At 64.4% G+C, this 56,874-nt stretch carries 57 protein-coding genes (2 of these 57 cut by a window edge); 28 read left to right on the top strand and 29 right to left on the bottom strand.

All coding sequences use genetic code 11. The features are described from left to right. Both CH266_RS08875 and CH266_RS08870 read right to left on the bottom strand, forming a co-directional pair. Positions 1–290 carry the 5' portion of an SRPBCC family protein gene (locus CH266_RS08875; RefSeq protein WP_032369828.1) on the bottom strand. It extends 175 nt beyond the left edge of the window, so only the first 290 of its 465 coding nucleotides appear in the window; it begins with the start codon at positions 288–290; its stop codon lies off the left edge, out of view. Positions 291–416: 126 nt separating this feature from the next. Further along, positions 417–1,193, bottom strand: a complete 777-nt coding sequence (locus tag CH266_RS08870; RefSeq protein WP_176457042.1) for a DUF1206 domain-containing protein — start codon at positions 1,191–1,193, stop codon at positions 417–419. A 499-nt stretch (positions 1,194–1,692) separates the two neighbouring features. Between CH266_RS08870 and CH266_RS08865 the strand changes: the two genes are divergently transcribed. The 5 genes from CH266_RS08865 to CH266_RS08845 all read left to right on the top strand — a co-directional run bounded on the left by CH266_RS08865 (position 1,693) and on the right by CH266_RS08845 (position 6,487). Continuing rightward, on the top strand, positions 1,693–3,348 hold the full coding sequence (locus CH266_RS08865; RefSeq protein WP_027498456.1) for an FAD-dependent oxidoreductase: 1,656 nt from the start codon (positions 1,693–1,695) through the stop codon (positions 3,346–3,348). Continuing rightward, positions 3,345–4,778, top strand: a complete 1,434-nt coding sequence (locus tag CH266_RS08860) for an ATP-binding protein (protein ID WP_094715110.1) — start codon at positions 3,345–3,347, stop codon at positions 4,776–4,778. The genes CH266_RS08865 and CH266_RS08860 overlap by 4 nt, the downstream gene beginning before the upstream one ends. Further along, the gene (locus tag CH266_RS08855) at positions 4,775–5,119 is read left to right on the top strand and encodes a UBP-type zinc finger domain-containing protein (protein WP_094715109.1); all 345 of its coding nucleotides are present in this window, start codon (positions 4,775–4,777) and stop codon (positions 5,117–5,119) included. The genes CH266_RS08860 and CH266_RS08855 overlap by 4 nt, the downstream gene beginning before the upstream one ends. 80 nt (positions 5,120–5,199) lie before the next feature. Continuing rightward, a complete protein-coding gene (locus CH266_RS08850) occupies positions 5,200–5,877 on the top strand; it encodes a GOLPH3/VPS74 family protein (RefSeq protein ID WP_094715108.1) in 678 nt (225 codons plus the stop codon). A 7-nt stretch (positions 5,878–5,884) separates the two neighbouring features. Then, positions 5,885–6,487, top strand: a complete 603-nt coding sequence (locus CH266_RS08845; RefSeq protein ID WP_027498452.1) for a DJ-1/PfpI family protein — start codon at positions 5,885–5,887, stop codon at positions 6,485–6,487. On the opposite strand, the gene CH266_RS08840 is transcribed toward CH266_RS08845, so the two are convergent. After that, a complete protein-coding gene (locus CH266_RS08840) occupies positions 6,467–6,814 on the bottom strand; it encodes a DoxX family protein (RefSeq protein ID WP_094715238.1) in 348 nt (115 codons plus the stop codon). The genes CH266_RS08845 and CH266_RS08840 overlap by 21 nt on opposite strands. A 79-nt stretch (positions 6,815–6,893) precedes the next feature. Between CH266_RS08840 and CH266_RS08835 the strand changes: the two genes are divergently transcribed. Continuing rightward, a complete protein-coding gene (locus CH266_RS08835) occupies positions 6,894–7,223 on the top strand; it encodes a winged helix-turn-helix transcriptional regulator (RefSeq protein WP_032365146.1) in 330 nt (109 codons plus the stop codon). A 49-nt stretch (positions 7,224–7,272) separates the two neighbouring features. Here the strand turns inward: CH266_RS08835 and CH266_RS08830 are convergent, their stop codons facing one another. Further along, positions 7,273–9,141 carry a BCCT family transporter gene (locus CH266_RS08830; protein WP_094715107.1) on the bottom strand — a complete coding sequence of 623 codons (1,869 nt, stop codon included), beginning with the start codon at positions 9,139–9,141 and terminating at the stop codon, positions 7,273–7,275. Positions 9,142–9,406: 265 nt separating this feature from the next. Between CH266_RS08830 and CH266_RS08825 the strand changes: the two genes are divergently transcribed. Beyond that, a complete protein-coding gene (locus CH266_RS08825; protein ID WP_094715106.1) occupies positions 9,407–10,324 on the top strand; it encodes a serine/threonine-protein kinase in 918 nt (305 codons plus the stop codon). Between the two features lie 65 nt (positions 10,325–10,389). Here CH266_RS08825 and CH266_RS08820 read toward each other — a convergent pair whose 3' ends face one another. After that, positions 10,390–11,871, bottom strand: coding sequence for an amino acid permease (locus tag CH266_RS08820; RefSeq protein ID WP_027498447.1), 1,482 nt, complete (start codon positions 11,869–11,871; stop codon positions 10,390–10,392). A gap of 405 nt (positions 11,872–12,276) precedes the next feature. Between CH266_RS08820 and groL the strand changes: the two genes are divergently transcribed. Next, a complete protein-coding gene (groL, locus tag CH266_RS08815; protein WP_008713461.1) occupies positions 12,277–13,902 on the top strand; it encodes a chaperonin GroEL in 1,626 nt (541 codons plus the stop codon). Between the two features lie 66 nt (positions 13,903–13,968). Here the strand turns inward: groL and CH266_RS08810 are convergent, their stop codons facing one another. Further along, positions 13,969–14,322, bottom strand: coding sequence for a VOC family protein (locus tag CH266_RS08810; RefSeq protein WP_094715105.1), 354 nt, complete (start codon positions 14,320–14,322; stop codon positions 13,969–13,971). A 92-nt stretch (positions 14,323–14,414) separates the two neighbouring features. Between CH266_RS08810 and CH266_RS08805 the strand changes: the two genes are divergently transcribed. Together CH266_RS08805 and CH266_RS08800 are read left to right on the top strand one after the other, a co-directional pair. Beyond that, positions 14,415–15,203, top strand: a complete 789-nt coding sequence (locus CH266_RS08805; RefSeq protein ID WP_094715237.1) for an RsiV family protein — start codon at positions 14,415–14,417, stop codon at positions 15,201–15,203. A 30-nt stretch (positions 15,204–15,233) separates the two neighbouring features. Then, the gene (locus CH266_RS08800) at positions 15,234–16,136 is read left to right on the top strand and encodes an alpha/beta fold hydrolase (RefSeq protein ID WP_094715104.1); all 903 of its coding nucleotides are present in this window, start codon (positions 15,234–15,236) and stop codon (positions 16,134–16,136) included. Positions 16,137–16,145: 9 nt separating this feature from the next. On the opposite strand, the gene CH266_RS08795 is transcribed toward CH266_RS08800, so the two are convergent. The 4 genes from CH266_RS08795 to CH266_RS08780 form a co-directional block, all read right to left on the bottom strand. After that, positions 16,146–16,469, bottom strand: coding sequence for a putative quinol monooxygenase (locus CH266_RS08795; protein WP_032382260.1), 324 nt, complete (start codon positions 16,467–16,469; stop codon positions 16,146–16,148). Between the two features lie 61 nt (positions 16,470–16,530). Beyond that, the gene (locus tag CH266_RS08790; protein ID WP_027498442.1) at positions 16,531–17,556 is read right to left on the bottom strand and encodes an NAD(P)-dependent alcohol dehydrogenase; all 1,026 of its coding nucleotides are present in this window, start codon (positions 17,554–17,556) and stop codon (positions 16,531–16,533) included. Positions 17,557–17,561: 5 nt separating this feature from the next. Next, positions 17,562–18,344 (bottom strand): iron-sulfur cluster assembly protein, encoded by a 783-nt coding sequence (locus CH266_RS08785; protein WP_052054751.1) that lies wholly within the window; start codon positions 18,342–18,344, stop codon positions 17,562–17,564. Position 18,345: 1 nt separating this feature from the next. Further along, entirely contained in the window at positions 18,346–19,389 is a 1,044-nt protein-coding gene (locus CH266_RS08780) for an amidohydrolase family protein (RefSeq protein WP_094715103.1), read from the bottom strand. A 150-nt stretch (positions 19,390–19,539) separates the two neighbouring features. On the opposite strand from CH266_RS08780, the gene CH266_RS08775 reads away from it, so the two are divergent. Together CH266_RS08775 and ligD are read left to right on the top strand one after the other, a co-directional pair. Beyond that, the gene (locus tag CH266_RS08775; protein WP_051365423.1) at positions 19,540–21,006 is read left to right on the top strand and encodes a helix-turn-helix domain-containing protein; all 1,467 of its coding nucleotides are present in this window, start codon (positions 19,540–19,542) and stop codon (positions 21,004–21,006) included. Between the two features lie 72 nt (positions 21,007–21,078). Further along, complete coding sequence (gene ligD / locus CH266_RS08770) at positions 21,079–22,026, top strand: non-homologous end-joining DNA ligase (protein WP_032382261.1); 948 nt, start codon at positions 21,079–21,081, stop codon at positions 22,024–22,026. A gap of 68 nt (positions 22,027–22,094) precedes the next feature. On the opposite strand, the gene argG is transcribed toward ligD, so the two are convergent. Together argG and CH266_RS08760 are read right to left on the bottom strand one after the other, a co-directional pair. Then, the gene (gene argG / locus CH266_RS08765) at positions 22,095–23,510 is read right to left on the bottom strand and encodes an argininosuccinate synthase (protein ID WP_032373710.1); all 1,416 of its coding nucleotides are present in this window, start codon (positions 23,508–23,510) and stop codon (positions 22,095–22,097) included. 22 nt (positions 23,511–23,532) lie between these two features. Then, positions 23,533–24,237, bottom strand: a complete 705-nt coding sequence (locus tag CH266_RS08760; RefSeq protein ID WP_094692609.1) for a FadR/GntR family transcriptional regulator — start codon at positions 24,235–24,237, stop codon at positions 23,533–23,535. A gap of 103 nt (positions 24,238–24,340) precedes the next feature. Here CH266_RS08760 and aspA point away from each other — a divergent pair, with 103 nt between their 5' ends. From aspA to CH266_RS08740, 4 genes are read left to right on the top strand one after another with little or no spacing between them, the layout of a single operon-like run. Then, a complete protein-coding gene (gene aspA / locus CH266_RS08755; protein WP_027498436.1) occupies positions 24,341–25,780 on the top strand; it encodes an aspartate ammonia-lyase in 1,440 nt (479 codons plus the stop codon). A gap of 4 nt (positions 25,781–25,784) precedes the next feature. Beyond that, a complete protein-coding gene (locus tag CH266_RS08750; protein WP_027498435.1) occupies positions 25,785–27,218 on the top strand; it encodes an amino acid permease in 1,434 nt (477 codons plus the stop codon). Further along, entirely contained in the window at positions 27,211–28,131 is a 921-nt protein-coding gene (locus CH266_RS08745) for an asparaginase (protein ID WP_094715102.1), read from the top strand. Before CH266_RS08750 ends, CH266_RS08745 begins: the two co-directional genes overlap by 8 nt. A gap of 58 nt (positions 28,132–28,189) precedes the next feature. Next, on the top strand, positions 28,190–28,510 hold the full coding sequence (locus CH266_RS08740; protein WP_032373712.1) for a hypothetical protein: 321 nt from the start codon (positions 28,190–28,192) through the stop codon (positions 28,508–28,510). On the opposite strand, the gene CH266_RS08735 is transcribed toward CH266_RS08740, so the two are convergent. Further along, on the bottom strand, positions 28,475–29,281 hold the full coding sequence (locus CH266_RS08735; RefSeq protein WP_094665705.1) for an MOSC domain-containing protein: 807 nt from the start codon (positions 29,279–29,281) through the stop codon (positions 28,475–28,477). The genes CH266_RS08740 and CH266_RS08735 overlap by 36 nt on opposite strands. Positions 29,282–29,302: 21 nt before the next feature. Between CH266_RS08735 and CH266_RS08730 the strand changes: the two genes are divergently transcribed. Continuing rightward, positions 29,303–29,875 (top strand): isochorismatase family protein, encoded by a 573-nt coding sequence (locus CH266_RS08730; RefSeq protein WP_032365156.1) that lies wholly within the window; start codon positions 29,303–29,305, stop codon positions 29,873–29,875. A gap of 28 nt (positions 29,876–29,903) precedes the next feature. Here CH266_RS08730 and CH266_RS08725 read toward each other — a convergent pair whose 3' ends face one another. Continuing rightward, positions 29,904–30,506 (bottom strand): hypothetical protein, encoded by a 603-nt coding sequence (locus tag CH266_RS08725; RefSeq protein ID WP_094715101.1) that lies wholly within the window; start codon positions 30,504–30,506, stop codon positions 29,904–29,906. Positions 30,507–30,555: 49 nt separating this feature from the next. Here CH266_RS08725 and CH266_RS08720 point away from each other — a divergent pair, with 49 nt between their 5' ends. Continuing rightward, a complete protein-coding gene (locus CH266_RS08720) occupies positions 30,556–31,968 on the top strand; it encodes a glucose-6-phosphate dehydrogenase (RefSeq protein ID WP_032381367.1) in 1,413 nt (470 codons plus the stop codon). Positions 31,969–32,130: 162 nt separating this feature from the next. Beyond that, a complete protein-coding gene (locus tag CH266_RS25360) occupies positions 32,131–32,286 on the top strand; it encodes a hypothetical protein (RefSeq protein WP_155288427.1) in 156 nt (51 codons plus the stop codon). 80 nt (positions 32,287–32,366) lie between these two features. On the opposite strand, the gene CH266_RS08715 is transcribed toward CH266_RS25360, so the two are convergent. Beyond that, complete coding sequence (locus tag CH266_RS08715; RefSeq protein ID WP_027498428.1) at positions 32,367–32,573, bottom strand: PspC domain-containing protein; 207 nt, start codon at positions 32,571–32,573, stop codon at positions 32,367–32,369. A gap of 281 nt (positions 32,574–32,854) precedes the next feature. Here CH266_RS08715 and ppk2 point away from each other — a divergent pair, with 281 nt between their 5' ends. From ppk2 to CH266_RS08700, 3 genes are all read left to right on the top strand, one after another. Beyond that, positions 32,855–33,799, top strand: a complete 945-nt coding sequence (gene ppk2 / locus CH266_RS08710; RefSeq protein ID WP_045840630.1) for a polyphosphate kinase 2 — start codon at positions 32,855–32,857, stop codon at positions 33,797–33,799. Between the two features lie 1,086 nt (positions 33,800–34,885). Continuing rightward, on the top strand, positions 34,886–35,719 hold the full coding sequence (locus CH266_RS08705; protein WP_027498426.1) for an alpha/beta hydrolase family protein: 834 nt from the start codon (positions 34,886–34,888) through the stop codon (positions 35,717–35,719). Positions 35,720–35,846: 127 nt separating this feature from the next. Continuing rightward, entirely contained in the window at positions 35,847–36,872 is a 1,026-nt protein-coding gene (locus tag CH266_RS08700) for an alpha/beta hydrolase (protein ID WP_032381216.1), read from the top strand. Between the two features lie 2 nt (positions 36,873–36,874). Here CH266_RS08700 and CH266_RS08695 read toward each other — a convergent pair whose 3' ends face one another. Further along, positions 36,875–38,944 carry a prolyl oligopeptidase family serine peptidase gene (locus tag CH266_RS08695; RefSeq protein ID WP_094715100.1) on the bottom strand — a complete coding sequence of 690 codons (2,070 nt, stop codon included), beginning with the start codon at positions 38,942–38,944 and terminating at the stop codon, positions 36,875–36,877. A gap of 114 nt (positions 38,945–39,058) precedes the next feature. Between CH266_RS08695 and lpdA the strand changes: the two genes are divergently transcribed. Then, positions 39,059–40,474, top strand: a complete 1,416-nt coding sequence (gene lpdA / locus CH266_RS08690) for a dihydrolipoyl dehydrogenase (protein WP_032365160.1) — start codon at positions 39,059–39,061, stop codon at positions 40,472–40,474. 89 nt (positions 40,475–40,563) lie between these two features. On the opposite strand, the gene CH266_RS08685 is transcribed toward lpdA, so the two are convergent. From CH266_RS08685 to CH266_RS08675, 3 genes are all read right to left on the bottom strand, one after another. After that, positions 40,564–41,613 (bottom strand): M48 family metallopeptidase, encoded by a 1,050-nt coding sequence (locus CH266_RS08685; RefSeq protein ID WP_032365161.1) that lies wholly within the window; start codon positions 41,611–41,613, stop codon positions 40,564–40,566. 117 nt (positions 41,614–41,730) lie between these two features. Then, positions 41,731–42,495 carry a class I SAM-dependent methyltransferase gene (locus CH266_RS08680; protein WP_255175872.1) on the bottom strand — a complete coding sequence of 255 codons (765 nt, stop codon included), beginning with the start codon at positions 42,493–42,495 and terminating at the stop codon, positions 41,731–41,733. Then, a complete protein-coding gene (locus CH266_RS08675) occupies positions 42,492–43,052 on the bottom strand; it encodes a carboxymuconolactone decarboxylase family protein (RefSeq protein ID WP_027498420.1) in 561 nt (186 codons plus the stop codon). The genes CH266_RS08680 and CH266_RS08675 overlap by 4 nt, the downstream gene beginning before the upstream one ends. A gap of 108 nt (positions 43,053–43,160) precedes the next feature. Between CH266_RS08675 and CH266_RS08670 the strand changes: the two genes are divergently transcribed. Further along, entirely contained in the window at positions 43,161–44,090 is a 930-nt protein-coding gene (locus tag CH266_RS08670) for an ABC transporter substrate-binding protein (protein ID WP_032381218.1), read from the top strand. Between the two features lie 4 nt (positions 44,091–44,094). On the opposite strand, the gene CH266_RS08665 is transcribed toward CH266_RS08670, so the two are convergent. The 6 genes from CH266_RS08665 to urtA form a co-directional block, all read right to left on the bottom strand. Then, complete coding sequence (locus CH266_RS08665) at positions 44,095–44,763, bottom strand: GntR family transcriptional regulator (protein ID WP_032381219.1); 669 nt, start codon at positions 44,761–44,763, stop codon at positions 44,095–44,097. Between the two features lie 11 nt (positions 44,764–44,774). Then, positions 44,775–45,467 (bottom strand): urea ABC transporter ATP-binding subunit UrtE, encoded by a 693-nt coding sequence (urtE, locus tag CH266_RS08660; protein ID WP_032365166.1) that lies wholly within the window; start codon positions 45,465–45,467, stop codon positions 44,775–44,777. Next, positions 45,460–46,290, bottom strand: coding sequence for an urea ABC transporter ATP-binding protein UrtD (gene urtD, locus CH266_RS08655; RefSeq protein WP_027498416.1), 831 nt, complete (start codon positions 46,288–46,290; stop codon positions 45,460–45,462). The genes urtE and urtD overlap by 8 nt, the downstream gene beginning before the upstream one ends. Further along, positions 46,287–47,378, bottom strand: coding sequence for an urea ABC transporter permease subunit UrtC (urtC, locus tag CH266_RS08650; RefSeq protein WP_032381220.1), 1,092 nt, complete (start codon positions 47,376–47,378; stop codon positions 46,287–46,289). Before urtC ends, urtD begins: the two co-directional genes overlap by 4 nt. Continuing rightward, positions 47,375–48,259 (bottom strand): urea ABC transporter permease subunit UrtB, encoded by an 885-nt coding sequence (gene urtB, locus CH266_RS08645; RefSeq protein ID WP_032381221.1) that lies wholly within the window; start codon positions 48,257–48,259, stop codon positions 47,375–47,377. The genes urtC and urtB overlap by 4 nt, the downstream gene beginning before the upstream one ends. Positions 48,260–48,331: 72 nt before the next feature. Next, positions 48,332–49,609: an urea ABC transporter substrate-binding protein gene (gene urtA / locus CH266_RS08640; protein WP_032369802.1), complete on the bottom strand. Its 1,278-nt coding sequence runs from the start codon at positions 49,607–49,609 to the stop codon at positions 48,332–48,334. A 181-nt stretch (positions 49,610–49,790) separates the two neighbouring features. On the opposite strand from urtA, the gene CH266_RS08635 reads away from it, so the two are divergent. From CH266_RS08635 to CH266_RS08625, 3 genes are all read left to right on the top strand, one after another. Next, entirely contained in the window at positions 49,791–50,003 is a 213-nt protein-coding gene (locus tag CH266_RS08635; RefSeq protein ID WP_027498412.1) for a helix-turn-helix transcriptional regulator, read from the top strand. After that, complete coding sequence (locus CH266_RS08630; RefSeq protein WP_032406495.1) at positions 50,000–50,521, top strand: hypothetical protein; 522 nt, start codon at positions 50,000–50,002, stop codon at positions 50,519–50,521. The genes CH266_RS08635 and CH266_RS08630 overlap by 4 nt, the downstream gene beginning before the upstream one ends. Positions 50,522–50,744: 223 nt before the next feature. After that, complete coding sequence (locus CH266_RS08625; RefSeq protein ID WP_052053133.1) at positions 50,745–51,173, top strand: hypothetical protein; 429 nt, start codon at positions 50,745–50,747, stop codon at positions 51,171–51,173. A gap of 97 nt (positions 51,174–51,270) precedes the next feature. Here CH266_RS08625 and CH266_RS08620 read toward each other — a convergent pair whose 3' ends face one another. Both CH266_RS08620 and CH266_RS08615 read right to left on the bottom strand, forming a co-directional pair. Further along, positions 51,271–53,208 (bottom strand): primary-amine oxidase, encoded by a 1,938-nt coding sequence (locus CH266_RS08620; protein ID WP_094715099.1) that lies wholly within the window; start codon positions 53,206–53,208, stop codon positions 51,271–51,273. Then, on the bottom strand, positions 53,205–54,644 hold the full coding sequence (locus CH266_RS08615; protein WP_032406492.1) for a gamma-aminobutyraldehyde dehydrogenase: 1,440 nt from the start codon (positions 54,642–54,644) through the stop codon (positions 53,205–53,207). The genes CH266_RS08620 and CH266_RS08615 overlap by 4 nt, the downstream gene beginning before the upstream one ends. A gap of 157 nt (positions 54,645–54,801) precedes the next feature. On the opposite strand from CH266_RS08615, the gene CH266_RS08610 reads away from it, so the two are divergent. Next, positions 54,802–55,797, top strand: coding sequence for an MBL fold metallo-hydrolase (locus tag CH266_RS08610; RefSeq protein ID WP_255175871.1), 996 nt, complete (start codon positions 54,802–54,804; stop codon positions 55,795–55,797). 26 nt (positions 55,798–55,823) lie between these two features. On the opposite strand, the gene CH266_RS08605 is transcribed toward CH266_RS08610, so the two are convergent. Both CH266_RS08605 and ramB read right to left on the bottom strand, forming a co-directional pair. Next, positions 55,824–56,597 (bottom strand): LLM class flavin-dependent oxidoreductase, encoded by a 774-nt coding sequence (locus CH266_RS08605; protein WP_094715098.1) that lies wholly within the window; start codon positions 56,595–56,597, stop codon positions 55,824–55,826. Positions 56,598–56,614: 17 nt separating this feature from the next. Beyond that, positions 56,615–56,874, bottom strand: partial view of an acetate metabolism transcriptional regulator RamB gene (ramB, locus tag CH266_RS08600; protein ID WP_027498407.1) — the 3' portion only. Its footprint extends 1,153 nt past the window's final position; only the last 260 of its 1,413 coding nucleotides appear in the window; its start codon lies beyond the right edge, outside the window — the gene reads right to left on this strand; its stop codon occupies positions 56,615–56,617.

Raw genomic sequence — 56,874 nt, 5'->3', positions numbered from 1 at the left:
GTTGCGGTCGGAGTGAGCGTGTACGACCAGATCGTCTTGTTCTCGACGATGCGGAACGCCAGTGCCTTGTTCGGCTCGAAGGTGACGACCTTGGCGCTGGTCGGCCACACGAGCAGGCCCTTGCGGTTGATGTTGAGCGTTCGGGTGCCCTTGCCGACGGGTCCGCCGAAGACCTTCATCTTCTTGCACTGCGGACTCCACTCGCCCATGCGCTGTAGGTCCGAGACGACCGACCACACGGCCTGCGGACTGGCATCGATGTCGATCGTGGCTTCGAGGGTCTTGCTCAACGTGGGCCTCCGGGTTGTAGGAATAGCTGCAACTGATCGTCACACCAATCGTGTGCATCCTATGTGGCCGTGACCACACTCGGCCACCATGTGAGTGAAACCTCGTAGCCCACTACGAACTTCCACTCACATGCGAGCGAAGCGAGCCAAGACGAACGCATACAGGCCGTACAACGCGATTCCCACGCCGGCGAGGATCAACAGAACCTGCCCGTACGGCTGGGCTCCCAGGGTCTTGACGGCACCATCGATTCCGGTGGCCTTCGACGGGTCCGACTGCAGTACCGCGACGACGACGAGTATTCCCGCGCCCACGAGCGCCGTGCCCTTGGCCGCGTATCCGGCGATACCGAGTTTGACGACCGCTCCGCTCTGGCTGCCTTCGAGGTCGTCGAGGAAATTCTTCGAGACGCCCTTGTAGACGTGGTATCCGCCGACGCCGATGACGACCAGGGCGATGACGATCAGCACGAGCTTGCCGCCACCGGATTCCATCAGTCGCGCCGAGTAGCCGGCGTTCTGTTGTCCGCTGGACTTACCGGATCCGGTCGCGAAACCGTAGGTAGAGAATGCGAAGGCGATGTAGACGACGGCCAGCGCCGCCGCCTTGAGTCGATCCATCGCGCTGCCCTCGTCGGAATCGGACTTCTTGCCGACGATGGCCTCGACGATGCGCCACAGGGCCAGTGCCACGAACGCGACGACGGCAACCCAGAGCGCGATCTTGCCGCCGGGCTTCTCGGCCAGTTCGGCGAGTGCTCCGGACTGGTCGGCGTTACCGCCCTGACCGAACGCCAATCGGATGGCGATGTATCCGATCAGGATGTGCAGCACTCCGCTGACGAAGTGTCCGGCCCGGGCCGCCTTCTCGAATGCACCGTTGTCCTGAACCGAATTGGCCAATGATTTTCCTGTAGCCGATTTGCCTGTTCCCGAATGTCCCGACGTGGATTTTCCCGACGTGTTCACGAACGTTCCCCGATCAGTTGATGTGGGCCGATGTTTACCCCACGGAGTGCGGGGAGAAACGGTCCTTCGGCGCGAAACGCCGTACGAGATCCCAGCCCGGCGTTAACGCCGGGCGGACACTGATCGATGTAGCAAGCGGAGTGTCGGGACCAACGAAGAAATTGTTCGGAGTGATCCACCGTGAAATTACAGTCGATAATGCGTCGTACCAGCAGTGATCTGCCCCTGTTGAAGACCGCCAGGATGAGCGGCAGTCCGCGTACCTGGCCGGCCGAGAAGCTCGAGCGGCTGCTCACCCCGCAGGAGATCGATCTGATCAGGCGCGGCCGAATCTGACCCTGCTGTTCCCAGGCTCGACGCCGTCACTCACCTCCCATAGGGGGTCCGGTGGTGGCATGCTCATGAGGTTGACGAGCACCAGTCCTGGAGGGTCATGAAACCGGTCATTCTCAGCGTCGACGACGATCCCGGAGTATCGCGTTCGGTCGCCCGCGACCTGCGCCGCCGGTACGGCGAGCAGTACCGCATCGTCCGGGCGGAATCCGGTGCCGGGGCGCTCGATGCGCTCAAGGAACTGACGTTGCGCGGCACTCCGGTCGCGATCCTGTTGGCCGACTACCGCATGCCGAACATGAGCGGCATGGAATTTCTCGAACAGGCCATGGATCTGTTCCCGACGGCGCGGCGAATCCTGCTCACCGCCTATGCCGACACCGACGCTGCGATCGACGCCATCAACGTCATCGATCTCGATTACTACCTGCTCAAGCCGTGGGATCCACCCGAGGAAAAGCTCTACCCCGTCCTCGACGCTCAGCTCGAAGCCTGGTGCGCGTACGACCACCGGGCCGTGGAGGACACCAAGATCGTCGGCCACCGCTGGTCTGCGCGGTCCTCGGAGATCAGGGAGTTCCTCGCCCGCAATCAACTGCCGTACCGCTGGTACATGTCCGACGAATCGGAGGGTGCGCGGCTGTTGGCGGCGGCCGGAGTGGCCGACGACCGGCTGCCGGTGGTCATCACCACCGAAGGTGACGCGCTGATCGAGCCGTCCGATGCCGAACTCGGCAACCGCCTGGGGCTGACGGTCTCACCGTCGGAAGAGTTCTACGACCTCGTTGTCATCGGCGGCGGCCCGGCCGGTCTCGGCGCTGCGCTCTACGGCGCGTCCGAGGGCCTGCGCACCACGTTGATCGAGCGCACCGCGACCGGCGGGCAGGCCGGGCAGAGTTCACGCATCGAGAACTACCTCGGCTTTCCCGACGGCGTCTCGGGCGCACAACTCGCGGAGCGGGCTCGGCGGCAGGCGCTGAAGTTCGGTGCCGAGGTGGTCACCACGCAGGACGTCGTGGCCCTGGAGACCAACGGCGCTGCACGGACCGTGCGATTCGCCGACGGCCGCAGCATCAGTGCCCAGACGATCATCCTGTCCACCGGCGTCGCCTACCGCCGGTTGGAGGCCCCCGGAATCGACGACTTCACCGGTCGCGGAGTGTTCTACGGCTCGGCGATGACCGAGGCAGCTCGCTGCGCCGAGCAGGACGTCTTCATCGTCGGCGGCGCGAACTCGGCCGGCCAGGCGGCGGTCTATCTCTCGCGGGGCGCGAGGTCGGTGACGATCCTTATTCGCGCGGCGTCCCTCGAGGCATCGATGTCGTACTACCTCATCAAGCAGATCGAGGAGAACCCGAAGATCAGCGTTCGGCCGTGCACCGAGGTCGTCGGCGTCTCCGGTGACGGGCACCTGGAGCAGATCGTGCTGCACAACAGGGCAACCGACGAGACGACGACGGTGGACGCGCAGTACCTGTTCCTGTTCATCGGCGCGGCACCGCGTACCGATTGGCTCGACGGCGTGCTGGTGCGTGACGATCACGGATTCGTGGTGACGGGCCCCGATCTGGTGGTCGACGGCCGCGGTCCTGCCGGGTGGACACCCGCGCGGTTGCCGCATCACCTCGAGACGAGCGTGCCGGGAGTGTTCGCGGCCGGTGACGTCCGGTCGGACTCGGCCAAGCGGGTTGCCTCGGCAGTGGGAGAAGGAGCGATGGCCGTGATGTTGGTGCACAGATACCTGGCAAATCCGTGAACGCGCCCCTGTGCGATCCGGAGGAGTTGCGGACGCTGTTCTTGTTCGAGCAGCTCACCGACGCACAGCTCGCCGAGCTGTGTCGAGACGGCCGTATCGAAACGATCGAGCCGGGGCCGGTGTACGCGGAGGGCGACCCAGCGACGTGCTTCTACGTGTTGATCGAGGGTTCGGTGGTGCTTTCGAAGCTGTCGGGCGGGGAAGACCTGGTGGTCAATCGCACCTCGCAGCGCGGGGTGTATGCCGGTGCGTGGCAAGCGTATCTGGGCGATCGAGTACCGCAGACCTACCAGGGTTCGATGCGGGTGACCGCGCAGTCCCGGTTCTTCGTCCTCGATGCCGACTGCTTCGCCTCGATCGTGCGCGAGTGGTTCCCGATGGCCCTCCATCTGCTCGAGGGATTGTTCTTCGGTAACCAGAACGCCAAGCAGGTCGTCGAGCAGCGAGAACGCTTGTTGGCGTTGGGTTCTCTGTCGGCCGGGTTGACGCACGAGCTGAACAACCCGGCCGCGGCCGCGGTGCGCGCAACATCCGCGTTACGGGATCGGGTGGCGCACATGCGGCAGAAGCTGGCGATGATTGCCGGCGGGACTCTCGATCGCTCGAGCTTGTCGCATCTGGTCGGACTGCAGAACGAGGCCGTGGAACTGGTGGCCAAGGCTCCGAAGCTCACCGCAATGGAAGCGTCGGACCGGGAGGACGAGCTCGGAGAGTGGTTCGACGACAACGGAATCGACGGGGGATGGGATCTGGCCCCCACTTTCGTCTCGGCGGGTCTCGACGTGCCGTGGCTGGATCGGGTGTCGGCGACGGTGGGGGATCCGGCGATGCTCGAAGGGGCGATCAGGTGGCTCAACTACACGGTGGAAACCGAGTTGTTGATGAACGAGATCTCGGATTCGACCACTCGGATCTCCACTCTGGTCGGCGCGGCCAAGCAGTATTCGCAGATGGATCGAGCGCCATACCAGACGGTGGATGTTCGGGAACTGCTCGACAGTACGCTGATCATGTTGGGGCGCAAGATCGGTGACGATATCCGCGTGGTGAAGGAATACGACCCGTCGGTGCCGCCGATTCCCGCATATGCCGCCGAGCTCAATCAGGTGTGGACCAATCTGATCGACAATGCGGTGCAGGCCATGGAGGGCCGCGGCTCGCTCACCGTCCGCACACTTCTCGACGACGATCAGGTGCAGATCGAGGTGTGCGATACCGGACCCGGTGTGCCGGAAGACATTCGGTCGCGAATATTCGAGCCGTTCTTCACCACCAAGGCCGTCGGTGAGGGCACGGGGCTCGGTCTGGACATCTCGTGGCGGATCGTGGTGAAGAAACATCAGGGCGATCTGCGAGTGGTGTCCCAGCCAGGGGACACCCGATTCATCGTGCGGCTGCCCGTTCATCCAGCAATCGAGGAGGCATCATGACAATCGACGGTATCGATCCGACAGTCCCGCCGTCCGGCCCGGGCTGCGTGGAGTGCGGGCAGACGCAGGGGTGGTGGGTGCATCTGCGACGGTGTGCGCAGTGCGGGCACATCGGGTGCTGTGATTCGTCTCCGTCGCAGCACGCCAGCAAGCATGCCGAGTCCACTCGGCACCAGTTCGTGCGCAGCTTCGAGCCCGGCGAGAACTGGTTCTACAACTACGAGGACGAGCAGATGTACGACGGGCCCGAACTTGCTCCGCCGCAACATCATCCGCTCGACCAGACGGTTCCGGGCCCTCGCGAACGGGTGCCCTCGAATTGGCAGAGTCTGATCAACTGAGTGGGCTGGGCCGACTGAACAGTCGACTTCGCGCGGATGAACACCGCAAATCGAGTGCGCACTGTGGGTAATCTCGCAGCATGACCTTGATTGCGGAGGACCTGCTGCTGTTGTTGCTCGACGACGAATCGGGCAAGCCATCGGCCGATTCCACCAAGTTGCCCCGTGTTCTCGCGGGTGCGCTGGTCGTCGAGCTCGCCCTGGGCGGGTCGCTCCGCATCACCGGTCCCGGTGAGCAGACCAAGAAGGACCACGTCGTCGTCGCGGGAGATCCGCCCGCAGACCCGTTGCTGCGCCGGGTGTTCGATCTGGTGGCAACGGCGTCGCGGCCGATGAAGCCGCAGAAGGTGATCGAGAAGTCGCAGAAGAATCTGGCGAAGGAACTGGCTGCGCGTCTGGTCTCGCAGGGCTTCGTCACCGAGAAGCAGGACAAGGTCTGGGGGCTCTTCCCGACGACGACGTGGCCGGCTCGCGATACCTCGCGGGAGAAGGTGCTGCGGGATGCACTGCGCAGCGCCCTCGTCGACGGCACGACGCCGACGCCGCACTCGGCTGCTCTGATCTCCCTGATCTCGGCAGTCGATCTGACGCACAAGGTCATCGTCGATGCCGACAAGAAGGTGCTGAAGACCAGGGCCAAACAGATCGCCGAGGGTGAGTGGGCGGGTGCAGCTGTCCGCAAAGCGGTCTCGGACGTCAATGCCGCGGTGACGGCAGCGATCATGGTGCCCGTCATCGTTTCGACCACGAGCAGCTGAGGCGAAAATGAGAAGTATTGCGATTCTGTTGTTCGACGACGTCGAGGTGCTCGATGCCTGCGGGCCGTTCGAGGTGTTCTCGGTGGCCAATCGGGTGGCCCAACGTGCCGGTAGCGCGGTGCCTTTCGACGTGACGCTCGTCGGGCTCGACGACGCAGCGGTACGCGCGCGAGGTGGGATGAGGATCGGCGTCGACACCACGATCGACGATCCACGGACCTACGACCTCGTCCTGGTTCCCGGGGGTGTCGTCGACGCGGTGGAAGCGGACGGCCGAGTTCTTCAGTGGCTGCAGCGACTTCGACCCACCGCAGAAGTTGTTGCATCGGTGTGCACCGGTGCCTTCGTTCTCGCCGCGGCGGGCCTGCTCGATTCGCGTCCGGTCACCACGCACTGGGAGGACCTCGACCTGTTGCGCACGCGCTGGCCCGCGCTGGCCGTGCACGAGGGAGTTCGATACATCGACCACGGTGATCTGGCGACGTCGGCCGGTATCAGTGCAGGCCTGGACCTTGCGCTGCATCTGGTCGCGCGGTGGACGAGCGCCGATCAGGCTCTCGCCACCGCGGGCCAGATGGACTACGACTGGTCAGGCGCTGAGCACCCGTAGGACCAGGGCGACGACGGCGAACACGGCCAGGCCTGCCGCCGGCCCGAATTGCTTGTCCTTGATGCGCAGGTGCGCGACGACTGCTCCGACGAAGTACGCGATGACGCCGATGGCTGCCGCGACTCCGATCGGCCATGCGAACAGGCCGACGAGCAGGCCGACGGCACCGAGGATCTCCGCGTAGGCCAACCACGGAATCTTGTCGGCGGGCACGCCCACCTGCTCGAGCATCGGGACGACGGAGGGATTGCGCGTCAGCTTTCCGACCGCGGAGAACGTGAGTGCCACGGCCAGCAGCACCGACACGACGACTGTTGCGATGAACATGAGCCCTGCTTTCATTTCTGAGGCCACTAGTGAATCAGAAGTGGCAAGGCAGACAGTAGCACTTCGGTACGGTGGGGTCATGGCCGCGAACGAACCTACTCACGAACCTCGTGCCTGCGACGGAGCCCTGACCAAAGCGTTCGGCTTCCTCGGCAAGCGATGGAACGGAATTCTGCTGGCCACCCTGATGAACGGGTCGATGGGATTCGCGGACCTACGCCGGGCCGTCGGTGGTATCAGCGATTCGGTGCTGTCCGAGCGGCTCGGAGAGCTCGGCAAAGCCGGCCTGGTCCAGCGAACAGTGGACAATGGACCGCCGCTCTCGGTGCAGTACAGCCTGACGCCGTCCGGTGCGGCGCTGCTGCCGTCCCTGCAAGCACTGACCGACTGGGCTTCGAAAAACCTCTGACCCCCGCGAACATGTCGCGAGGGTCAGAGATCGGTGGGTGAGAAGGTGCTCAGTCCGCGTTCTTGCTGACGTTCTGGCCTTCGGCCGAATCTGCGAACTCCTGGGTGTCGAACACTTCGCCGCCCAGGGGATCGACCGGTGCGTTGTCACCGGAGTACTCGACCGCACCCGTCTCGGGGTGAATCTCGAGTTGTTCGGTGGGCACCTCGTGCACCGCCAGTACGACGCTGCCGTCCGTGCGCGGCGGCGTCACCCCTTCCCGAGACGGTGCCAGGCCGGAGAATGTCGACGAAATTCCGGCACTCACTCGCTTGCGTGCCGCCGGTGACACCGGTGCCGCCTCGGGCTCGTCCTCCCCGACATCGGGTGTCGCGGTGACGCGCAAGTACCGCGGGGTGGTGGCGACGTCGTAGCGGAAGGCCTTGAGCATCGACACGCATGCCAGCACCAACACGATCGAGAACGGTACTGCCGTGGCTATCGACATCGTCTGCAGGGCAGTCAGAGAACTGGTTCCTCCGATCAGCAGCAGCACGGCCGCAGCCACGCCCTGCAGGACGGCCCAGTACACCCGCGTGATCTTCGGGGTTTCCAGCTCGCCGCCGGTCGCGAGGATGTCGATCACCAGCGAACCGGAGTCCGAGGACGTCACGAAGAAGAACACGATCACAGCAATGGCGATGACGCTGGTCAACGCCGCAATCGGCAGACCGTCGAGCACCTGGAACAGGCTGGTGTTGGTGTTCACGGCCCCTTCGGCGTCGAGCAGATCGCCGTCGTTTCGTTGCCGCAGAATGCCCGTGTCACCGAAGATCGTGAACCACAGCGAACCGACGATGGTCGGTGCCAGGAGTACGCCGAAGACGAATTCACGGATGGTGCGACCGCGCGAGATGCGGGCGATGAACATGCCGACGAAGGGTGCCCAGCTCATCCACCAGCCCCAGTAGAAGATGGTCCAGCCGCCGGCCCAACCGTCGTCGGAGAACGGAGAGGTGCGCAGCGCCAACTCGGGCAGGGCCTGGACGTAACCGCCGAGATTCTGCACCCAGGACTGCATCAGGAACAGCGTCGGGCCGAGGAGCAGCACGAACAGGGCGAGCGCAGCTGCCAGACCCATGTTGATGTTGGACAGCCACTTGAGGCCCTTGGACACTCCACTGACCACCGAGAAGGTGGCGATGCCGGTGATGGCGGCGATGAGCAGGATGACGAACCAGTTGGTGGTCTCCACCCAGCCGAGGTACTCCAGCCCCGCGGAGATCTGCTGCACACCGAATCCGAGCGAGGTCGCCACACCGAACAGGGTGCCGACGATGGCGACCGTATCGATGGTGTGCCCGATTGCACCCTCGATGCGCTTGCGGCCCAGCAGTGGCTCGAGCAGCCAACGCACGGTCAGCGGGCGACCCTTGCGGTAGGTCATGTACGCCATACCGAGGCCGACGACCACGTAGATGGCCCATGCGTGCAGACCCCAGTGGAAGAGCGTCAGCTCCATCGCCTGGCGTGCGGACGCGTCGGTGCTGCCGGGGATGCCTCCGGCCTCGGGTGGTGTCACGTAGTGCGAAAGGGGCTCGGCGACGCCGTAGAACACCAGGCCGATTCCCATGCCGGCGCTGAAGAGCATCGCGAACCAGGACAGGACGCCGAACTCCGGCTTCTCGTCGTCTCGGCCCAGGCGAATGTTGCCGACCCTACTGAGGCCGCAGTACAGCGCGAACAGTACGAAGCCGGTCGCGGCGAGGATGTACCACCAGCCGACGCCGGACGTGATCGCCTTGTTGAGTGTGTCGAACGAATCCGCCGCGGTGCTCGAATAGACCACGGAGAAGGCGATCATGACGAAGATGATGATGGACGCGGGCACGAAGACCGGTTTGAGCAGTCCTCCCCACGCTTCCTTCACAGCTTTCATTTACTTGACTTCCTTTGAACTCGAGTCACGGTGATCGGCTGACCACTATCGGTATGCCGCTATATTTCTCTTGTTTCGGTCAAGTACCGGTAAACACCATAAGCGACATCGGCGCTGGTGGCGAAACTGCCGCACGCCCCGGCGGCAACACCGAGTCGCTCGAATGCGCTCCTCGGACTACAGTTCTGTCGATGCTGCGGCCTCGTCCGATCGTCCCTCTCGTGAGCCTGTGGGCTGTGAGTGAGGCTGCGCAGCAGGTGATTCCATGACGCCCGGCCAGCTGCAGCCGGGTGCGGAGTTCGCCGGCTTCCGGGTGCAGCGTCGCCTCGGGGTCGGCGGCATGAGTGAGGTGTACCTCGTACTCGGCCGGGGACACGATCGGCTCGAAGCTCTGAAGATCCTCGACCACGACGCCTCGCGCTCGCCGCGACTGCGCACCAAATTTCGGACCGAGGCCACGGTGGCCGAGCTGCTGGTGCATCCGAACATCGTGTCGGTGCACGAACACGGTGAATTCGAGGGCCAGTTGTGGATGTCGATGCACTACGTCGACGGGTACAGCGCGGCACGGTTGGTCGCTCGCGGTCAGATCGCTCTCGACGTCTCCCGTGTGGCGCGCATCGTCGCCGAGGTGGCCAAGGGGCTCGACTACGCCCACTCGAACGGCGTCCTGCACCGCGACGTCAAGCCGTCGAACATCCTCATCTCCACCGAGCGAGTGGACGGGTACGAGCAGGTGTTGTTGTCCGACTGGGGAATTGCGCGTCTGGTCGACGACTCGACGCCGCTGGTCGTCGGCGGAACTGTACTGGCGTCCATCCACTACGCGGCACCGGAACTGCTTCGCGGGGGAGTGCTGAGCGCGCAGACCGACGTCTACGCATTGGGGGCGACGCTGGTCGAATTGCTGACCGGGCGAACGCCGTACCCGTTGGCCACGCCGCTCGCGATCACCGCCGCACATCTGTCGGCCGAACCGCCTGCGGTGACGAGGCGTCGGCGATCACTGCCGCGGGGTCTCGACGCGGTGGTCGCACGCGCGTTGGCCAAGGACCCGGCGGATCGATTCCAGACCTGTGTGGAGCTTGCCGATGCCGTGGCTGCTGCTATTTCTGCCGGAGTGCCGGAGCCGCCGGCGCGACGCTCACCGTTCACCCGCTCGCGATGGCTCAGGTTTTCTTGACTCCATGAGCAGGGCCCCGCATCGGGTCGATGCGGGGCCCTGGCTCGAGAGGGGGTTGGGAAGGGTCACTCCTCCGGTTCGGTCGGACGGTTGGCCACCACCGGGTACTGGCCGGTGTAGCCCATTCGTTCCTCGGCCACCGAGAGCACCTTGGTGCGCACCAGGAACCAGCCGCCGATCAGTGCGGGGATGATGACGACGAGGGTCGCGATGGTCCACGAGCCGATCGGGGCATCGAAGGCCATCAGGACCAGCACGCCGAACAGGAACACCAGCGTCGCGTAGCTCGTGTACGGCGCACCGAACAGTCGGAACTTGGGCCGCTTCAGGATGCCCTTCTTGGACCAGCGGTACAGCTGAATCTGGCACAGCACGATGGTCGCCCAGCTGGCGATGATGCCCAGTGCGGACATGTTCAGCACGATCTCGAAGGCCTCGCCGGGGGCGATGGCGTTGAGGGCGACACCGAACAACGTGATGAAGCAGGTCAGCAGAATGCCGCCGAACGGTACTCCGCCCTTGGTCATCTTCTTGGTGAACTCCGGTGCGCTGCCGTTCATCGCCATCGACCGCAGGATTCGGCCGGTCGAATAGAGACCGGCATTGAGGCTGGACAGCGCCGCGGTGAGCACCACGATGTTCATGATGGTGCCCGCGCCGCCGAGGCCGATGCTCGAGAAGAACGTCACGAACGGCGAGGTACCGGCCTGATATGCGGTGTACGGCAACAGTAGTGCGAGCAGTACCAGCGAGCCGACGTAGAACAGTGCGATACGGGCGATGACCGAGTTGATCGCCCGCGGCATGATCTTCTCCGGGTTCTCGGTCTCACCGGCGGCGGTACCCACCAGTTCCACTGCAGCATAGGCGAACACGACGCCCGAGATGACGATGACCAGGGGCCACGCGCCGGACGGGAACAGACCGCCGTTGTCGGTGATCAAGCTGATTCCGGGCATCTCGGAGCCGACGGGGATGCGGCCGGCCAGGAAGACGATGCCGACGATCAAGAAGGTCACCAGCGCGATGACCTTGATCATGGCCGCCCAGAACTCCATTTCACCGAACCACTTGACCGACACCAGGTTCAGGCTCATCACCAGAACCAGTGCGACCAAGGCGATGGCCCACTGCGGAATCACCTCGAAACTTCCCCAGTAATGCATGTAGGTCGCGATGGCCGTGACGTCGACGATGGCTGTCATCGCCCAGTTGAGGAAGTACATCCACCCGGCGACGAATGCGGCCTTCTCGCCGAAGAACTCGCGAGCGTACGAGACGAAGCTGCCCGACGACGGGCGGTGCAACACCAATTCGCCGAGGGCGCGGAGAATGAAGAAGACGAAAATTCCACAGAGGGCGTAGGCGAGGAACAGGCCGGGGCCGGCACTGGCGAGGCGTCCGCCCGCGCCGAGGAACAGGCCGGTGCCGATTGCGCCACCGATCGCGATCATCTGCAACTGTCGAGGTTTGAGGCCCTTGTGGTAGCCCTCTTCCTCGTGGTCCATCGCCGAGTTGTCGTACGACGTGTCGACCGTATCGGACATGTTCGATCCTCACTGTCGCTTTTGCGGGGGTTTGTCCGAATTTTTCGGTGTCGAAACCGTTGTCGCTCAACGGTATTTGCGTCGCGGGTCCGATGCGCAGTATTCGGATGTTAACAATGCGTACAGGTGTGAACAGTGTGTGACGAATGCCGGGTCTGCTGAGCATCTGCTCGAGACCTGCGTCCCGCGGTGGCGTCGAGCATGGGGGGTGCGGTGGTTCGCCGGCGGCGGACGACCTTGCACTCACCATGGGCGAGTGCTAGAAATGCAGTTGGCACTCTCGACACGTGAGTGCCAGGTCGGGACACGGTGAGGCCGGGGAATCAACGACACCCCTGGTCGTCCGTCGCGGGCACCGAGCTCGGCCAGCAATGTGTCACCCCCAATCCGGAGGATCACTTCGCAATGGCCAAGATCATCGCGTTCGACGAAGAGGCACGCCGTGGCCTCGAGCGAGGCCTCAATGCCCTCGCCGACGCAGTAAAGGTGACGTTGGGCCCCAAGGGTCGCAACGTCGTACTCGAGAAGAAGTGGGGAGCTCCCACGATCACCAACGATGGTGTTTCCATCGCCAAGGAGATCGAGCTCGAAGATCCCTACGAGAAGATCGGTGCCGAGCTCGTCAAGGAGGTCGCCAAGAAGACCGACGACGTCGCAGGCGACGGCACCACCACCGCTACCGTTCTCGCTCAGGCACTCGTCCGTGAAGGCCTGCGCAACGTCGCAGCCGGCGCGAACCCGCTCGGCCTCAAGCGCGGCATCGAGAAGGCTGTTGCAGCCGTCACCGAGTCGCTGCTCGCGTCCGCCAAGGAGATCGACACCAAGGAGCAGATCGCTGCTACCGCTGGCATCTCCGCAGGCGACCCGTCCATCGGCGAGCTCATCGCCGAGGCAATGGACAAGGTCGGCAAGGAAGGCGTCATCACGGTCGAGGAGTCCAACACCTTCGGCCTGCAGCTCGAGCTCACCGAGGGCATGCGCTTCGACAAGGGCTACATCTCGGCGTACTTCGCCACCGATGCAGAGCGTCAGGAAGCCGTCCTCGAAGACGCGTACATCCTGCTCGTCAGCTCCAAGATCAGCACCGTCAAGGACCTGCTGCCGCTGCTGGAGAAGGTCATCCAGTCCGGCAAGCCGCTCGTCATCATCGCCGAGGACGTCGAGGGCGAAGCTCTCTCCACCCTCGTGGTGAACAAGATCCGTGGCACCTTCAAGTCCGTCGCCGTCAAGGCTCCCGGATTCGGTGACCGCCGCAAGGCTCAGCTCGCCGACATCGCCATCCTCACGGGCGGCGAGGTCATCAGCGAAGAGGTCGGCCTCTCCCTGGAGACCGCCGGACTCGAGCTGCTCGGTCAGGCACGCAAGGTCGTCATCACCAAGGACGAGACCACCATCGTCGAGGGCTCGGGAGATTCCGACGCCATCGCCGGTCGCGTCAACCAGATCCGCGCCGAGATCGAGAACTCCGATTCCGACTACGACCGCGAGAAGCTGCAGGAGCGCCTGGCCAAGCTGGCCGGTGGCGTTGCAGTCATCAAGGCCGGAGCGGCAACCGAGGTCGAGCTCAAGGAGCGCAAGCACCGCATCGAAGATGCCGTGCGTAACGCCAAGGCAGCCGTCGAAGAAGGCATCGTCGCCGGTGGCGGCGTGGCACTGCTCCAGGCAGCGCCCGCACTCGACAACCTCAAGCTCGACGGTGACGAGGCAACCGGCGTGAACATCGTTCGCGTCGCACTGTCCGCCCCGCTCAAGCAGATCGCATTCAACGCAGGCCTCGAGCCCGGCGTCGTTGCGGACAAGGTCTCCAACCTGCCAGCAGGTCACGGCCTCAACGCCGCGACCAACGAGTACGAGGACCTGCTCGCTGCAGGCATCAACGACCCGGTCAAGGTCACCCGCTCGGCACTGCAGAACGCAGCGTCCATCGCGGCTCTGTTCCTCACCACCGAGGCCGTCGTCGCCGACAAGCCCGAGAAGGCCGGAGCGCCCGCTGGCGATCCGACCGGTGGCATGGGCGGCATGGACTTCTGAGTCCAGCCCCTCGCTGAAAAAGCCCGACTCCCTTTCGAGGGGGTCGGGCTTTTTCGTGTGCGGTAGTCAGTCCTGGTGATACGCGATGTTGACGACGTTGCCGTCGGGAGCGCGAACGAAGAAGCGGCGCACACCCCACGGCTCGGTCGTCAATGGGTGCACGATCTCGTAGCCCAGTTTCTGCGCTTCGGCGTACGCGCCATCGACATCGTCGGTGTGCACCGACATCACCGAATCCTCGGGTGCGCTCCGATCGCTCGTCACCAGCTGAACGCTGACCGGGCGGTCGGGTGACGACAGCCGCGCGACCCACCCCATATCGAACTCCTCGGATTTCAGACCGAGGAACTCGGTGTAGAACGATTTGGCCTCGTCGACGTCCGGAACCCGCAGGTTGGTGATGATGCTCATTGTTTTCATCGAACTCCCTTTCCGGACGTGGGCCGGTCGGAGACCCGGGAGGTTCGACGCTAGCAGCGGAGTTGTCGGCTGTTCGGTGGTTAGTGTGGGGCATGACGCGAATCCGCTCGATGACGGTCGCACTCGCTCTGGCAGCGGCCCTCGCGGGCTGCTCCACCTCCGGAACTGCCACGCCCGTATCGGCACCGACCACAACCGATGTCACCGCCACCACCGAGCGCGCCGAGCCGACGTCTACAACGCCAACCACTACCTCGAGTGCCGCCGAGCCGTACGTCGTCGGCAGTACGCGCATCACCGGATCGACAGCGCGTGCGACCTACGACGTCGCGATTCCACAGCTGAGCGGCGGCAATCCGGCCGTGACAGCCGAATTCAACGAGTCGATGCGCGCGGCGTTGCAGGACCAGATCGACCGCGATTACGGGAACGACTTCGCTCTCAGCGACGGCTACTCGACGGGTACGACCTACGTCGGGCGGCGCGTGATCAGTGCCGAACAGATCACGAGTTGGATCGCCGTACCGCCCGGAGCGCACGGTAACTCACTGCTTGCGACCGTGACGATCGACGCCGATACCGCACAGCCGATCACTCTCGGTGATGCCTTCACCGACCTCGATGTGGGCCTGTCTCGACTGTCCGATCGAGCAGCGGCAATTCTCCCGTCCACCCGCGCGGGCGGCAGCTTCGAGCGCTCGGGCATCGAACCGACGGTGGCCAACTTCGGGAACTGGACGGCATCGCCGGAAGGTATGAACATTCACTTCGGGGACTACCAGGTGGGGGCCTATGGCATCGGCCTCATCACGATCACCGTCCCGTGGTCCGACCTCTCGGACGTCCTCGCTCCCGGCATGCAAGACGTGCTGGGCAGCTGACCCTCAGCCCGGCAATGCGAGCATGGACCCATGATGATTCGCGCAGGGGTGCTGGAGGTTGCGTACGACCGCGTCGGTGATCCGTCGGGTCGATCGGTGGTGCTGATGCACGGGTTTCCCTACGACCCGCGCGGGTACGACGATGTCGCCCGGTTGCTCGCCCAGTCCGGTTACGACGTGGTGGTGCCGTACCTGCGCGGCTTCGGACCGACTCGCTTCGTCGACGCGGGCACGATGCGCTCGGGTGAACAGGCTGCGATCGGCCACGACCTTCGCGGGCTGATTATCGCCCTGGAGCTGAACGAGCCCATCGTCGCGGGCTACGACTGGGGTGGCCGAGCGGCGTGCGTCGTCGCCGCGCTGTGGCCGGAATTGGTGTCCGGTCTGGTGAGCGTGTCCGGGTACCTCGTGCAGGACATCAAGGCGGCAGTATCCACGCCCGTGCTGCCGCACCTCGAGAAGCGGTACTGGTATCAGTACTACCTGCACTCCGAGCGCGGCCGGGCCGGGCTCGCGGCCTACCGCGCCGAAATCGCCCAGACTCTGTGGACGGATTGGTCGCCGACATGGAGGTTCGGGGACTCCGAATTCGCGGCCACCGCGCCCTCGTTCGACAACCCCGATTTCGTGGATGTGTCCGTGCATTCCTATCGGCACCGATACGGCATCGAGGCGGGGGACATCGCTTACGCCGCGACGCAGGACTTGCTGACACGGCAACCGGCGATCACGGTGCCCACGGTCGTGATCGATCCGACCGAGGACACCGTCGCCTCGCTGTACGGCCGCCCGGACCACGCGGCGCACTTCACCGACCTGATCGATGTTCGTCAGGTCGAGTGCGGCCACAACCCGCCCCAGGAGTTGCCGGGGCAGTTCGCCGACGCCGTCATGACGCTCGGCCAGGTGATCCGGGATCGCGAAAGGGATTAGACGAACGAACTAGTCGACCGCGAGTTCGCCCAGTTCGTTCCAGTCGGTGCCGTCTACTTCCTGGCTGATGATCTTCGGCGTCTCCTGCAGGTACGGCGGAAGATCCTTCTGGGCCTGCTTGAAGTGATCCGAATTCACATGGGCGGCACCGGCATCCGGGTCCTTGAACGCCTCCACGAGGACGTACTCGGTGGGGTCGTCGAGGGTGCGGGACCAGAAGTACCAGAGGCACCCTTCCTCGGCCTGGCAGGCTTCGGTGAAATCGCGCGAGATCTCGGGCCAGTTGTCGGCGTGCTCGGGCTTCACCTTGAACTTGGCGGTGATGAAGATCAACGTTGCTCCCTGTGTTCGATGTGACCGTAGTCGGTGTGGTGCTGGGGGGTACTACCCGATTTCACGGTACGAGAATCGCGCGGCCGCGAACTCGTCCGTTGTCGAGGTCGTCGATGGCGCTCTGGAAGTCGTCCAAGGCGTACGTCTGCGTGTGCAGGTTGACGGCACCACGGGCGGCGAGTGACATCAGATCGCACAGGTCGTTGTAGGACCCGACGAGATTGCCGACGATGTTCTTCTCCGCCGACACCAGGTCTATGGTCGGCACGTCGACGTTCTCTCCGTACCCGATGACGTGATAGTCGCCGGCCCGCCTCGTCATGGCCAATCCCTCTGCGGTGGAACCGTTCTCGCCGACGAAGTCGAGTACCACCTCGGCTCCGAAGCCGCCGGTGAGTTCCATGACCTGATCGACCTGACTGCCGTCGGCGACCACCGCATGATCGGCCCCCAAGGTGAGCGCCAGTTTCACGGCGTCGGCATTGCGGTCGATGACGATCAGCTCGGCGGGCGACAGTGCCTCGAGTACCTGAATACCGATGTGGCCGAGGCCGCCTGCTCCGATGACGACGCACTTGTCGCGTGGAGTCAGACGCCGGGCCGCCTTCGCGGCCGCGTGATATGCCGTCAGGCCGGCATCGGCAAGCGCAGCGACTGCGGACGGTTCGAGTGAATCGTCGATCTTGACAACGGTTCGAGCATTGGTCCGCAGATAGTCGGCGTATCCGCCGTTGGTGTCGATACCCGGGAAATCGCTCGTCTCGCAGTGGACGTCATCGCCAGAGCGGCACGCCCGACACAACCCGCACGTGACGAGTGGATGCAGAATCACCTTGTCGCCCTCGCGGACATTGGTGACGGCCGATCCGACGGCGTGGACCCACCCGGCGTTCTCGTGGCCGATCGTGTAAGGCAGTGTGACGCCGGACTTCTCGGCCCACTGGCCTTCGAGGATGTGCAGATCGGTACGGCAGACGCCTGCGCCACCGATCCTGACGATGACGTCGAGTGGGCCCTGTACTTCTGGAATCGGAACCTCGGTCATCTCCAGATTCTTGTGATATCCGACGACCTGGACGGCGCGCATCGAACTCATGAAACATGCTCCTGTGTAGTGCGGAGGGGGACAGTGAGAGTGGTGAGAGGAACGAACGCGCCCTCTTCACGAGGGACTTGCTGTTCCTCTGCGCCGGGGTAGCGGGTCTGCAGCAATCCGCGGCAGAAGTGCGCATTACCGTCGATCGAAACGCGGGTGGCGCGGGCGCGTCGCATCACCATCGTCAGGTCGCCGGTGTGGGGACGACCCGCATGATCGACCAGTGCCGGTGCGGCCGGATCGGTCCGCAGGCCGAGAGCCTCGCGGCGGCGAAGCAGCGCGGTCGAGGTGCGATCGTCCGGTAGATCTCCGAGAACCACTGCGGCCAAGTCGTTCTCGGTCGAGTCGGGATTGGCGCGCAACCACGCCATGAGCGACCGTTCCATCGCCGCCACATAGGCCTTGCGGCGAAACGTCGCGCGTAGTTCCTCGAGATCCTCCTCGGCCTCGTGTCCGAAGGTGCCGCGGTAGCCGGCGTCGGCGGCGAGGCCGGCATTGATCTTGTCCGAGTCGTGGTGATCGTCGAGTTCGACGAGAACGTGCTCGGTCCACGGCAACGCCGTCAGCACGTCCTTGGAGTCTCCCGCCATCAGATACGCGAAGTTCGGTGAGCAGAACGACGTCGGCAGTCGAAGATGAACGTGCACTGCGCCGTCGTCGACGTCGAGGGATCGCACGAACCCGAGATCGGTGATGGGCTCGTCCAATTCGGGATCCAGGACGACGCCGAGCGCGGCGTAGGCCTCGTCGTGCCTCGACAGGGTTGCAACGACCGTCATCTCACACCGCCGCAAGGTCGGCGCGTTCGGGCTGACGCGGTCCGGTCTCGGTTTCGTTCGCGTCGGGCAGCTGCAGCTCGGCGGGCACCGGGATGTCGTACAGCTTGGCGGCGTTCAGTCCGAGCACCTTCTTCTTCTGTTCGAGCGTGATCGGCGCGTACTCGTCCAGGGACTCGTGGATCTGGAAGTCGACGAATCCTTCGACCAGCCACTTGGGCGTCCACAGCGCGTAGTCCGAGGAGAAGAAGATGCGGTCCTCGCCGAGCCAGTAGAGCAGCTCGCCCATGATCTGACCGAAGTACTTCGGGCGCGTGTGCATGAACGGGATGGCGACCGCGAGGCCGGCATACACGTTGGGCTCCTGGGTGGCAATCCAGCAGAAGTCCTCGAGTCGCGGCAGTCCGCAGTGTTCGACGACGAAGTTCAGATCGGTGAAGTCGGTGGCCACGTGGTCGACGTCCGCCACGTCGAACGCATCGCGATCGAGCGGGCGGATGGTGGGTCCCTTGTGCACGTGGATGTTCTTGATGCCGACTTCGCGGCACACCTCGAGGTAGCGCCGCGTCCAGTCGTCGTCGAGCTTGTAGCCGCGGGAGTCACCGTGCCACTCGGCGGTGTAGAGCTTGACGCCCTTGAGTCCGAAGCGTTCTGCGTCGGCACGTAGCTGGTCCAGGCCACGTTCGCCGTTGCGTGGGTCGAAGTGATGGTTGTAGGTCAGCTTGTCCGGGTGAGCCGCAGCGAGCGCCGATGCCTCGTCGGTCTGGCCGAACCCGCGGTGATAGAACTCGCCCAGGTGAGCGGGCTGGAAGATGGCGTGGTCGACGTATCCGATCTCGAACAGGTCGCGCATCAACCGATCGCCGCCCTGGTAGAGGTACTCGTCGTAGGTCCACAGCTCGCTCTCGGGGGAGAGGTTGCGGTGGTAGTCGTAGAAGCAGTCGATGAACTGCTTGCCGTGGATGTTGCGCTGGTTTTCCTGCCGCGCATCCCAGAGCGCGACGTGGGCGTCCACGATGAAGTAGTTCTCGCCGTTCTTGCTGTACATGGCTGACCTCCAGAGACTGTGCGTGACGTCTGTCACAAGCGATCTGTGGATGACGGTAGGCGCGGCGGAGGCTCGACGAAGTGGCGTGATGTCTCAATTCGAGACGCTGGTTTCGGATCCATGGCGACCAGCGAATGTAACCTGAATCACATGGCAGATCCCGAGGGTCTCGTACGGGCCCGCTTGCACTCGGAGCCCCTCGCTGCCGTGTCGCATCGGTTGCTCGCATCGTGGCACCGAAGCCAGGAATTCGGAGTGCCACTCGAAGACGTCGTACCCGCATTTTCGGGCACCTACGACGGCGAATCGCTGTTCTACCGATGTGGGCGCGAGGTGCTCGACGGACTGCGCGACACGTTGGCGAACGAGCCGGTGTCGATGATGCTGACCGACGCCGACGGTCTGGTGCTAGATCGAGTGAGCGCGGACCGCGAGCTGTTGGCCGCGCTCGACCGTGTGCATCTGGCCCCCGGCTTCTCGTACGGCGAGAACCAGGCGGGCACCAACGGTCTCGCCCTCGCGCTCGCCGATCGAATTCCGGCAGTGGTGCGCGCCTCGGAGCATTACTCGCTCTCGCTCACCGGATACACCTGCGCCGCGGCACCGGTGCTGAACCCGATGACGGGCACCGTGGAGGGCTGCGTCAACCTCACGACGTGGTCGGAGTCGTCGACGGATCTGCTGCTGGCCCTTGCTCAGTCGGCGGCAGGGAACACCGCGGCGATGATGCTCGCGCGAGCGCAGGGACAGCACGCGCGTCCGGCTCCACGTGGGACGGTCTTCCGCGTCGAAGCGTCGTCGGGTCGGCCGGGTGCGGGCAGCGTCCCGACGCTGTCGACGCGGTGGAATCAGGCTCTCGCGTCCTCCGAAACAGCTCTGAGCCAACATGATTCGGTCCTGCTGGTGGGAGAACCGGGAACCGGACGTGCCACGATTCTGGCCCGAGCGCTGCGTACCATCCGCCCACGGGGTCGAATTCTGAGTGCCGGAGTTCCGGCGGCACGAGACGTCGATGCCTGGCTGGACCTGTGGACGCCCGAGCTACCCAAGCCGGACACCGCCGTTATCGTCCGCGACGTGGACCGTCTTCCGGCGCGAGGGGCAGACGCGTTGGCGGAACTGATCTCTCGTGTCGGTGACGGCGTGCCCGTCACCCTGACGGCCTCCGATTACGACGCTGTTCCCGCTGCCCTGGCGCAGTTGGTGCGTTCGGTCGTCGAGGTCCCGCCGCTGCGCGATCGGCCCGAGGACATCGCTCCGCTCGCTCGGCATCTGGCATTGCGGGCACGTGGACGCGAGGTCAGCCTGACCGGCGACGCCGAACGAGCCCTCGTCGGATATTCGTGGCCGGGGAACGTCACCGAGTTGGCGACGGTGATGCACGAGGCGGCGGTCCGCGCCGACGTCGTCGGCGTCAATCACCTGCCGCCCGAGGTGCTTTCGCGGACCACCCAACGTCTGACACGAATCGAGACGTTCGAGCGCGACGAGATGATTCGAGTACTCAGCCGGCCCGGCATCACGATGAATCAGGCGGGCGAGGAACTGGGAATGAGTCGGGCCACGATCTACCGCAAGCGAGACCGCTACGGCATCACGCTGCGTTCCCACACGTAGCTCCGGTGGACCTGCGAGAAAATCTTCGACTTCCGAGCGCGCGCGGCCGCGGGTACATCTAGTGTCGCTGGTATGGCATCTCCGGCAATAGAACTCGAGGTGGGCACGCGCACGGTGCGCATTTCCAACCCCGATCGGGTGTATTTCCCCGAGAGCGGTGCCACGAAGCTGGACCTGGTGAACTACTACCTGAGCGTCGGCGACGGCATCGTCCGCGCGTTGCGGGAGCGGCCGTGCATGATGCATCGCTTCCCCAAGGGCCTCGCCGGTGAAAAAGTGCACCAGAAGCGGGTGCCGCACGGAGCCCCGCCGTGGTTGGAGACCGTCGAGGTGACGTTCCCCCGCTACAACCGCACCGCGGACGAGCTGTGCGTGACCGAATTGGCGCACGTCGCGTGGGCGGTGCAGATGTCCACGGTGGAGTTCCATCCGTGGAACTCGCGCCGCGCCGACGTCGAGATGCCCGACGAATGGCGCATCGACCTCGATCCGATGCCCGACTGCCCCTTCGATCGGGTGCAACGCGTCGCCGGTGTCGTGCAGGACGTGCTCGGTGACCTCGGCGCAGTCGGCTGGCCCAAGACCTCGGGCGGTCACGGCCTGCACATCTACGTTCGCATCGACCCCGCGCACGGCTTCAAGGACTTACGAAGGGCTGCACTGGCATTCGCGCGGGAGGTGGAGCGCCGCGCACCCGAGGACGTGACGACGACGTGGTGGCGCAAGGATCGCGACCCGTCGAAGTTGTTCGTCGATTACAACCAGAATGCGCGCGACCACACGATCGCCAGCGCGTATTCGGTGCGGGGAAACCCGAAAGCGACTGTGTCGACGCCCATTTCGTGGGCCGAGGTACCCGACGTCGATCCACGCGAGTTCACGATCTTCACCGTGCCGGTCAGATTCGCCGAACTGGGCGACCTGCATGCGGGTATCGACGACGCGGTGTACGCAATCGACGAGCTACTCGAATGGGCGGAACGCGACGAGCATCAGGGCCTGACGGAGCCCGAGGAGTAGCCGAACTCGAAGTTATGGACGGAAATCGGCAGAAATTCGTCCATAACTTCGAGTTCGGCAGCCAGAAGTCAGTCGGTGCCGGACTCGATTGCGGCGTGGTCGAGGGCTGCGGAGTCCACCGAGTTCTCGGCGCTGCTGGCGGCGATGGCGTCGGCTCCACCGGGGGCGAGTTCGCCGATCAGGTCGCCCCAGGCGGTCAGCTGATCCTGGGCGGCGTACTGCTCGAGTTTGCTGCGCGAGTCCGCGATGTCGAGGTTGCGCATGGTCAACTGGCCGATGCGGTCGCCGGGGAAGAAGGCCTGGCCCTGGCTGCGTTCCATCGACAGTTTTTCGGGGTGGTAGCTGAAGTTGCTGCCCTGGGTGTCGACGATGGTGAAGTCCTGACCGCGGCGCAGGCGAACCGTCACGCTGCCGGTGACGACGTTGCCGACCCAGCGCTGCAGGCCCTCGCGCAGCATGAGCGCCTGCGGATCGAACCAGCGGCCCTCGTAGAGCAGGCGTCCGAGGCGGCGGCCCTCGTTGTGGTACGAGGCGATGGTGTCCTCGTTGTGGACGGCGTTGACGAGCCGCTCGTACGTGATGTGCAGCAGTGCCATGCCCGGGGCCTCGTAGATGCCGCGACTCTTGGCCTCGATGATCCGGTTCTCGATCTGGTCGGACATGCCGAGTCCGTGGCGTCCGCCGATGGCGTTGGCTTCCATCACCAGGTCGACGGCACTGTCGAAGGACTTGCCGTTGATCCGAACGGGACGGCCTCGCTCGAAGTCGACGGTGACGTCCTCGGCTGCGATCTCGACCTCGGGGTCCCAGAAGCGGACACCCATGATGGGCGAGACGATCTCGAGGGACGTGTCGAGGTATTCGAGACGCTTCGCCTCGTGGGTGGCACCCCAGATGTTGGCGTCGGTGGAGTACGCCTTCTCGGCCGAGTCACGGTAGGGGAGGGTGCGCTGGGTGAGCCACTGCGACATCTCGTGCCTGCCGCCGAGCTCGGCGACGAATGCCTCGTCGAGCCACGGCTTGTAGATGCGCAACTCGGGGTTGGCGAGCAGGCCGTAGCGGTAGAACCGCTCGATGTCGTTGCCCTTGTACGTCGAGCCGTCGCCCCAGATGGAGACGCCGTCCTCCTGCATCGCGCGCACGAGCAGCGTGCCGGTCACCGCGCGGCCGAGAGGAGTGGTGTTGAAGTACGTCTGCAGTGACGATCGGATGTGGAACGCGCCGCAGGTCAGTGCCGCGAGGCCTTCCTCGACCAGCGGTTCGCGGCAGTCGATCAGCCGGGCCTGCTCGGCGCCGTACGCAAGGCCGCGGGCGGGCACGTCGGACAGATCCGGCTCGTCGTACTGGCCGATGTCGGCGGTGTAGGCAAACGGGATCGCGCCGTGCTCGCGCATCCACGCCACCGCCACCGAGGTGTCGAGACCACCGGAGAATGCAATGCCGATTCGTTCACCGACCGGGAGGGAGTTCAATACCTTCGTCACGGCCCGCAGCTTAGTCGTACGGTCAGCTGGGCCGATCGGCGAGCGACTCCACTGCACCACGGACGGCGTCGAGGTGCGCGGTCATGGCGCGGGCTGCTGCGTCGTAATCGCCGGATCGTATACCGGCGACGATGGCGTCGTGCTCGACGTTGGACTGCTGCTGCCGGTGCGCGACGAGGTTCAACGTTTCGGACTGCCGCGTCAAGGCGTCCCGGATGTCGACGACGATCGACTCGAACACGCGGTTTCTGCTGGCCCGCGCGATGGCGGTGTGGAACTGCGCGTCCAACAGGACCCAGGCCTCGTGGTCGTCCTCGGAACGCATCTCGTCGGCGAGGCCGGAGAGCACCGCCAACTCGTCGTCGGTACGTCGTTCGGCCGCCCACCCGGCTGCGGGTACCTCGACGTGGGGGCGGGCCTCCATGAGTTCGCGGGCCTCGTAATTGCCGATGTCGAGGTCGCTACCCACTCGATCACGGACGACGAAGGTGCCGAGGCCCGTCTTGGTCTCGGTCAGACCGAGCGCGTGGCACGAGCGCAGCGCCTCGCGGATGACGGAACGACTGACGCTGTGCCTCGCGGCCAGCGCCGCCTCGGACGGGAGCTTCTGCCCGACGGGGAGCTTTCCCGACGAGATCGCGGCACGCAGGTCGGCGAAGACCGCCTCGGCGGCGCTCATGCGGGCATTGGTGGGCGCACTGACTGCCCAGCTGTCCGACAGGTTCATGCAGTGATCCTATCCCGGGGTTGACCGACGAGGTGTTCTACGCCACACTCTACCTGTCAGACAGCCGGACAGCTGGACACCCCCCTGAAGGAGCGCACCCACCGTGGCCGATACCCGCATCGAGAAAGACCTTCTCGGCGAACGCGAGATTCCGATGACCGTCTACTGGGGAATCCATACCCTGCGCGCGCTGGAGAACTTTCCCATCACGGGGCGGCCGATCTCCACCAACGCCCACCTCGTCCGCGGCCTCGCAGCCGTGAAGTGGGCGGCCGCGGCGGCCAATCAGGACCTCGGAATACTCGACGCCACCCGCGGGGAAGCGATCCGGGCCGCGTGCCAGGAAATTCTCGACGGCCAGTGGCACGAGCAGTTCGTCGTCGACGTCATTCAGGGCGGCGCGGGTACGTCGACCAACATGAACGCCAACGAGGTCATCGCCAATCGTGCCCTGGAAATCCTCGGCCACGCGCACGGTGACTACTCGATGCTGCACCCCAACGAGCATGTGAACGCCTCGCAGTCCACCAACGACGTGTATCCGACGTCGGTGAACATCGCGACCATCTTCGCGGTGCACGAGCTGATCGCATCGATGAAGGTCCTGCGAGATTCGTTCTCCCGCAAAGCAAGCGAGTTCGCCACCGTCGTCAAGATGGGCCGCACCCAGCTGCAGGACGCGGTGCCGATGACACTCGGTCAGGAGTTCGGCACCTACGCGATCATGATCGACGAGGACTGCTCACGGCTCGAGGAAGCCGCGCTGCTGGTGCACGAGATCAACCTCGGGGCCACGGCCATCGGCACCGGGCTCAATGCTCCTGCCGGATACACCGAATCGGCCGTCGCGCACCTGCGCACCATCACCGGCCTGCCGTTGGTCACCGCAACGGACCTGATCGAGGCAACGCAGGACGTCGGTCAGTTCGTGCACCTGTCCGGTGTGCTCAAGCGCGTTGCAGTGAAACTGTCGAAGATCTGCAACGATCTCCGGCTGCTGTCCTCCGGGCCGCGCGCGGGCTTCAACGAGATCAATCTGCCTCCGATGCAGGCGGGTTCGTCGATCATGCCCGGCAAGGTCAACCCCGTCATTCCCGAGGTCCTCAATCAGGTTGCCTACGAGGTGATCGGCCACGACGTCACCATCACGATGGCCGCCGAGGCAGGGCAGTTGCAGCTCAACGCTTTCGAGCCGATCATCGTCAAATCCCTGTCCGACGGTATGGCGCATCTGAGTGCGGCCTGCCGGACCGTCGCGCATCGGTGCGTCGACGGCATCACCGCGAACGTCGATCTACTGCGTGAGCGGGTGGAGAACTCGATCGGTCTGGTCACCGCGCTCAGCCCGTACCTCGGGTACGTGGAGTCGACGGCCATTGCGCAGGAAGCGCTGGTCACCGGTCGCAATGTCGTCGACCTGGTGCTCGAGAAGGGCCTGCTGGCGCGAGAAGAGCTGGATCGATTGCTGAGCCCCGAGCATCTCGCGAACCTGCGTGTGGCTCCCACCGAGCATTCCGTTGCTCCCGAGACGTCGACGAGGTAATGCGATGAGCACCGAGAACCCGATCCAGAAGCAGGCCTTCCGCGAGGAGGAGCTGGGGTATCGAAAAGAGCTGGCTCCGCGCCAGATTCAGATGATCGCCATCGGCGGCGCGATCGGCACCGGCCTGTTCATGGGTGCCGGTGGAAGACTGCGTGACGCCGGGCCCGCGTTGGTTCTGGTCTACGCACTGTGCGGCTTCTTCGCATTCCTGATCCTGCGCGCGCTGGGTGAGCTGGTGATGCACCGCCCGTCGTCCGGATCGTTCGTCTCGTACTCCCGCGAGTTCTTCGGTGAGAAGGTCGCGTTCGCAGCCGGGTGGTTGTACTGGATGAACTGGGCGATGACAGCCGTCGTGGACGTGACGGCAGTGGCGCTGTACATGAACTTCTTCAAGAAGTACTGGGCACCACTGGGCAACGTCGATCAATGGGTGTTCGCGCTGGCCGGCCTGGTGTTGGTTCTCGGTCTGAACCTGGTGTCGGTCAAGGTGTTCGGTGAGCTCGAATTCTGGTTCGCGCTGATCAAGGTCGTGGCCCTGGTGACGTTCCTCGCGATCGGCACCTACTACGTCATCTTCGGTACCCCCATCGACGGTCAGGCTCCGGGTCTGAGCGTCCTCACCGACAACGGCGGTCTCATCCCCAACGGACTGCTTCCGGCGATCGTCGTGATCCAGGGCGTCGTATTCGCCTATGCCTCCATCGAATTGGTCGGCACCGCCGCCGGAGAGACGCAGAACCCCGAGAAGGTCATCCCCAAGGCGATCAACACCGTCATCGTCCGCATCGTCGTCTTCTACGTCGGCTCGGTGCTGCTGCTCTCGCTGTTGCTGCCGTACACCGCGTATCAGGCCGGGGAGAGCCCGTTCGTCACGTTCTTCGGAGCGATCGACGTCGAGGGTGCCGACGCGATCATGAACCTCGTCGTGCTCACCGCGGCGCTGTCGTCTCTCAACGCCGGGCTGTACTCCACCGGTCGCATCCTGCATTCGATGGCGGTCGCCGGTTCGGCACCGAAATTCGCGGCCCGTATGAACAAGCAAGGAGTTCCGTACGGCGGCATCGCACTGACGTCGGTGGTGACGCTGCTCGGGGTCGTCCTCAACGCAGTCGTCCCGGCGCAGGCGTTCGAGATCGTGCTGAACCTTGCTGCGCTCGGCATCATCAGCGCGTGGGCCGTCATCGTGGCGTGCCAGCTCAAGTTCTGGTCTCTGTCCAAGACCGGCGCGGTCACCCGGCCTGCGTTCCGGTTGTTCGGTGCCCCGTACACCGGCTACGCAACGCTAGGCTTTCTGGCGTGTGTACTGGTGCTGATGGCCTTCGACAAACCCGTCGGTACGTGGACCGTCGCGTCCATCCTGCTCATCGCGCCGATGCTGATCGCCGGATGGTACATGTGCCGCAACAGAATTCGAGAGGTAGCCGCCCGTAATGACTGAGGAGTGGAGCCTGCCGGAACGACCCGACAGTGCTGAGTTCGTCGCGTTGTTGACCACCGGTGGGACGATCGCCAGCAGTCGCGACGAGCACGGGGTTTCTCGGCCGGTCGCAGGCGTGGGCGTCGACATGGACGGCGTGGTGGTGCGCGAGGTGATGTCGAAGGACAGCTCCGCCCTGGACCTCGCCGATCTCGACGCCATTCGCACTGCCGTGGTCGACGCGTTGGACGAGGACGGCTGCGCCGGAGTGGTGGTGTTGCACGGCACCGACACCATGGAGGAGTCGGCGTTGTACGTCGACCTGTTCCACGACGACGCGCGTGCGGTGGTGTTCACCGGGGCCCAACGCACCGCCGATCATCCGGACCCGGACGGCCCCGGCAACATCGCCGCCGCGGTGACGGCGGCGCGGTCCGAGCAGGGGGTGCTGATCGCGTTCGGCGGACGAGTACTGCCGGCCCGCGGGGCGATCAAGAAGCACACTTCCGAACTCGACGCCTTTCGGTCGGCAGCAGTGCCGAGGCCGGACCCGCTGCGGTGGCAGCCCGTCGCGGGAGTGCGCGTGGACGTCGTGGCCCTGTACCCGGGCGCGGACGGGGTGCAGATCGATGCCTGTCGCGAAGCCGGGGCGTCGGGCATCGTGCTCGAGGCGTTGGGCTCGGGTAACACCAACGCTCTGGTGGTGCACGCGGTGAAAGAGGCCGTTGCTGCTGGGCTGCACGTGGTCGTCACGACGCGGGTGCCGTTCGGTGAGACCTCGCCGACGTACGGCGGCGGAGGCGGCGGCCACGATCTGCTCGACGCCGGTGCGGTCTTCTCCCGCGAACTCCGGGCCGGACAGGCGCGCATCCAGTTGGCGGCGCTGGTCGCCACTGGAGCTACTGACGTGGTCGTCCACAATTCGTTCGCCTAGGCGGGATCCCGCCTACGGAGGCGAACAGTGGACACTCAGCGCACCAGGGAGGCGTGACGTGAGCACGATCGAGATCGAATTCGCTCCACATTGGGTGAACGCGTCCTTGGTGCGCACGCTGGCGCGGCCGTTCGTGACGATCGACGGCGTGGAGCATCGCCAGTCGTGGTCGGAACCGTCGACCTACGAGCTGGCACCGGGTGGCCACGAGCTCACCGCATTCATCCGCTATCGCGGCACGACATCGGCACTCGGCATCGGACGGCGACGCGTCGAACTCGGTGCAGAACAGCATCTTCGGCTGCGAGCTCGAAACGGGTGGGCGAACCACATGCCGTTCGAGTTACAGCTCCGATTCGCCCCAGGTCTCGACGCGTAGTTCGTCCCCGACCGAGATGGTTCCTTCCTCGATCACCGAGAATTTCGAACCGAAGGCGACGCCCTTCTGCCGGGCCCGGCGGTAGGTGCCGAGAGTGCGCAGAGGTTCGGGTCCGGTGCGAACACCGGTGCTCTGCTCCACCGTGGTGACGGCGCAGCGGATCGCCAGCTTCGTGTACGTCAATCGTGCGTCGCCGATCGAGATGTCGCGCACTTCGTCCTCGACATGAGCGTCCTGCGAGCCGTCGACGACGATGTTGGGCCGAAATCGGTCGATCGGCAGCGGGGCGTCGAGGCGGGAGTTCAGACCGGCCAGTGTGGCGGTCGAGAGGATGTGGACGGCGGCGCTGTCGGCGAAATGGGCCGAGCCGGGGCGGATTCCGTCGGTGACGCGGCCGTGATCGCGGGGCGCGGCGACGAGGCGTGAGGGCTCGCCGATGACGTCGGTGAGCCAGGCGGCGATGTCGTCGCCCTGGTCGATGCCCCGCAGCGGCGTGCCGAACATCGTGACCTCGCGGTCCGCGGAATCACGATCGACGACGGCGGTGACGCTCCCTGCGCTCTCGTGGCGCAGTGTCAGTGAGCCGTTTTCCACCGAGCAGCGAACGACGGCCAGTACGGGATCGGTGCGTTGGCTGCGGAACGAGCCGTCCGCGTCGACGATCATGAACGCTCGGTCGTGTTCGAGACCGGCTGTGCTCACCCGGGTCGAGTCCAGTGCCGTACCGGCACATCCTTTGACGGGATAGGTCACCAAAGACGACACGCGCACCCGTCGAGGATACTGGGACACATGACTCGTGCTCTGTTGGTAGTCGATGTTCAGAACGATTTCACCGAGGGTGGTGCTCTGGCCGTGGTCGGCGGTGGGGAGGTGGCGCGCAGGATCAGCGCGTACCTCGCCCGGAGCGGCGACGACTACGACCTCGTGGTGTCCTCACGCGACTGGCACGACGGCGACAGCGACAACGGTGGACATTTCGCCACCGACGCTGCCCCGGATTTCGTCACCACGTGGCCCGTGCACTGCGTCGCGGGAACGGTCGGCGCGGAATATCACCCGGATTACCGAACCGGCAGCGTCGACGTGCATGTCTACAAGGGGCAGGGCAGACCGTCGTATTCGGCGTTCGAAGGCGTCACCGAGGACGGAACATCCCTGTCCGAGATCCTGACCGCCAACGAGGTGACGGCCGTCGACATCGTCGGTCTCGCCACCGATTACTGCGTGCTGGCGTCGGCGAAAGATGCAGTGGCACAGCACCTGGACGTTCGGGTTCTCACCGATCTGGTGGCCGGGGTCGCTCCCGAGACCTCCGCAGCAGCTCTCGACGAACTCCGCGAAGTCGGAGCAGCAGTGGTGTGAAACAGCAGTGGTGTGAAACAGAAGTGGTCTACGAGTCGATCGTGGTGGTGATGGACGTGACCGACGGTGCCGCGGGGGTGCTGCCGAATCCGAACGTCACCGGGGGAGTGACGGGCGTCAGCGAGCCCAGGTCGTCTCCTTGCCAGGATGCGACGACGTCGACGACGCGGTGCTGGTGCCTGGCTCCGTAGTATTCGCGCCGGCCTCCGCCGGCGCTGCCGCGAGTTCGCACTCCGCGCAGTATCACTCGGGCGATGGGGTCGCTGATCGTGCAGAACCACGGTGCGGTGGACACGGCGTCGGGGACGAGGCTCAGGGCGCGGCCGAGAACCGTCGGTCCGGCCACTCGAATGCGTACCGACAGATCCCCGGCGACGACGGACCGCCAGCCGTCGGGCTGGTCGGAGAAGGTGACCGGTACCAGCTCGGTGGAATCGAACGAGTATGTCGCAGTGACGAATTCACGTACCGCCTCGTTCGGGGCCACGAGTAGGCGTCGACCGTCCGCGAATTGGACCATCACATCGGTGAATTCGCCGAGGGGCGAGCGCGTCCAGTGTCCGACGACGATGCGCACTCCCGACGTCGTACCTACCCCGTAGATCTCTCCGTGAAACCGTGATCTGGTCATCTTCGTGCACTCTCACCTAGGTAGCACTACGCGGTGCATAGTGGAGGTCATGGCGTCCTCGCAACCCACTGTATTCGTCCTGTTCGGCGCGACCGGAGACCTCGCGAAGCGAATGGTTCTGCCGTCGTTCTACCAACTCCACGTCGAAGGCCTGCTGCCGGAGAAATGGATCCTGATCGGCAACGGTCGCAAGGACTCGTCCGACGACGAGTTCCGCGACCACGTGAAAGATGTGCTCGACGAGTTCGCCGAGAACGTGGCCGACGACGATTGGTCGGCGTTCTCGAAGCGAATCCGTTTCGCGGGCAACGGCTTCACCGTCGACGATCCCGGCAAGCTCCCCGACGTCGTCGCCGACGCCAGGAAAGAGATCGGTGACGACGCACAGCTGGTCCACTACATCGCGCTGCCGCCGAGCACGTTCGTCGACTACACGAAGGCCCTGGGTGCACACGATCTCGCCGAGGGTTCCCGAGTGGTGTACGAGAAGCCCTTCGGCACCTCGCAGCACAACTTCGAGGAACTCGACAAGGCCGTGCACGAGGTCGTGAAGGAGGAACAGGTCTATCGCATCGACCATTTCCTCGGTAAGGAAGCAACACAGAACCTGCACGTGCTGCGGTTCGCCAACGGCATGATCAGCGGCATCTGGAACTCCGAGCACGTGGAGCATGTGCAGATCGACGTGCCCGAGACACTCGACATCGACGACCGCGCCGAGTTCTACGACGAGACCGGTGCCGTACTGGACATGCTGGTGACCCATCTGTTCCAGGTGGCCGCCGAGGTGGCCATGGAACCCCCTGCGTCGTTGAAGGCCGAGGATCTGCAGTCGGCTCGCGAAACGGTGATCGGGCAGTTCCGTCCACTCGACACCGACGAGGTGGTTCTGGGGCAGTACGACGGCTACCGCGACGTCGACGGCGTTGCCGAGGATTCGACGGTCGACACGTTCGTGGCCGCGAAGCTGTGGGTGGATACCGATCGCTGGCGTGGTGTGCCGTTCCTGCTTCGTACCGGCAAGATGCTCGGTGCCGGAGCGCAGCGGGTGTCGCTGGTGTTCCGCAAGCCCGCCGACAGTCCACTGTCGACGCTGCCGGAAGACGGCGCGGTGCTCTCGTTCGACCTGTCCGGTGACGGCAGCATCGATATCGCCATGACGGTCAAGGAACCCGGACCGGATTTCGACCTGTCCGTCGGGCATCTGTCGTTGCCGCTGAAATCGGTGCCCGACGCGGAGCCGTTGAGCCCGTACTCCCGGCTGATCCTCGATGTACTGAACGGGGACCGATCGCTGTTCACCAGACCCGACGGCCTGGCCCACGTGTGGGAGGTGGCGGCGCCGCTGTTGAACGATCCGCCCGCGGTGAAGAACTATGCGCCGGGCTCGATGGGACCGACGGAAGCCGACGATCTGGCTGCGCCCTGCGGTTGGTTGATCACCGGGAAACCCGAGGACTGATCACCGGAACGGCGAAGAACCGGGTCGGCTTTCGAGCCCCGAAACAGCCGGTGGGTCCTTTTTGTCCGAAACGATGGAATGGATCGCGTCTGGAACGTTATGTTCCTGTGGCCTGGTCACCCTCCGACTCGGGCCACGACGTGTCTTTCGAAAGGCTTACCCATGCTCCTCGATCTCCTCACCGGCCTCCTGCCCATCCTCGGCGGCGGCGAAGACGGTGGCATCACCGGACCCATCACCGGTGGCCTCACCGATGGTCTCGGTGAACTCCTCGACGGACTGCTCGGCGGAAGCACCGGTAGCTTCGGCTCCAGCTAGACCCCATTCCGCGAAGTCCGACGGCAAGGCCCCGTTCCTCCACCGGCGAGGATGCGGGGCCTTTCCGCGGTCGCGGGAGCTCACGGGCGGCGCGGCATCAGCATCAGGGCCGCCAGGTAGATCAGCACGACTGTGCCACCGCTCAGCACTGCACCGGCGACGGTGGCGACGCGAACTAGGTTGACGTCCCAACCGAAGTAGTCGGCTATACCGCCGCAGACGCCTCCGATCATCTTCTGCGAGTTGGACAGGGTGAATTCTCTGGGGGAATTGCTCTCGAATGTCATGGTGAGAAGTCTGCGTCGCCGACGCCTGTGGGCACATCGGGGCTTTCACCCATATCGACCCGGAGAATCGAACGATCGAGAAAAAAGTCGCCGAACAAGTTCGGTGACTTTTACGACGCAGACACTCGACCTGTTGTCGGCGCGAGGATTACGGTCGGATGTGTCGGTCGCTTCCGGTCCGTCCCCCTTGCAGACCGGAAGCGTGTCCGATGCGTCCGGTTGCGCTCGGTGTTCACCGAATCGCCATGGACCGGTCACCGATGAGCACTAACTTTCGGCGCATGACCGACTTCGATCTCCGCAACGGCGTGGCTGCACGCAAGAATCTCAGCGACGTGCGGGACATCACGACCGCCGTGGATCTTGCCGATACTTCGGGGTTCGTCGTCGACGACTCCGATGACGACGACCCGGTGCTGCTGACGGTCCCGGGCGGTCACGTCGTCGACACGTGGCGGGAGAACTACCCCTACGACGAGCGTATGACCCGCGCGGAGTACGAACTCGAAAAGCGGCTGCTGCAAATCGAACTGCTCAAGCTGCAGATGTGGTCCAAGGACACCGGACGACGCCACGTCATCATCTTCGAGGGTCGCGACGCCGCCGGTAAGGGCGGCACGATCAAGCGGTTCATGGAGCACCTCAACCCCCGCGGCGCACGCGTCGTCGCGTTGGAGAAGCCGTCGGTGCGGGAGTCGACGGAGTGGTATTTCCAGCGGTACATCGGGCATCTGCCTGCGGCCGGCGAAATTGTGATGTTCGACAGGTCTTGGTACAACCGTGCCGGTGTCGAACGGGTCATGGGGTTCTGCACCGAGGAGCAGCATGCACAGTTCGTTCGGCAGGCACCGCTGTTCGAGCAGATGTTGGTGGACGAGGGCATCAGCTTGACCAAGTTCTGGTTCTCGGTGTCGCAGCACGAGCAGCGCACTCGCTTCGCGATCCGGCAGGTGGATCCGGTACGGCAGTGGAAACTGTCGCCGATGGATCTTGCGTCACTGGACAAGTGGGATGCGTACACCGCTGCGAAGGAAGAGAACTTCCGCGCCACCGATACCGACGTAGCACCGTGGACCGTGGTGAAGAGCAACGACAAGAAGCGCGCGCGGATCAACGCGATGCGGTTCGTGCTCAACAAGTTCGATTACGCCAACAAGGACTCCGAGATCGTGGGCGAAACAGACCCGTTGCTCGTCGGTCGCGCGAAAGACGTGCTCGGAGAATAATTTTGAGCTACATACCGGGGTCTGCTCGGTGAACGTCCTGCGTCGCTTCGGTATCCGAGCGGCGAGTTCGTGCCGCGTTGTGCACCGCGCCGATGGTTGCGGTAGGAAAGTGGTAGGCCGTATTACCTACGGCTGTACGAAGAGACGAGCATCAGGAGTTCTCATGGGTTCAGCTGCGCAGTTCATCACCGACATTGCAACCGGAGTCTACGACGGCATCGTCGACGCGATCGTCGAGCAGATCGTCGGCGTGCTGACGTCGGGTAGCGCCGCGTAATTCGTCGGTCTACGAGTCGCGGTCGCTGTCGGGGGCGGCCGCGACTTTTCGTCTCCGTGACCGTTTTGTGACAGCTCACCAAGATTTCTGACTTTTCGATGCCAATGCGTGTACGAAACGTTATCCGTTCGGGTAGAAATCTTCATGCAGAGGTAATCGAGTGACGACCGTCACGTTCGATCTGCACATCCCTCGAACAACAAGGAGCCTGTCGCATGTCCGCTGAACTCGGTGACCTCTTGGCAATCTTCATCCAGCTCTTCTCGGGTATCAGTTCTTCCTCCGACTGACATCCCGGCTCCGCGCCGTAGGCCTCGGCCAGGACGGCAGACCGGAGCCGAATCGATGAACAGTAAGGCTCGCGACGCCGCGTCGGCGGCGAATCCCCCTCTCTCGAAGGAGTTTTGATGGAATTTCTCTCGCTGTTGCTGCAGTTGCTCGCTGTCGGCAGCTCCGAAGGAACAGGTTCGGTCGTCAACATCCCCGGCACGCTCCCCAGCTGAAGCGCGACCCCGAAGCCGGGCCCGACATACCGTCGGGCCCGGCTTTCGTGGTTTCGAAGTGTCATTCGTTGGACCGAAATATGCTCCAGCGGTCGATGATTCGCCGCCGACCGGGTAGACCTGAACCTCATCGTCGATGCGCTCGGTATCGACGGTAGTAGAGGGGGCGCCATGCTCGAAGCCATAGTCGGATTCATCAACAGTCAACTGTTCTGGTTCAGCTGGTCGACCGGTAGCTACCACCCGATCATCCTGTGAGGTAGTGCCCTGGGGCGGGTGCGGTCGCACCCGTCATAGGGTTGGCCGATGCAGACGGTTCCGATTCAGATGCCCGACGGTTCGACGGTGCCGGTGACGCTGTTTCCGAGTGAGGGCCGAGACGATGCGCCCGTCATCGTCGTTCTCCCGGGTCTCGGCATCCCCGGCGGCTACTACCGGCTGTTCGCCGAAGCGCTCGTCGCCCGCGGATTCCATGCTGCGATCGGCGATCTTCGGGGCCAGGGGGACAGTAAGCCGAAGCCGAGCTCGTCGAGCAGGTACGGATATCAGGAATTGGTGTCGGTCGACTTTCCGGCGATCTTCGAGGTGGTGCGCGAGCAGTTCCCCGCCGCAACCCCGTATCTGCTCGGCCACAGTATGGGCGGACAACTGGGCGCGATGTACGCAGCCCGAATTCGAGGCAGGCTCGGTGGCTTGATCCTGGTGGCATCCGGGTCGCCGTACCACCGCGGTTTCGGCACCACTCGCGGGGTCCCGCTGTACTTCGGCGCGGCGGCGATGGCGATCACCAGCAACATCGCCGGATTCTGGCCGGGGGACCGCATCGGGGTCGGTGGATTCGGTCGTCAATCACGAGTGTTGATCGACGACTGGTCGAGGTTCGCCCGAACGGGCTCGATCGAGCCGGCCGGTGCCGATATCGACTACGAGGAACGGATGGGCCGGCTGACCCTACCGGTGCTGGCAGTGACCATCGAGGGCGACGATCTGGCACCCAAGGGTTCGATGGAGAATCTGACGGCCAAGCTTGCCAACGCCGACATCACCACCGAACACATCGACGAGCCGCTGGGCCACAACGGGTGGATCCGCAATCCCACCGCGGTGGCCGACCTGGTCGAGCGGTGGATGCACCGCTGACACAACCCCGAGCCGTACGATACGGTCGTTTGGATTAATTCATGCGATAAGTTCCAACTCCGCGCCCGTTCTGGTGTACAACGCTAGTGACTCAACTTCTGTTCTGCCGAAGATAGCGAGCACGTGTATGAACGGCCTGGGGGCTACAGCTCGTCGGATCGGTAGGGCTGTGCTCGTGGCCGCGTGTATCGCTGCGTCGGCCTCGCAGGGCACGGCCCTCGCCGCGCCCGACGCGGACAACGCGTCGACGTCGTACGTGGTGCGCACGGAGGAGACCGACGCAGTCGCCATGACGGCGTTCGTGCATTCGGCCGTGATGGATCGGACCATCCCGCTGAAGATCCTTCGCTCTCCGGACCGCGCGAAACCGAGCTCCACCGTGTATCTGCTCAACGGCGCGGGCGGTGGGGTGGACGGTATGGACTGGTACACCCAGACCGATGTCGTGTCGTTCTTCGCGGACAAGAACGTCAATGTCGTCACTCCCGTCGGCGGCGCCTATTCCTACTACACGGACTGGCAGCACGACGATCGCGTGCTCGGCCGCAACAAGTGGGAGACCTTCCTGACCCGCGAACTGCCGCCACTCGTCGACCAACTGCTGAAGACCAACGGCCGCAACGTCATTGCCGGAATCTCGATGGCTGCGACGTCGGTGCTCAATCTGGCGGCGCACAACCCCGGTCTCTTCCGGGCGGTCGGCTCCTACAGCGGCTGCGCCTCGACCACCGATCCGTTGGGCCGCGCGTACGTCAAGACCGTCGTATCGATGGCGCTCGGAACCGACGTGAAGAACATGTGGGGCCCGGACGGCGACCCCGACTGGGTGCACAACGACGCTGTCGTCAACGCCGACAAGCTGCGCGGCACCGCGCTGTACATCTCCAACGGCAGTGGCCTGGCGGGGGCATCGGACACCTTCGACGGAACCAACCCCAACGGCCCCGGTTTCGTGCTGCTGAACCAGATGGTGGTGGGCGGTGCCATCGAGGTCGCCACCGGCGACTGCACCCGTCGACTGAAGAGCGCGCTCGAAAAGCTGCACATCCCAGCCCATTTCGAGCTACGGGAACGCGGGACGCACTCCTGGGGATACTGGCAGGACGATCTCCACAATTCCTGGCCGATGTTCGAGCAGGCTCTGGCCGACTGACATCACCGGCTCTCGAGCTGCCGCCACAGGAACTCGTACGTCAGTGCGGTCTTGAAGGCCAGCTGCGCATTGTCCGACGCCCCGCCGTGGCCGCCCTCGATGTTCTCGTAGTAGCTCACGTCCTGACCGAGCTCGGCCAGCCGCGCAGCCATCTTGCGGGCGTGTCCGGGATGGACTCGATCGTCTCGGGTGGACGTGGCGATGAGTATCGGTGGGTACTTCCGCTCGGACGCGGCCACGACGTTCTGGTACGGGGAGTACTGCGAGATGAACTCCCATTCGGCGGGGTCGTCGGGGTTCCCGTACTCGGCCACCCAGGACGCTCCCGCGAGCAACAGGTGGTACCGCTTCATGTCCAGTAGCGGGACCTGACATACCAACGCCCCGAACAGTTCCGGGTACTTCGTTTCCATGATGCCCATCAGCAGGCCACCGTTGCTGCCGCCCTGGGCGGCCAAGCGATCGGCGGTGGTGATCCCTCGGGCCACCAGGTCGCGGGCGACCGCGGCGAAGTCCTCGTGGACCAGATGCCGGCCCGCTCGCAACACCTGGGTGTGCCAGGACGGTCCGTACTCGCCGCCGCCGCGGATGTTGGCAACGACGTAGGTGCCGCCGCGCTCGAGCCACGTTCGACCCATTGCTCCGCTGTAGCCGGGCGTCATCGAGATCTCGAAGCCGCCGTAGCCGTACAGCAGTGTGGGGCCGGGGCCTGCGTCGCCGCGTCGGACGACGAAGTAGGGGATCGCGGTGCCGTCGTCCGACTCCGCGAAGAACTGTTGCACGGTCATGCCGTCCGCGTCGAAGAAAGCGGGAGCCTGCTTGAGTACCTCGAGCGCGCCGCCGACCGTGCCGACCAGCAGCGTCGCCGGGGTGAGGTAACCCGAGGAGCCGAGGAAGAACTCGTCCCCGTTCTCCTCGGCGTCCGTACCGATGATCTCGGTCGACGCCAACTCCGACAACCCGTCGACGGTGGTCGTATCCCACTCCGTCGTGCGCGTTTTGTGCCCCTCCAGGTACGCAAAACGCGCACGAGGGGTGAGCACATGCAGACGAGTCCGGACATCCTGCAGCGTCACCAGCAGCAGATGGTTCTCGGTCCAGGCGTACTGATGCAGGGATGTGTGCTCGTCGGGAGTGAACAGAACCGTCAGAGATGCTGTGCCGCTCACGAATTCGTCGAAGTCGGCCGCGAGCAGAGCGCCCGCCGGATGGGTGACACCGTCGTAGGTCCACTCGGTCATCGTCCGAACGAGCAGCCAGTTCTCGTGGACCGACGTCGATGCGTCCGTCGGCGTCGGAATGCGGGTCACCGCCGTACCGTCGAGCACGTAGGTCTCGGAGTTGTAGAAGTCGGTGGACCGCTGCACGAAGTCGCGCTCGAATCCCGGCGTGCGGTCGTGCCACGCAGAGATCGAGATGTCCTGGGATTCGCCCTCGTAGACGGTCTCCGCGTCGGCGAGCGGGGTGCCGCGGTGCCATCTCTTGGTGATCCGCGGATAGCCGGATTCGGTCAGGGACCCCGGTCCGAAATCGGTGCCGACGAACACGGTGTCGGCGTCGATCCAGCCGATGTCGGTCTTGGCCTCGGGCAGCGTGAAACCGCCGTCCTCCGCAGCGCGGAACGTGCGGGAGTCGAGATCGAACTCGCGTACCACCGTCGCGTCGGCACCGCCTCGGGACAGCGTCACCAGAGCGCGCAGCTGGTCGGGGCGCAGTACCTGAGCGCCGCCCCACACCCAGTTCTCGCCCTCGTCGGCGGCCAGGGCATCGAGATCGAGCAGGACGTCCCATGCGGGTTCGTCCGTGCGGTACTCGTCCATCGTGGTGCGCCGCCACACCCCGCGGATGTGCTCGGCGTCGCGCCAGAAGTTGTAGAGGAACTGCCCGCGCCTGCGTGCGTACGGGATCCGCGCATCGGTGTCGAGAATCTCGCGTACACCCGCCACGGTGGCGTCGAAACGCTCGCCTGCCAGCGCCTGGATCGTCACCTCGTTCTTCTCGCGTACCCACGCGAGTGCGTCGTCGCCGGTGACGTCTTCGAGCCAGAGGTACGGGTCGTCCGAGAAAGCCATGGCACAGTTCTAGCAGCACACGTGCGGTCGGGTGCAGGACGCGTGCGAGGCTACCGGCTGGTAACGAAGACCAGGTCGAGACAGTGTCGGAGGGCACGACTACGCTGGGGACTCGTGACCTCACACTATGACGTCGTTGTCCTCGGAGCCGGTCCCGGTGGGTACGTCGCTGCTATCCGCGCGGCACAACTCGGACTCAGCACTGCCATCATCGAGAAGAAGTACTGGGGCGGTGTGTGCCTCAACGTGGGCTGCATCCCCTCGAAGGCGCTTCTCCGTAACGCCGAGCTGGCGCACCTCTTCACCAAAGAGGCCAAGCTGTTCGGTATCTCGGGTGAAGCATCCTTCGACTTCGGCGCAGCATTCGACCGCAGCCGCAAGGTCGCGGACGGACGCGTCAAGGGCATCCACTTCTTGATGAAGAAGAACAAGATCCCCGAGTACGACGGCCAGGGCACGTTCACCGATGCCAACACCATCGAGGTCGAACTGTCCAAGGGCGGCACCGAGACGATCACGTTCGACAACGCGATCATCGCGACCGGCAGCACCACCAAGCTGCTCCCGGGAACCGAGCTCAGCAAGAACGTCGTCACGTACGAAGAGCAGATCATGACCAAGGATCTGCCGGGCTCGATCCTCATCGTCGGCGCGGGCGCCATCGGTATGGAATTCGGGTACGTCCTGAAGAACTACGGAGTCGACGTCACCATCGTCGAGTTCCTCGATCGCGCGCTCCCCAACGAGGACAAGGACGTCTCGAAGGAAATCGAGAAGCAGTACAAGAAGCTCGGCGTCAAGGTCATCACCGGCGCAGGTGTGCAGAGCATCGACGACGACGGCTCCAAGGTCACCGTCGAGATCAAGCACAACAAGTCCGGTGAGAGCGAGACCTTCACCGTCGACAAGGTGATGCAGTCCGTCGGATTCGCCCCTCGCGTCGAGGGCTTCGGTCTCGAGAAGACCGGTGTCGAGCTCACCGATCGCGGTGCCATCGGCATCACGAACACGATGCAGACCAACGTCCCGCACATCTACGCCATCGGCGACGTCACCGCCAAGCTCCAGCTCGCCCACGTGGCGGAGGCGCAGGCCGTGGTGGCTGCCGAAACCATCGGCGGCGCAGAGACATTGCCGATCGACGACTACCGCATGATGCCGCGCGCCACGTTCTGCCAGCCGCAGGTCGCGAGCTTCGGTCTCACCGAGGACCAGGCCCGCGAAGAAGCGCAGGCTCGTGGATCCGACATCAAGGTCGCGAACTTCCCGTTCGCCGCCAACGGCAAGGCACACGGCCTCGGCGACGCGACGGGCTTCGTCAAGCTCATCGCCGACACCGAGCACGGTGAGCTGCTCGGTGGCCACCTCATCGGACCGGACGTCTCGGAGCTGCTGCCGGAGCTGACCCTGGCCCAGAAGTGGGACCTGACGGTCAACGAGCTGGCCCGCAACGTCCACACGCACCCGACGCTGTCGGAGGCACTGCAGGAAGCGATCCACGGCCTCGCAGGCCACATGATCAACTTCTGATCTCTGCTGTAGAACGACGAACGGCGGCGACCACCTCGGTGGTCGCCGCCGTTCGCTTCGTTCTGGGGTACTAGGACTGCTGTCGGGTACTAGGACTTTCGCCAGTGGTCGAACCTGCCCTTGATGTCCGACGCCACGTCACCGATTCCGTTGCCGACGGCGTCGACGGCACCGGTGAAGCCGCTGCCGATGTCGCGGACCGTCTTGATCAGCGGGTCCTCCGACGTGTCGAAGTTGTTTTTGTACGTGCGGGCCGCGTTACGGAACTCCTCCGACACCTTGGCCTCGTGGTCGGTGGACCGGCGTGGGTAGTCGCCACGAAGGACCGCCGCGTACTCGCCGGTGTCGACCCACTTCTTCAGTTCCGCAGCTCGCAGCACCGAGAACGGGTGCGAGAGGAGTTCGAGATTGAGCAGCTTGAGCACGCCGTCGCGCAGATCTCCACTGGCCTCGTACTCGGCGGCCTGAGCGAGGAAGGCGTCGACGTCGATTTCGCTGATACGTGCGCCGCCCGCCAACTTGAGCTGCACGCTGATCGCGGTGTGCACATCCTGTCCGCACAGCAAACCTGCTCTGTCGCCGGATAATTCGGATTTGCGCTGCCATTCCATCAGCCCCGCGATGACCGCGCGCAAGGCCCAGCCGCCCACCGGAACCCAGCCGACCGTGCCGGCGAGGCGCATCAGGTGCATGAGAACGGTGCGGTACACCGCGTGGCCGGACAGGGCGTGGCCCAGTTCGTGGCCGACCACGAATCGCTGTTCCTCGTAGGTCATGATGTCGAGCATGCCGGTGGTCAGGACGATGAACGGTCGATCCATCCCGATGGTGAACGCGTTGACCATCGGCGACTGAACCACGAACAGCTCCGGAGTTTCCTCCGCGCCGAGAATCTGCACACAATCGGCTCGAAGATCGTTCAGATCCTTGAACTGGCGTTCGTCGACGCGCACCGCGGTGGCCAAGTACATCAGGCGGTGCTGTCTCTCGCGCAGCAGTCCGGACAGCGTTCGCAGCACCGTGTCGAAGCCCTTGAGGGTGCGAAGAGTGACCAAGGCTGCTCGGTCCGAAGGGTGTTCCCAAGTGCGAGAAGAGATATCGGGAAACTCGATACGAGTACGGTCCGGTGCGTGTGTCACTGTGTGGCTCCCAGTCTGATCGGTCTGTTTGCCAAAGTATCAGTAAAAAGCCCTTCCGGTTCGTTCTTGACCACGGTCAGGTCTCGCATTGCCGGGGGTACAGCAGGGTCGGTAGCGCTAATTCTTGGTGGCACTGACGAATTGGGCGAGACCGCGGATGTCCTGCTCGATGTCGGTCATGCCCGCAGCGGCGAACATCTCGGTGAACTGCCCCTTCGGGAACATGCGTACCCCGACGGCGGCAGATCCCAGGCCGACGACGGTACGCAGCGGTGCCAGGCCCAGTTGACAGCTGGTCATGATGGCGATGCGTCCACCCGGTCGCAGGACGCGGATGAGCTCGTCGACCACCTGCAGTGGATGTGGCACGACATACAGTGCGGCATAACAGCATACGGCGTCGAATGTCGCGTCGGCGTACGGGAGTTCGGCCGCATCGCCGCGAACGTACGCCGCACGCGGCCCCCGATTGTCGCGCACTGCGCGAGCGATCATGGCCTCGGAGATATCGAAGCCGACGGCGATACCGTCCTCGGTCAGCTGCTCCGACAGGAACCTGGTGAAGTTGCCGGGGCCGCAGGCGACGTCCAGGACTCGCTGCGGCCCGCGTAGCCGCAGATCGGCGACGGCCTTGGCGCGTTCGGCGGACATGGGCAGCCCGCCGATGCCCATCATCGATACTCCGAACGGGCGCCACATGTTCTCGTAGATCGCCGCGACACCGCGGTTGTTCATCGCTCGGCTGGCCATCGTGGGATTGGGGGCTTTGGCGTCGCCCATGAGTTCGACGTAGCCGCCGTCGATCCGGGCGCTCGTGCGCACCGACTCCGGTTCGATCATCGCCAGAGCGCGGCGCAGTGCAGTCTCGGGTGTCTCTTTCATCGTCGTGGTGGCCGGTCGCCGTAGTCGCGTTCGACGCGGAGGGTGCCCAATGTGGTTGCCAGCCCGTCGTATTGGGTGACCAGTAAGACGAATTCGATGAGGCGACGTTCGTCGAACTGGGTCGCCAGTTCGGACCACGTGGCGTCGGTGAGCGTCTTGGTCTCGATCAGCTCGTCGACGGCAGTGAGGATGGTGCGGTAGCGAGTCGACAGCCCAGGGGCGTGCGGGCCGGTCATGATCAGCTCGAGCAGGTCTCGGTCGATGCCGGCTCGACGGCCCAGGCGGATGTGGTGGTCCATCTCGTATGCCGATTCGCGCAGGTGCGCCACCCGGAGAATCACCATTTCCGATTCCTTGCGGGAGATCTTTCCGCCCGGCATCAGATGGCCGCTGTAGAACAGCCACGCCCGGTACAGGCCACCGGTTCGACCGAGAGTGGTGAACAGGTGGGGGTTGGGTACTCCCGCGCCTTTGGCGATGACCTTGCAGATGACCCAGTTGACGGGGCCGAGAGTGCGGGCGGTACCGGACGGAATGCGAGGAGTGGTCACGATCACATCCTACCGACTGGTAGCTCCGCCGTCCGGGGACGCGGTTCGCAACGCCTTGCAGGGTAGGCTAACCTCCTTTGTGTCTCGTATTGTTCTACCCGGAGGTCCCTCGAAGTGGTGCAGTTCAAGCTCGGTCTGACAGCGTTGGCCATCACCGCGCTCGCGGTGGCGGCAGGAGCGACGGCATGCTCGTCGGCCGATACCGCCGACGGGTCCGCCGGCGAAGCGACTCGAACGGTCGAGACCGTTCGAGGCTCGATCGACGTTCCCGACAATCCTCTGCGGGTCGTCACCCTGGAACCGGTGGAACTCGACACCACGGTCGCGCTCGGCATCGTGCCCGTCGGCACGGCGGTGCTCAGCGAAACCGCCGGTGTACCGACCTATCTCGGGACGGAAGCGGCCGGCATCGCCACGGTCGGCACCGTGGCCGAACCGACCATCGAGGACATCGCGGCCGCGCAACCCGACCTCATTCTCGGGACGGAGACTCGGCACGCGCAGTACTACGACCAACTCTCCGCCATCGCGCCGACGGTGTTCATCGCCTCCCAGTCCGATCCGTGGCGCGACAGTGTCCGATTCGTCGGGCGCGTTCTCGGCAAGGAAGCGAAGGCCGAGGAACTGCTCACCGCCTACGACGACCGGTGCGCCGAGATCGCCGAAAAGCACGACACCGCCGGGAAAACAGCGCAACTGATCAGGCCGCGCAGTGGTGAGCTGACCCTGTACGGGCCGTCGTCGTTCGCCGGAAGCACGCTCGAATGCGCCGGATTCACCACCCCGCCGCGGCCGGAATGGGCCGACGAGATCTCGGTCGACCTCTCGCCCGAGCTCGCGGCTCAGGCGGCCGCGGACCTGATCGTCGTCACCGCCGACAACCCGTCGGACCCCGCCGCGATCCCGTCGTCGATCACCGCCAACGCTGCGGCACTGCCCAACCCGCACGCGGTGGACCTGTCGTACTGGATCACCGGCGTCGGGCCCATGGGCGGGCAAACCGTGCTCGACGACATCGATCGTATTCTGTCGGCTTCCAACTGACGCGTCAGATTCGGACCGCGCCGGCCAACGCCGCTGCCTGACGGGCGCGCTCGACCACTCGGTCGCGGGACGAATCGATATGTGCAACAAGCATATTCAGCGCCGTGTCCAGCTGCCCGGCCAGTAGGTGCTCGACGATCGCGAGATGTTCATCGATCGCCGAGACCACGGCCGAGGCGTCGAGACCACCGAGAATGCGCACGGGCCGCACCTTGGCGTTGACGGCGCACAGGGCCTCGGTCAGAGCCGCATTGCCCGAAGCGGCCGACAACGCGACATGGAACTGCTCGTCCATGGCGACCATGTCGTCGGTGGTCTCCGGTGGGTGCGCACGCAACCCGGCCCACGTCACCGCCAACGCCGACAAGGCCGCCCGATCGAAGGACTGCGGCGTCGAGCGAGTGATTCCGCGGGACTCGAGAGTCGACCGCAGTTCGTACAGATCCGGTAGGTCGCCGAGCCGGGGACGATAGGGATGCAGACCGGCCTCGTCGCGCACGACCAGACCGTCGGCTTGCAGACGTGCCAGCGCCTCCCGCACAGGCGTGCGCGAGACGCCGTACAGCTCGGCGAGACGCTCCTCGCCGAGCCGTTCCGTGGAGTCGATCGCACCGGAGATCAGATCCCGGCGCAGTGACGAATAGACCTTCTCGCGAAGGTCCTTGCGCGGCACGATACGCCCGGTCAGATCGCCATGGCTGCGCGCACGTCGGCCTCGGAATCGGATCCGCCCACACCGGTGGACGTGATCCGGCCGGCCTCGAGAATGTAGTACTTCTGGGCAGATTCCAATGCGAAGCCGATGTGCTGCTCCACCAACAGAACTCCGAGACCGCCGCGGCGGGTGAGCTCGATGACGGTGCGCTCGATCTCGGCGACGACCGACGGCTGAATACCCTCGGTCGGCTCGTCGAGAATCAGCATCCGCGGTTCGGTGATCAATGCTCGTGCGATGGCGAGCTGTTGGCGCTGGCCGCCGGACAGTAGGCCGGCTCTGCGATTCAGCAATTCCTTCAGCGCCGGAAAGAGGTCGAGTGCCTCGTCGATCAGTGCCTTGCCGCGCCTGCGCCCGTCGGCCACCACCTGCAGATTCTCCGCTGTCGTCAACTGACCGAACGACTGCTGGCCCTGTGGCACGTACGCCAGTCCGCGGGCGACGCGGGCGCTGGGCCGCAACGCACTGACGTCCTCACCGTCGAACATGACCTTGCCCGAGTTCACTTTCAACAGCCCGACCGCCGCGCGCAGCAGCGTCGTCTTGCCCGCACCGTTGTGGCCCATCACCGCCGCGACACCGTCGGCCGGAACCGTCAGCGACGCACCGTGAACGACCTCGCTGCGGCCGTAACCTGTTCTGACGTCGACCAGTTCAAGCATGATCGGCTCCCTCTTCTGCGATGTGCTCGAGTTCCTCGCCCGCCGCGGCGGTGCCGAGGTAGACCTGCTGAACCTTCGGATCGGCCTGCACCTCGGCCACGGTGCCCTCGGCCAGAACGCGTCCGGCCGCCAGTACTGTCACCGAGGTCGCGAACATCCGCATGAAGTCCATGTCGTGCTCCACCACCACCACGGTCCGTTCACCGCCGATGCGTTGCAGCAGCTGGCCCGTCTCCTCACGTTCCTCGTGGCTCATGCCGGCGACCGGCTCGTCGAGAAGGAGCACATCGGCGTTCTGCACCAACAACATTCCGATCTCCAGCCACTGCTTCTGGCCGTGCGCCAGAATTCCTGCGGCCTTGTCTCTCTGGGCCGTCAGGCCGATCGTTTCGAGGGCCTCCTCGATCTGCGGCAGAACCGATGCCCGACGGCGCAACATCGTCAGCACGGATCGTCCGGACCCAGCGGCGATGTCCAGGTTCTGCAGCACCGTCAAATTTTCGAAGATGCTGGCCGTCTGGAAGGTTCGACCGATACCGAGCCGGGCGATCTGATGCACCTTCTTGCCCAGCAGTTCCACTCCGGACTTGGTGACCGAGCCGGTGGCCGGAACGAGACCGGTGATGGCGTCGATCAGCGTGGTCTTGCCGGCTCCGTTCGGTCCGATGAGGAAGCGAAGATCGCCCTGCATCAGCGTCAGATCGACGTTGGTGTTGGCCTTGAAGCCGTCGAAACTGACTGTCAGATCGCGGACTTCGAGGTACTGACTGGACATGCCGGCGTTGCCGCCGAACGTGGGCTGCGGGCCTTCGACATGGATCATCGTGTGAGCTCTTTCTCTGGTTCCGCGCTGGCCTCGGGGACCGATTCGGGCTCTTTCTTTCGCTTGCGCAGTGCGAAGAGTCCGGCGAAGCCGGCGGGGAAGAATCCGACGACCACGACGAACAGCAGACCCTGCGCGTACGTCCAACCGGACGGGAACTGCTCGGACAGCGTGGTCTGCGCCCACGCGACTCCGAGCGCGCCGAGAACCGGGCCGAGCAGAGTGGTGCGGCCGCCGATGGCGACGCCGATGAGAAACGCGATGGACGGAACGATGCCGACGTCGTTGGGGGAGATGATGCCGACGATCGGGACGAACAGCGCCCCGGCGAGACCGGCGAAGAACGCTGCGGCGACGTACGCGACGATCTTCACGTTCGCCGGGTCGTAGCCGAGGAAGCGCACTCGCTCTTCCTGATCGCGGACGGCCACCAGTAGTTCGCCGTAGCGCGAATACATCAGCTGGCGGGTGATGGCGACGACGACGAGCAGTACGCCGGCAGCGATGAAGAACAGCATCTGCTTGTTGGCCGGGTCGTTGAGGTTGAACCCGAAAAACGTGCGGAACCTGTTGAGCCCGTTGGATCCACCGGTGGTCTGCTGTCCGATGAGCAGGATCGCGAAGGCGGCGGCCAGTGCCTGACTGAGGATCGCGAAGTACGCGCCCTTGACGCGACGCTTGAACACGCCTAGGCCGAGCACCAACGCCACCAGCGCCGGCACGAACAGGATGCCCAGGATCGTCGTGATGGGCGAGGTGAACGGCAGCCAGTACGAGGGCAATTCACGGATACCGGCGATGGACATGAAGTCCGGTACCGCGTCGCCGCGCAGATCGGCGTCGGAGATCTTCAGATGCATGGCCATGATGTAGGCACCGATGCCGAAGAAGACACCCTGGCCGAGGGTGAGCATTCCGCCTCGGCCCCAGGCCAATCCGATACCGACAGCCACGATTGCGTAGCAGATGAACTTGCCCAGCAGATTCAACCGGAAGTCGCTGAGGACAGCGGGCGCCACAGCGAACAACAGGATTGCGGCGAGCGCGAAACCCAGCAGAGCGCCGCGCTTGGCGATGAACTCGCTCATACCAGGCTCCTTGTCTTGACGGCGAACAAGCCCTGCGGGCGGGCCTGCAGGAAGATCACGATGAGGACGAACACGATGACCTTGGCGATCGACGCGGTGGTGCTGTATTCGATGAACGAGTTGAGGATTCCGAGGGCGAAGGCAGCGATCACCGCGCCCTTGATCTGGCCGAGTCCACCGACGACGACCACCAGGAAGGCGTCGATCAGATAGCTCTGTCCCACAGTGGAACTCGTGGATCCGATCAGAGTCAGTGCCACGCCCGCGACGCCCGCCAAACCGGAGCCGAGGAAGAACGTCGAGATGTCGGTCCGGCGGCTCGAGATGCCCGAGGTTTCCGCGAGATCGCGGTTCTGCACCACCGCGCGGATGCGTCGACCCATTGCGGTCTTCTTCAGCGCGATCGACAGTGCGACAACGGCGACGACCGCCAGCACGAGAATGAAGATTCGGGTCTTGGGCACCACGGCACCGAGGATGTCGACGCCGCCGCTGAGCCATTCCGGGGAGACGACGTTGACCGCCGGGGCACCGAAGATGTCGCGAGCGAGCTGCTGCAGGATGAGCCCGACGCCGAACGTGACGAGCAGGGTGTCCAGTGGACGGTGGTACATGCGCTGGATCAGCGTGACCTCGAGCAGCACACCCATCGCGCCGCCGACGAGAAAGCCGACGATCAGCGAGATGAGCAGTGATGCGCCGCCGGTCGAGACGATCTGCTGCACTACGTATGCCGTGTACGAGCCGGCCATGATGAACTCGCCGTGCGCCATGTTGATGACGCCCATCTGACCGAACGTCAGTGAGAGCCCGAGGGCGGCGAGCAAGAGAATGGATCCGATCGACAGGCCGGTGAACAACTGTCCGATCACGACGTCCATGGGGGAGCTCCTTCGGAGCATGTGAGTGGAACTTCGTAGCAGGCTACGAAGTTCCACTCACATGGGTGGTGGTCAGTTGAGGTCGGAGGCCCAGTCGTAGGTCTCGAGGAACGGGTCTGGAGCGATGGCCTCGGGGGACTCCCACACCGTGTAGATCAAGCCGTCGGGCCGGATCTCACCGATGCGTGCGGTCTTGGAGATGTGGTGGTTGTCGCCGTCGATGACGACCTCGCCCTCGGGAGCGGCGAAGCTGACACCGTCGGCTGCGGCCTGAATGTCGGCCACCGCGAACGAATTTGCCTTCTCGACGGTGTTCTTCCACAGGTATACCGAGGTGTACGCGGCTTCCATGGGGTCCGAGGTGGGCTTGTCGGCACCGTACTTCGCCTTGTAGTCGGCGACGAACTTGGTGTTCTCCGGGCTGTCGACGGTCTGGTAGTAGTTCCAGGCAGTCAGCTGGCCCGCGATGTTCGCGGCTCCGATGCCCGCCACCTCTTCCTCGGCGATGGACACCGAGATGACCGGCATGTCAGCAGCTTTCAGGCCGGCGTTTGTGTACTCACGGAAGAATGCAACGTTGGAATCACCGTTGAGCGTGTTGAACACGGCATCGGCGTCGGCGGAGCGCACCTTGTTGACGATGGTGGAGAAGTCCGTCGAACCGAGCGGGGTGTAATCCTCGCCCTTGATCTCGATACCGTTGGCGGCCGCATACGCCTTGATCTCGCGGTTGGCGGTCTGCGGGAACACGTAGTCGCTGCCCACCAGGTAGAGGGACTTGACGCCCTTCTCCTTCAGGTAGTCCAGGGCCGGGATGATCTGCTGGTTGGTGGTGGCTCCGGTGTAGAAGATGTTCTTCGACGCCTCGAGGCCCTCGTACTGCACGGGGTAGTAGAGGAGTGCGTCGTTGTCCTCGAACACCGGCAGCATCGCCTTGCGCGACGATGACGTCCAGCCACCGAAAACTGCTGCGACACAGTCGCTGCTGATGAGTTTCTCGGCCTTCTCGGCGAACACGGTCGGCTCGGATGCGCCGTCCTCTGCGACGACCTCGATCTGCTTTCCGTTGACGCCACCGGCCGCGTTGATCTGCTCGACGGCCAGTGCGATCGAATCACGCACTGTCACTTCGCTGATCGCCATCGTGCCGGACAGGGAGTTGAGCGAGCCGACCTTGATGGTGTCACCGGAGGTGTCCACACACGAGGTGGACGAGCCTCCGCCGCCCTCGGCGGTGGTGGTGTCGCTCGCCTTGCTACCGCATGCAGTGGCAACCAGGCTCAATGCAGCCAGTGCTGCGGGAACGACCATGACGCGCTTGACGGACATGCGCTTCGAGACAGCAGGCATCTACGGCCCTTTCGGAAAGTGTGTATACGGAGATGTATTCGCGATTGCGAACAGTAAAGGCAACTTATTGCATTGGTATTTTCTGCGGTGACGAGTCTGTTTCTCGCGTTACGACTAGGTAAAGGCGAGCTAATGACAAGACTGCTTGACATTTTGTGACAAGCGGAGTTGACTTTTTGTCATGCCCGGATCCAACAACGTTCGCGCGCATCGCAAACAGGCACGCATCACGCAGGCCGAACTCGGCACCATCTGCGGAGTCAGCCGGCAGAGCATCGTCTCCGTCGAGGGCGGCGACTACGCACCGAGCGTGTACCTGGCACTGCGACTGGCCCGAGCACTCGACACGACAGTCGAAACACTGTTCGGCGACGACGAAGGGAAACGAACATGAGCGCATTCACCAAAGCTGCCCGCTTCGTGGGAGATCTGGACGACGACTTCTACGCCGACGAACTACAACGCGACATCTGGAACGAGGCCTCGGCCGTCGGATTCCAATCCCTGCTGTGGATCGGAATGATCGTCGGCGCTGTACTGCCCTTCGCGGCGGGTGTCACCGGGGCCTGGGTGGCATTGGGAATCTTCGTGGCTCTGACGGCCGTCGCGAACGTGGTGTTGGCATACGCCCGCGCGCGGGGGATCGACATGTACACCTCGCAGGAACTCCGGCGCGCTCGAATCGCATTGGCGGGCGTGCTGCTTTTTCTCACCGGCGGCGGCGCAATGATTCGTCTGCTTGCTCATTACGGTGGCGGTGACCTCGGGTCTGTCGCGATCGGAGCCGCAATAGGTGCACCCGTGGGCCTGGCTGCCGTAGTCGTGGGTGTGAAGATGCATCAGCTCCGGCAGCGAAAGGCCGAGCATGCCGCCGAGCTGGCCGAGCAGCGGGCTTTCGATACGGACGAATGAATTGGGTCTCGAATGTGTCGCACGATCTGTTACAGGGTGCAAGGATGCGTAAAGGCTTCGGTTGGACCGTCTCCGTTTCGCAGATTTGCAGGCCGGAGGGTATGTTCTGACCGATGACATCGCGATTTCCCGGTGTTGCGGCTGTAGGGGTGCTGTTCGGCGGCGGTTTCGGTAACGCGGACGGATGCACGTTCGATGTAAAGGGAGGCTCGGGTGGACGGCGATGACGACGTGTAATACCAATCCGTCCTCCGTCGCGCCACGAAGTACCAACGAGACCGTGTCGGGCGTCCACCTTCCGGTGGAGCATGCAAACAGGGAAGTCGAGACCGTGCGCAGAGAAAAGAGCTACCTCAGACTCGTAGGGTCGAGCACTCCCACGATCGAGGTTCTGGGCGGCCCCAGAACCATCACCGTCGATGTGGACAACGTTTTTCCGGGTCAGGTATGCGAGGTCCTGCACAACGGCATGCTGTCGTTGAGCCCACGCGTCGTCGTGGAAGACAACGCGACAAGCATCACGATCACCACGTTCGCGCTCAAGCCGGGTGAGTACAACGTCTCGCTGCGTCTGGACGGACGCCTGGATTGCGTCACCGAATCGCAGACTGCTGTCGTCGGCGAGCAGTTCGAGGTTCGGCGCAGCTCCTAAACCTCGGCTCATAGGACAGCGAAGCGGCGCGTAGCTCAGGTGAGCTACGCGCCGCTTCGCTTCGTTGTCGGTCCTCGCTGCCGTCAGGTCGCGCCAGTCAGTGACAGGTGCTGCCGGGATCGGTGTGGCAGTGCTTCGGCTCCGATGGTGCGACGTCGAGCGAGGGGTTGCGGTCGAAGAAGCCGAAAGGCTTGAGCCAGAACGAGACGGTGTCGGACGGCATCACCGGCCAGTCCTCGGGCCTGGTGATGTGATGGATGCCGAAGGTGTACCAGACCACCACATCGGTGTTCTCGATCGAACGGTTCTTCTCGGTCCACTCGGGGAGGCCATGGTCGACGCCACTCTGATTGACGAACTCGCCACTGGGCCAACGCTCGTCGGGTGAATTGGGCGTGACCCATACGGTGTGACCGATCACCTGGGAACGCTGGAAGATCGGCGACGCCGGATCGAACATCGCCGGAATCGCCGAGCCGGGCACCAACTTGTACGCGGGCCGGGTGCCGAGACCGTTGGTGACGTTGTCGTTGACCACCTTCCATGCCTTCTGCGTGTTCCAGTCGTAATCCTGCTTGCCCTCGGACTCGGTGGTGAGCGGGGTGTTCACTTGCGTCAGGGCCAGGCCGTACGGATTGTCGGGACCCATCGAAACCATTTGGGTCTGGCTGGAATAGACGGTGTTCTCGGTGCCGTCGATGTCCAGATCGAGCCGGGCGACCAGGAAGTGCTGGTGGTACGGCGCATACGTGCGATTGTCGATCAGCGTGCCCGACGGATGGGTGCCGCCCTCCTCGAAGTGGGTGACGACCATGATGCCGGTGGCGCGCACCTCGCACTCGATGTTGCCGTCCTGATAGAAGCGCCAGTAGACGAGATACTCGTAGTTGGCGACGGTGGCGTGGAAGCTGACGGTGAGACGGCGCATCCGACGCACCTCTGCCCCGGCGTCGTGATCGACGTGCTTCCACAGCACCGCGTTGTCTTCCTCGTGGATGCAGATCGCGTTGGTGATCGTGTACGGCTCGCCTTTGCTGTTGTGCAGCACGGCATCGAGGTACCGGATCTCACCGAGGCAATCGCAGCCGAGCTCGAGCGAGGTGGTCATGAAGCCCAGGCCCCACTCGCCGATGTCGAATGCGGTGCGCCGATAGTGGTCCTCGGTGTGGTCACGATACGGAACGACCATCTCCGCGAACGACATTCGGTTCGCGACGGATCGCGTGTTCCCGTTGTCGTCGTAGGTGACCGCGTGCAGCGTCATGCCCTCGCGGTAGTTGAACCCCACACGCAGCGACCAGTTCTGCCACGTCAGCTTGTTGCCGTCCAGCTCGAACGACGGGCCGTCCGGCTGGGTGATCTCGAGTGGCTTCAGCGGCGGACGGCTGCTGGCGTTGCGGATGCGCTCCGGAATATGGCGGGGTACATACTCGCCCATGATCTCCGGCCGCTCGACGCGGTAGGTGTCCTCGATTTCGAGCAGTTCCATCGTGTTGGCGTCGATGACGCAGTGGAAGCCGCCCACCGGCCCCGCGTACGGATTGGCACCCTCTGCGGCTTTGACCCACGTGTCGGACCAGCCCAGGCGTCGACCCTTGTACTTCTCGGGCGTCACCGCCTCGCCGTACGTCCAGGTGTCCATGAACACCAGATCGAGATCGGTGATCCCGCGATCGGCAAGCGCGGCAATCACATCGGGGTGTGCACGCAGCGCCGCGTCGGCCTCTTCCCACTCGTCGACGGTGAAGTTGGGCTGCACGTCCGGGATGTGGGTCCAGGATTCGGTGCTCCTGTTGTCCAGTGACACCACGGCCTTGAACGTGCTGTTCTCGGCGCGGTTCAACACCACCGAGACTGCGCGACGGGCGGGGACGGTACCGTCCGCATCGAACGCGGCGACCTCGGACTTGGACGGTTCGATCATCTCGATCGAGGCGAATCGCCACCCGTCGCCGACACCGTGTTCCCGGCCCAGAACCTCGGCGACGGCGGAGAACTCGTCGCTCGAGAGTGGGTCCAGGGGATGAAGTGTCATGCGATGGTCTCCGTCGAGCTCATCACGTGCTTGATGCGGGTGTAATCGTCCACGCCGTAGGCCGAGAGGTCCTTGCCGTAACCGGAGTACTTGAAGCCACCGTGCGGCATCTCGGCCACCAACGGGATGTGGCAGTTGACCCAGACGGCACCGAAGTCCAGAGCCGCCGAAATGCGAAGCGTGCGAGCATGATCGGACGTCCAGACGCTCGACGCGAGACCGAAGTCGACGTCATTGGCAAGTTCGATCGCCTCTGCCTCGTCGGAGAACTTCTGCACCGTCAGCACCGGGCCGAACGTCTCCTCCTGCACGATGGGATCGGCTTGCTGCACGCCCGTGATGATCGTGGGCTCGTAGAAGAATCCCTTGTCGCCGATGCGCTTTCCGCCGGTGACGATGGTGGCGTGCGCGCCGATACCGTCGACCTTGGAGCTGACCTGGCCGAAGTGGTTGACGTTGTTCAGTGGGCCGAGGAAGGTGTCGGGGTCGTCGGGCAATCCGACCTTCAGTGTCTTCGCCTTGGCGACGAGTGCGTCGACGAGCGAGTCGTGTACCGACTCGTGTACCAACACGCGAGTGACCGCCGTGCAGTCCTGGCCGGCGTTGAAGAACGCGGCCTCGGCAATGCCGTCGGCGGCCTTGGTGATGTCGACGTCGTCGAACACGATGGCCGGTGCCTTGCCGCCCAGTTCGAGGTGCGCGCGCTTGAGCTGCTTGGCAGCGGCGACGGCTACGGCGATGCCTGCCCGCACCGAACCGGTGATCGAGACCAGGCCGGGGGTCTTGTGTTCGACGATGGCGGCGCCGGTGCCGCCGTTGCCGAGCACGATGTTCAGCACGCCGTCGGGGACGATGCCCTTCGACAATTTCGCCAGCACCAGGGTGCTCTCGGGGGTGGTGTCGCTCGGCTTGAGGACGACGGTGTTGCCGGCCGCGAGCGCAGGCCCGATCTTCCAGATCGCCATCATGAACGGGTAGTTCCACGGCGTCACCTGCCCCACGACGCCGATCGGCTCGCGGCGTACGTACGAGGTGAACCCGTCCATGTACTCGCCGGCCGACTTGCCCTCGAGCATCCGTGCAGCCCCGGCGAAGAACCGAATCTGATCTGCTCCGACGGTGACTTCCTCGGCGGCGATGGTGGCCTTCGGCTGACCGGTGTTGCGACTCTGCGCCTCGACGATCTCGTCGCTGTGGGCCTCGATGGCATCGGCGAGCTTCAGCAGTACCTTCTGCCGCTCACTCGGAGTCGTCTTGCCCCAGGTCTCGAAAGCTTTGGCGGCAGCCGACATTGCGGCATCGACATCGGCAGCATCGGAAATCGGAGCGCGAGCGACCACCGACTCGTCCACCGGACTGACGACATCGAGCATCTCGGTACCCGAGGGCGTCACGAATGCCCCGTCGATGTAGTTCTGCAGGACAGGCACCGTCATCACAACCCCTAGCGTCGACTATTTCGGTTCTGCAAAGCCTGCACCCACGGACGAGACTTTGCCACCCGACAAGATGTACACGACGATGCGAGTAATCAGGACGAAACGTCAGAAGAACAAGCAAGTACAGGAGATGCTGAGCGGATAGCCTGTGGCAGTGCGAAACACCGAGGTGGGATACCAGCAGATCGCCGACGACACCTGGGCCTTCATGCGTCCACCGGGCAGTTGGGGGCAGACCAACACCGGGCTCGTCGTGGCACCCAGTTCGGCGTCGATGCTGATCGACACCGTCTGGGACGTGAACTGGGCCGAGCGGGTTGCCGCCGACACCGCCGAGTTGGTTGCCGCCGCACCGATCACCGAGGTCCTCAACACGCATTCGGACGGTGATCACTGGTGGGGAAACGACAGCGTGCCCGCCTCCGCACGGATCACCACCAGTGCGGCGTCGCTGCACGCGATGAAGGAGGAGACCCCGCCGAAGGGAGTATCCGCATTCGCGTCCTTCGGCAAGGCAGTCGGCTGGGTGCCGGGACCGATCGGTGCCATGGGCTCCTACATGAACCGTGTTCGCGGCGATGCGCTGTTTCCGTCGGCGCTGCCCCGCCTGCCTGATCACACCTTCGAAACCACCGAAACCATCGATGTCGCAGGACGATCGGTGCACCTGCGCTACCTCGGTCCGGCGCACACCGAAGGCGATCTCATCGCGCACCTCTCGGACGTGGGGGTCGTGTTCGCGGGCGACCTGCTCTTCATCGACGCCACCCCGGTGCTCTGGCACGGCCCTCTGCAGAACTGGATCGACGCCCTCGACCACCTCCTCGAACTCGACGCCGACGTGTACGTCCCCGGCCACGGACCCCTGTGCGGCACCGACGAAATACGCGCCGTGCGCAGCTACTGGACCTGGGTGGCCGAGGCCGGACGAGCGTGCTTCGACGCGGGCCTCGGCTCCACCGAGGCCGCCCTGAACCTGCTCAAATCACCCGAATTCGGCCATTACGCGCACTGGGATTCGCCCGAGCGACTCATCCTCAGCATGAGCACGCTCTACCGCCTGTGGCGAGGCGAACCCGCTGCGCCACCCACGCTGACGCGTCGAGCACGCGCGTTCGCCGACGCGGGACGGTATCTGCGGGAGCGCTAGTGTCAGCCTTTCGGTGAGGCTGCTGGTTACTGGGCTCCTAACTCCGTCGTCAAGGACGCGGCGTGCGCGAACAGTGGGGTCGGATCCGGTTGTTGTGCAGACGGTTCGAGTACAACAGTGGTCGCGCCCGCATCGATCCAGCGCTGCAGGTTGCTCATGGCGGCATCGGAATCGGATCCGACGGCGACATAGACGACGATGTCGTGCCCCGGCCCCGCGGCGATATGCCCGACAGCAGTCCGCAGCTGATCCGGGTCCGTCTCGCTCGTGAGAATGGTGCCGACACTCCTGCGGCCGCTCAGAGCAAGGGTTTTCGGGCCTGTCGCCCCGACGAGCAGTGGAGGTGCCTGCAGCGGAGGCCAATCGAGCTGCACATTGTCGAGCGAGACGTACCGACCCTGCACGGTGACGCTCTCGCCCGCCAACAGCGCGGTGAGCGCCGTCATCTGCTCGTCGAGCAACGTCAGCGGAGACTGCACTCGCGCGCCGATCTGGCCCATCCACGACTGGACGCCGTGGCCGAGCCCCACGCGGAGCCGGCCCGGATGGACCCGAGCGACGGTCGCGATCTCCATGGCCGTCGACGCGACGTTCCGCATCGGAGTGGGCAACACCCCGATGCCGACGTTCACGCGATCGGTGCTCGCGAGAATCAGTGCAGCAGTGGACAGCCCGCCGGAGAAGAAGCAGTCTTCCCACAGCCAGACCTCGTCGACGCCCGCGGCATCGGCTGCGCGAGCCGCGTCGACCAGCGCCTCCGGTGCGATCTCGGGCCGGAGTACAACGCCGATTCGGGTCATGGAAATTCTCTTTCTACTCAGCGAACGAGGTACGGGGACACCGAGCTTCGGTGCTCGTCTATGTCGAGATCCTTGCCGAGCGGCGGAAACGCACGCTGCGGGCAGTTCGAGCGTTCGCAGACCCGGCAACCCGCTCCGATCGGAGTTGCGACCGCCGAGCCCTGCACGTCCAGTCCATCGGCATAGACGAGCCGTCCGGCATGGCGCAGTTCGCAACCGAGGCCGATGGCAAAAGTCTTGCCGGGCTGCCCGTATCGAGCGGCGCGGCGTTCCACCG

This window comes from Rhodococcus sp. 06-1474-1B (assembly GCF_002258885.1).
GTDB lineage: Bacteria > Actinomycetota > Actinomycetes > Mycobacteriales > Mycobacteriaceae > Rhodococcoides > Rhodococcoides fascians.
This window is presented reverse-complemented; position numbering and strand designations above follow the sequence as displayed.

Coding starts and splice junctions, on each gene's coding strand:
- ppk2 (WP_045840630.1), top strand. CDS start 32,855: ATGACCGACTTCGATCTCCGCAACGGCGTGGCTGCACGCAAGAATCTC.
- CH266_RS08845 (WP_027498452.1), top strand. CDS start 5,885: ATGAGAAGTATTGCGATTCTGTTGTTCGACGACGTCGAGGTGCTCGAT.
- CH266_RS08820 (WP_027498447.1), bottom strand. CDS start 11,871: ATGTCCGATACGGTCGACACGTCGTACGACAACTCGGCGATGGACCAC.
- CH266_RS08720 (WP_032381367.1), top strand. CDS start 30,556: ATGGCGTCCTCGCAACCCACTGTATTCGTCCTGTTCGGCGCGACCGGA.
- CH266_RS08830 (WP_094715107.1), bottom strand. CDS start 9,141: ATGAAAGCTGTGAAGGAAGCGTGGGGAGGACTGCTCAAACCGGTCTTC.
- CH266_RS08780 (WP_094715103.1), bottom strand. CDS start 19,389: ATGTACAGCAAGAACGGCGAGAACTACTTCATCGTGGACGCCCACGTC.
- CH266_RS08760 (WP_094692609.1), bottom strand. CDS start 24,237: ATGAACCTGTCGGACAGCTGGGCAGTCAGTGCGCCCACCAATGCCCGC.
- CH266_RS08705 (WP_027498426.1), top strand. CDS start 34,886: ATGCAGACGGTTCCGATTCAGATGCCCGACGGTTCGACGGTGCCGGTG.
- CH266_RS08715 (WP_027498428.1), bottom strand. CDS start 32,573: ATGACATTCGAGAGCAATTCCCCCAGAGAATTCACCCTGTCCAACTCG.
- CH266_RS08800 (WP_094715104.1), top strand. CDS start 15,234: ATGATGATTCGCGCAGGGGTGCTGGAGGTTGCGTACGACCGCGTCGGT.
- CH266_RS08605 (WP_094715098.1), bottom strand. CDS start 56,597: ATGACCCGAATCGGCGTTGTACTCCGGCCCGAGATCGCACCGGAGGCG.
- CH266_RS08840 (WP_094715238.1), bottom strand. CDS start 6,814: ATGTTCATCGCAACAGTCGTCGTGTCGGTGCTGCTGGCCGTGGCACTC.
- groL (WP_008713461.1), top strand. CDS start 12,277: ATGGCCAAGATCATCGCGTTCGACGAAGAGGCACGCCGTGGCCTCGAG.
- CH266_RS08855 (WP_094715109.1), top strand. CDS start 4,775: ATGACAATCGACGGTATCGATCCGACAGTCCCGCCGTCCGGCCCGGGC.
- CH266_RS08680 (WP_255175872.1), bottom strand. CDS start 42,495: ATGAAAGAGACACCCGAGACTGCACTGCGCCGCGCTCTGGCGATGATC.
- CH266_RS25360 (WP_155288427.1), top strand. CDS start 32,131: ATGCTCCTCGATCTCCTCACCGGCCTCCTGCCCATCCTCGGCGGCGGC.
- urtB (WP_032381221.1), bottom strand. CDS start 48,259: ATGGACGTCGTGATCGGACAGTTGTTCACCGGCCTGTCGATCGGATCC.
- CH266_RS08805 (WP_094715237.1), top strand. CDS start 14,415: ATGACGCGAATCCGCTCGATGACGGTCGCACTCGCTCTGGCAGCGGCC.
- CH266_RS08620 (WP_094715099.1), bottom strand. CDS start 53,208: ATGACACTTCATCCCCTGGACCCACTCTCGAGCGACGAGTTCTCCGCC.
- CH266_RS08835 (WP_032365146.1), top strand. CDS start 6,894: ATGGCCGCGAACGAACCTACTCACGAACCTCGTGCCTGCGACGGAGCC.
- CH266_RS08615 (WP_032406492.1), bottom strand. CDS start 54,644: ATGACGGTGCCTGTCCTGCAGAACTACATCGACGGGGCATTCGTGACG.
- urtE (WP_032365166.1), bottom strand. CDS start 45,467: ATGCTTGAACTGGTCGACGTCAGAACAGGTTACGGCCGCAGCGAGGTC.
- urtD (WP_027498416.1), bottom strand. CDS start 46,290: ATGATCCATGTCGAAGGCCCGCAGCCCACGTTCGGCGGCAACGCCGGC.
- CH266_RS08700 (WP_032381216.1), top strand. CDS start 35,847: ATGAACGGCCTGGGGGCTACAGCTCGTCGGATCGGTAGGGCTGTGCTC.
- CH266_RS08850 (WP_094715108.1), top strand. CDS start 5,200: ATGACCTTGATTGCGGAGGACCTGCTGCTGTTGTTGCTCGACGACGAA.
- CH266_RS08810 (WP_094715105.1), bottom strand. CDS start 14,322: ATGAAAACAATGAGCATCATCACCAACCTGCGGGTTCCGGACGTCGAC.
- CH266_RS08630 (WP_032406495.1), top strand. CDS start 50,000: ATGAGCGCATTCACCAAAGCTGCCCGCTTCGTGGGAGATCTGGACGAC.
- CH266_RS08730 (WP_032365156.1), top strand. CDS start 29,303: ATGACTCGTGCTCTGTTGGTAGTCGATGTTCAGAACGATTTCACCGAG.
- CH266_RS08750 (WP_027498435.1), top strand. CDS start 25,785: ATGAGCACCGAGAACCCGATCCAGAAGCAGGCCTTCCGCGAGGAGGAG.
- CH266_RS08785 (WP_052054751.1), bottom strand. CDS start 18,344: ATGACGGTCGTTGCAACCCTGTCGAGGCACGACGAGGCCTACGCCGCG.
- CH266_RS08725 (WP_094715101.1), bottom strand. CDS start 30,506: ATGACCAGATCACGGTTTCACGGAGAGATCTACGGGGTAGGTACGACG.
- ligD (WP_032382261.1), top strand. CDS start 21,079: ATGGCATCTCCGGCAATAGAACTCGAGGTGGGCACGCGCACGGTGCGC.
- urtA (WP_032369802.1), bottom strand. CDS start 49,609: ATGCCTGCTGTCTCGAAGCGCATGTCCGTCAAGCGCGTCATGGTCGTT.
- CH266_RS08635 (WP_027498412.1), top strand. CDS start 49,791: ATGCCCGGATCCAACAACGTTCGCGCGCATCGCAAACAGGCACGCATC.
- CH266_RS08825 (WP_094715106.1), top strand. CDS start 9,407: ATGACGCCCGGCCAGCTGCAGCCGGGTGCGGAGTTCGCCGGCTTCCGG.
- CH266_RS08865 (WP_027498456.1), top strand. CDS start 1,693: ATGAAACCGGTCATTCTCAGCGTCGACGACGATCCCGGAGTATCGCGT.
- CH266_RS08695 (WP_094715100.1), bottom strand. CDS start 38,944: ATGGCTTTCTCGGACGACCCGTACCTCTGGCTCGAAGACGTCACCGGC.
- urtC (WP_032381220.1), bottom strand. CDS start 47,378: ATGAGCGAGTTCATCGCCAAGCGCGGCGCTCTGCTGGGTTTCGCGCTC.
- CH266_RS08790 (WP_027498442.1), bottom strand. CDS start 17,556: ATGCGCGCCGTCCAGGTCGTCGGATATCACAAGAATCTGGAGATGACC.
- CH266_RS08625 (WP_052053133.1), top strand. CDS start 50,745: ATGACGACGTGTAATACCAATCCGTCCTCCGTCGCGCCACGAAGTACC.
- CH266_RS08775 (WP_051365423.1), top strand. CDS start 19,540: ATGGCAGATCCCGAGGGTCTCGTACGGGCCCGCTTGCACTCGGAGCCC.
- CH266_RS08745 (WP_094715102.1), top strand. CDS start 27,211: ATGACTGAGGAGTGGAGCCTGCCGGAACGACCCGACAGTGCTGAGTTC.